Annotated in this window: 52 protein-coding genes and 2 tRNA genes (2 of these 54 running past the window's edge); 32 read left to right on the top strand and 22 right to left on the bottom strand. The window is 48.9% G+C overall.

Going from position 1 to position 57,671, the window contains the following annotated elements:
• The 3 genes from aceB to aceK form a co-directional block, all read left to right on the top strand.
• Positions 1 to 787, top strand: the end of a protein-coding gene (aceB, locus tag HMPREF3091_RS12510; RefSeq protein ID WP_070716198.1) for a malate synthase A. 812 nt of this gene lie to the left of the window's left edge; the window shows 787 of its 1,599 coding nt (coding positions 813–1,599); the start codon falls outside the window, past its left edge; the stop codon is at positions 785 to 787.
• Between the two features lie 61 nt (positions 788 to 848).
• Positions 849 to 2,159 (top strand): isocitrate lyase, encoded by a 1,311-nt coding sequence (aceA, locus tag HMPREF3091_RS12505; protein ID WP_070716197.1) that lies wholly within the window; start codon positions 849 to 851, stop codon positions 2,157 to 2,159.
• 122 nt (positions 2,160 to 2,281) lie between these two features.
• Positions 2,282 to 4,000 carry a bifunctional isocitrate dehydrogenase kinase/phosphatase gene (aceK, locus tag HMPREF3091_RS12500; RefSeq protein ID WP_070716194.1) on the top strand — a complete coding sequence of 573 codons (1,719 nt, stop codon included), beginning with the start codon at positions 2,282 to 2,284 and terminating at the stop codon, positions 3,998 to 4,000.
• Here aceK and treR read toward each other — a convergent pair.
• A complete protein-coding gene (treR, locus tag HMPREF3091_RS12495) occupies positions 3,997 to 4,956 on the bottom strand; it encodes a trehalose operon repressor TreR (RefSeq protein ID WP_070716192.1) in 960 nt (319 codons plus the stop codon). The two genes, aceK and treR, sit on opposite strands and share 4 nt — an antisense overlap.
• 274 nt (positions 4,957 to 5,230) lie before the next feature.
• On the opposite strand from treR, the gene HMPREF3091_RS12490 reads away from it, so the two are divergent.
• Positions 5,231 to 7,549 carry a YgiQ family radical SAM protein gene (locus HMPREF3091_RS12490; RefSeq protein ID WP_070716190.1) on the top strand — a complete coding sequence of 773 codons (2,319 nt, stop codon included), beginning with the start codon at positions 5,231 to 5,233 and terminating at the stop codon, positions 7,547 to 7,549.
• A 200-nt stretch (positions 7,550 to 7,749) separates the two neighbouring features.
• Here HMPREF3091_RS12490 and HMPREF3091_RS12485 read toward each other — a convergent pair whose 3' ends face one another.
• A complete protein-coding gene (locus tag HMPREF3091_RS12485; protein WP_004096986.1) occupies positions 7,750 to 9,045 on the bottom strand; it encodes an MFS transporter in 1,296 nt (431 codons plus the stop codon).
• 315 nt (positions 9,046 to 9,360) lie between these two features.
• On the opposite strand from HMPREF3091_RS12485, the gene HMPREF3091_RS12480 reads away from it, so the two are divergent.
• The gene (locus HMPREF3091_RS12480) at positions 9,361 to 10,080 is read left to right on the top strand and encodes a FadR/GntR family transcriptional regulator (protein WP_035504413.1); all 720 of its coding nucleotides are present in this window, start codon (positions 9,361 to 9,363) and stop codon (positions 10,078 to 10,080) included.
• Positions 10,081 to 10,148: 68 nt separating this feature from the next.
• Here the strand turns inward: HMPREF3091_RS12480 and HMPREF3091_RS12475 are convergent, their stop codons facing one another.
• Positions 10,149 to 11,402, bottom strand: coding sequence for an enolase C-terminal domain-like protein (locus HMPREF3091_RS12475; RefSeq protein ID WP_070716187.1), 1,254 nt, complete (start codon positions 11,400 to 11,402; stop codon positions 10,149 to 10,151).
• Entirely contained in the window at positions 11,395 to 11,751 is a 357-nt protein-coding gene (locus tag HMPREF3091_RS12470; RefSeq protein WP_070716185.1) for a hypothetical protein, read from the bottom strand. The genes HMPREF3091_RS12475 and HMPREF3091_RS12470 overlap by 8 nt, the downstream gene beginning before the upstream one ends.
• A 52-nt stretch (positions 11,752 to 11,803) precedes the next feature.
• Here HMPREF3091_RS12470 and HMPREF3091_RS12465 point away from each other — a divergent pair, with 52 nt between their 5' ends.
• From HMPREF3091_RS12465 to idnD, 3 genes are all read left to right on the top strand, one after another.
• Entirely contained in the window at positions 11,804 to 12,574 is a 771-nt protein-coding gene (locus tag HMPREF3091_RS12465) for an SDR family oxidoreductase (RefSeq protein ID WP_070716184.1), read from the top strand.
• Between the two features lie 107 nt (positions 12,575 to 12,681).
• Positions 12,682 to 14,037, top strand: coding sequence for an MFS transporter (locus HMPREF3091_RS12460; RefSeq protein WP_070716183.1), 1,356 nt, complete (start codon positions 12,682 to 12,684; stop codon positions 14,035 to 14,037).
• Complete coding sequence (gene idnD, locus HMPREF3091_RS12455; protein WP_070716181.1) at positions 14,034 to 15,080, top strand: L-idonate 5-dehydrogenase; 1,047 nt, start codon at positions 14,034 to 14,036, stop codon at positions 15,078 to 15,080. Before HMPREF3091_RS12460 ends, idnD begins: the two co-directional genes overlap by 4 nt.
• A gap of 157 nt (positions 15,081 to 15,237) precedes the next feature.
• Here the strand turns inward: idnD and dkgA are convergent, their stop codons facing one another.
• The gene (dkgA, locus tag HMPREF3091_RS12450; protein ID WP_004096995.1) at positions 15,238 to 16,068 is read right to left on the bottom strand and encodes a 2,5-didehydrogluconate reductase DkgA; all 831 of its coding nucleotides are present in this window, start codon (positions 16,066 to 16,068) and stop codon (positions 15,238 to 15,240) included.
• Positions 16,069 to 16,308: 240 nt separating this feature from the next.
• On the opposite strand from dkgA, the gene HMPREF3091_RS12445 reads away from it, so the two are divergent.
• The 7 genes from HMPREF3091_RS12445 to HMPREF3091_RS12410 all read left to right on the top strand — a co-directional run bounded on the left by HMPREF3091_RS12445 (position 16,309) and on the right by HMPREF3091_RS12410 (position 22,827).
• The gene (locus HMPREF3091_RS12445; protein ID WP_070716179.1) at positions 16,309 to 17,499 is read left to right on the top strand and encodes an amino acid aminotransferase; all 1,191 of its coding nucleotides are present in this window, start codon (positions 16,309 to 16,311) and stop codon (positions 17,497 to 17,499) included.
• 426 nt (positions 17,500 to 17,925) lie between these two features.
• Positions 17,926 to 19,044, top strand: a complete 1,119-nt coding sequence (locus HMPREF3091_RS12435; protein ID WP_039184556.1) for a PfkB family carbohydrate kinase — start codon at positions 17,926 to 17,928, stop codon at positions 19,042 to 19,044.
• Positions 19,041 to 19,979 carry a pseudouridine-5'-phosphate glycosidase gene (locus HMPREF3091_RS12430; RefSeq protein WP_070716175.1) on the top strand — a complete coding sequence of 313 codons (939 nt, stop codon included), beginning with the start codon at positions 19,041 to 19,043 and terminating at the stop codon, positions 19,977 to 19,979. Before HMPREF3091_RS12435 ends, HMPREF3091_RS12430 begins: the two co-directional genes overlap by 4 nt.
• A 132-nt stretch (positions 19,980 to 20,111) precedes the next feature.
• Positions 20,112 to 21,383, top strand: a complete 1,272-nt coding sequence (locus HMPREF3091_RS12425; RefSeq protein WP_070716173.1) for a NupC/NupG family nucleoside CNT transporter — start codon at positions 20,112 to 20,114, stop codon at positions 21,381 to 21,383.
• Positions 21,380 to 21,853, top strand: coding sequence for a DUF1097 domain-containing protein (locus HMPREF3091_RS12420; RefSeq protein WP_070716172.1), 474 nt, complete (start codon positions 21,380 to 21,382; stop codon positions 21,851 to 21,853). The genes HMPREF3091_RS12425 and HMPREF3091_RS12420 overlap by 4 nt, the downstream gene beginning before the upstream one ends.
• 205 nt (positions 21,854 to 22,058) lie before the next feature.
• Positions 22,059 to 22,487, top strand: coding sequence for a secondary thiamine-phosphate synthase enzyme YjbQ (locus tag HMPREF3091_RS12415; protein WP_070716170.1), 429 nt, complete (start codon positions 22,059 to 22,061; stop codon positions 22,485 to 22,487).
• Positions 22,480 to 22,827 carry an MmcQ/YjbR family DNA-binding protein gene (locus tag HMPREF3091_RS12410; RefSeq protein ID WP_004097014.1) on the top strand — a complete coding sequence of 116 codons (348 nt, stop codon included), beginning with the start codon at positions 22,480 to 22,482 and terminating at the stop codon, positions 22,825 to 22,827. Before HMPREF3091_RS12415 ends, HMPREF3091_RS12410 begins: the two co-directional genes overlap by 8 nt.
• Before the next feature lie 104 nt (positions 22,828 to 22,931).
• Here HMPREF3091_RS12410 and uvrA read toward each other — a convergent pair whose 3' ends face one another.
• A complete protein-coding gene (gene uvrA / locus HMPREF3091_RS12405) occupies positions 22,932 to 25,763 on the bottom strand; it encodes an excinuclease ABC subunit UvrA (RefSeq protein ID WP_035504353.1) in 2,832 nt (943 codons plus the stop codon).
• 533 nt (positions 25,764 to 26,296) lie between these two features.
• On the opposite strand from uvrA, the gene ssb1 reads away from it, so the two are divergent.
• The gene (ssb1, locus tag HMPREF3091_RS12400) at positions 26,297 to 26,836 is read left to right on the top strand and encodes a single-stranded DNA-binding protein SSB1 (protein ID WP_004097018.1); all 540 of its coding nucleotides are present in this window, start codon (positions 26,297 to 26,299) and stop codon (positions 26,834 to 26,836) included.
• Between the two features lie 190 nt (positions 26,837 to 27,026).
• On the opposite strand, the gene HMPREF3091_RS12395 is transcribed toward ssb1, so the two are convergent.
• From HMPREF3091_RS12395 to HMPREF3091_RS12380, 3 genes are all read right to left on the bottom strand, one after another.
• Positions 27,027 to 28,163: an ABC transporter substrate-binding protein gene (locus tag HMPREF3091_RS12395; protein ID WP_070716169.1), complete on the bottom strand. Its 1,137-nt coding sequence runs from the start codon at positions 28,161 to 28,163 to the stop codon at positions 27,027 to 27,029.
• 182 nt (positions 28,164 to 28,345) lie between these two features.
• Positions 28,346 to 29,629 (bottom strand): SLC5/6 family protein, encoded by a 1,284-nt coding sequence (locus HMPREF3091_RS12390; protein WP_070716167.1) that lies wholly within the window; start codon positions 29,627 to 29,629, stop codon positions 28,346 to 28,348.
• Between the two features lie 496 nt (positions 29,630 to 30,125).
• On the bottom strand, positions 30,126 to 30,776 hold the full coding sequence (locus HMPREF3091_RS12380) for a transglycosylase SLT domain-containing protein (RefSeq protein ID WP_020303763.1): 651 nt from the start codon (positions 30,774 to 30,776) through the stop codon (positions 30,126 to 30,128).
• A gap of 169 nt (positions 30,777 to 30,945) precedes the next feature.
• Here HMPREF3091_RS12380 and ghoS point away from each other — a divergent pair, with 169 nt between their 5' ends.
• The 3 genes from ghoS to HMPREF3091_RS12365 all read left to right on the top strand — a co-directional run bounded on the left by ghoS (position 30,946) and on the right by HMPREF3091_RS12365 (position 33,740).
• Positions 30,946 to 31,266 carry a type V toxin-antitoxin system endoribonuclease antitoxin GhoS gene (gene ghoS, locus HMPREF3091_RS12375; RefSeq protein WP_004089981.1) on the top strand — a complete coding sequence of 107 codons (321 nt, stop codon included), beginning with the start codon at positions 30,946 to 30,948 and terminating at the stop codon, positions 31,264 to 31,266.
• Between the two features lie 280 nt (positions 31,267 to 31,546).
• Entirely contained in the window at positions 31,547 to 32,419 is an 873-nt protein-coding gene (locus tag HMPREF3091_RS12370; RefSeq protein WP_004089982.1) for a fructosamine kinase family protein, read from the top strand.
• Between the two features lie 217 nt (positions 32,420 to 32,636).
• A complete protein-coding gene (locus HMPREF3091_RS12365; RefSeq protein WP_070716163.1) occupies positions 32,637 to 33,740 on the top strand; it encodes a DUF1266 domain-containing protein in 1,104 nt (367 codons plus the stop codon).
• A gap of 96 nt (positions 33,741 to 33,836) precedes the next feature.
• Here the strand turns inward: HMPREF3091_RS12365 and HMPREF3091_RS12360 are convergent, their stop codons facing one another.
• Complete coding sequence (locus HMPREF3091_RS12360) at positions 33,837 to 34,382, bottom strand: YniB family protein (protein WP_004089983.1); 546 nt, start codon at positions 34,380 to 34,382, stop codon at positions 33,837 to 33,839.
• A gap of 226 nt (positions 34,383 to 34,608) precedes the next feature.
• On the opposite strand from HMPREF3091_RS12360, the gene hxpB reads away from it, so the two are divergent.
• The 3 genes from hxpB to HMPREF3091_RS12345 all read left to right on the top strand — a co-directional run bounded on the left by hxpB (position 34,609) and on the right by HMPREF3091_RS12345 (position 37,599).
• Positions 34,609 to 35,271 carry a hexitol phosphatase HxpB gene (hxpB, locus tag HMPREF3091_RS12355; protein ID WP_070716160.1) on the top strand — a complete coding sequence of 221 codons (663 nt, stop codon included), beginning with the start codon at positions 34,609 to 34,611 and terminating at the stop codon, positions 35,269 to 35,271.
• 149 nt (positions 35,272 to 35,420) lie between these two features.
• Entirely contained in the window at positions 35,421 to 35,963 is a 543-nt protein-coding gene (locus HMPREF3091_RS12350) for a metal-dependent hydrolase (RefSeq protein WP_070716157.1), read from the top strand.
• Between the two features lie 244 nt (positions 35,964 to 36,207).
• Positions 36,208 to 37,599 (top strand): L-cystine transporter, encoded by a 1,392-nt coding sequence (locus HMPREF3091_RS12345; RefSeq protein ID WP_070716155.1) that lies wholly within the window; start codon positions 36,208 to 36,210, stop codon positions 37,597 to 37,599.
• A 113-nt stretch (positions 37,600 to 37,712) separates the two neighbouring features.
• On the opposite strand, the gene HMPREF3091_RS12340 is transcribed toward HMPREF3091_RS12345, so the two are convergent.
• Positions 37,713 to 39,485 carry a SulP family inorganic anion transporter gene (locus HMPREF3091_RS12340; protein ID WP_070716152.1) on the bottom strand — a complete coding sequence of 591 codons (1,773 nt, stop codon included), beginning with the start codon at positions 39,483 to 39,485 and terminating at the stop codon, positions 37,713 to 37,715.
• A gap of 228 nt (positions 39,486 to 39,713) precedes the next feature.
• Between HMPREF3091_RS12340 and HMPREF3091_RS12335 the strand changes: the two genes are divergently transcribed.
• Both HMPREF3091_RS12335 and yciA read left to right on the top strand, forming a co-directional pair.
• The gene (locus HMPREF3091_RS12335) at positions 39,714 to 40,259 is read left to right on the top strand and encodes a septation protein A (RefSeq protein WP_035502311.1); all 546 of its coding nucleotides are present in this window, start codon (positions 39,714 to 39,716) and stop codon (positions 40,257 to 40,259) included.
• Between the two features lie 118 nt (positions 40,260 to 40,377).
• Entirely contained in the window at positions 40,378 to 40,806 is a 429-nt protein-coding gene (gene yciA / locus HMPREF3091_RS12330) for an acyl-CoA thioester hydrolase YciA (RefSeq protein ID WP_004089994.1), read from the top strand.
• Positions 40,807 to 40,884: 78 nt separating this feature from the next.
• Here yciA and HMPREF3091_RS12325 read toward each other — a convergent pair whose 3' ends face one another.
• Positions 40,885 to 41,556, bottom strand: coding sequence for a TonB family protein (locus tag HMPREF3091_RS12325; protein ID WP_070716150.1), 672 nt, complete (start codon positions 41,554 to 41,556; stop codon positions 40,885 to 40,887).
• A 398-nt stretch (positions 41,557 to 41,954) separates the two neighbouring features.
• Between HMPREF3091_RS12325 and HMPREF3091_RS12320 the strand changes: the two genes are divergently transcribed.
• Positions 41,955 to 42,251 carry a YciI family protein gene (locus HMPREF3091_RS12320; RefSeq protein ID WP_004090000.1) on the top strand — a complete coding sequence of 99 codons (297 nt, stop codon included), beginning with the start codon at positions 41,955 to 41,957 and terminating at the stop codon, positions 42,249 to 42,251.
• Between the two features lie 791 nt (positions 42,252 to 43,042).
• Entirely contained in the window at positions 43,043 to 43,534 is a 492-nt protein-coding gene (locus HMPREF3091_RS12315) for a Dps family protein (RefSeq protein ID WP_004090001.1), read from the top strand.
• 47 nt (positions 43,535 to 43,581) lie between these two features.
• Here HMPREF3091_RS12315 and HMPREF3091_RS22235 read toward each other — a convergent pair whose 3' ends face one another.
• Positions 43,582 to 43,758, bottom strand: a complete 177-nt coding sequence (locus HMPREF3091_RS22235; protein WP_071603101.1) for a YciY family protein — start codon at positions 43,756 to 43,758, stop codon at positions 43,582 to 43,584.
• Positions 43,759 to 44,009: 251 nt separating this feature from the next.
• Between HMPREF3091_RS22235 and cls the strand changes: the two genes are divergently transcribed.
• Positions 44,010 to 45,470 (top strand): cardiolipin synthase, encoded by a 1,461-nt coding sequence (cls, locus tag HMPREF3091_RS12310; protein WP_004090002.1) that lies wholly within the window; start codon positions 44,010 to 44,012, stop codon positions 45,468 to 45,470.
• A gap of 45 nt (positions 45,471 to 45,515) precedes the next feature.
• Positions 45,516 to 45,839 (top strand): HI1450 family dsDNA-mimic protein, encoded by a 324-nt coding sequence (locus HMPREF3091_RS12305; RefSeq protein WP_035502449.1) that lies wholly within the window; start codon positions 45,516 to 45,518, stop codon positions 45,837 to 45,839.
• Between the two features lie 59 nt (positions 45,840 to 45,898).
• Here HMPREF3091_RS12305 and HMPREF3091_RS12300 read toward each other — a convergent pair whose 3' ends face one another.
• From HMPREF3091_RS12300 to spy, 3 genes are all read right to left on the bottom strand, one after another.
• Positions 45,899 to 46,756, bottom strand: coding sequence for an ion transporter (locus HMPREF3091_RS12300; RefSeq protein WP_070716148.1), 858 nt, complete (start codon positions 46,754 to 46,756; stop codon positions 45,899 to 45,901).
• 283 nt (positions 46,757 to 47,039) lie between these two features.
• Positions 47,040 to 49,739 carry an aconitate hydratase AcnA gene (gene acnA, locus HMPREF3091_RS12295; protein WP_246839988.1) on the bottom strand — a complete coding sequence of 900 codons (2,700 nt, stop codon included), beginning with the start codon at positions 49,737 to 49,739 and terminating at the stop codon, positions 47,040 to 47,042.
• Positions 49,740 to 50,037: 298 nt separating this feature from the next.
• A complete protein-coding gene (spy, locus tag HMPREF3091_RS12290) occupies positions 50,038 to 50,547 on the bottom strand; it encodes an ATP-independent periplasmic protein-refolding chaperone Spy (RefSeq protein WP_035502314.1) in 510 nt (169 codons plus the stop codon).
• Positions 50,548 to 51,088: 541 nt separating this feature from the next.
• On the opposite strand from spy, the gene kduI reads away from it, so the two are divergent.
• The 3 genes from kduI (at position 51,089) to HMPREF3091_RS12275 (ending at position 53,721) form a co-directional block, all read left to right on the top strand.
• The gene (gene kduI, locus HMPREF3091_RS12285; RefSeq protein WP_070716145.1) at positions 51,089 to 51,925 is read left to right on the top strand and encodes a 5-dehydro-4-deoxy-D-glucuronate isomerase; all 837 of its coding nucleotides are present in this window, start codon (positions 51,089 to 51,091) and stop codon (positions 51,923 to 51,925) included.
• Positions 51,926 to 51,990: 65 nt separating this feature from the next.
• Positions 51,991 to 52,752: a 2-dehydro-3-deoxy-D-gluconate 5-dehydrogenase KduD gene (gene kduD / locus HMPREF3091_RS12280; RefSeq protein ID WP_004090015.1), complete on the top strand. Its 762-nt coding sequence runs from the start codon at positions 51,991 to 51,993 to the stop codon at positions 52,750 to 52,752.
• 231 nt (positions 52,753 to 52,983) lie between these two features.
• On the top strand, positions 52,984 to 53,721 hold the full coding sequence (locus HMPREF3091_RS12275; RefSeq protein WP_070716144.1) for a substrate-binding domain-containing protein: 738 nt from the start codon (positions 52,984 to 52,986) through the stop codon (positions 53,719 to 53,721).
• Here HMPREF3091_RS12275 and HMPREF3091_RS12270 read toward each other — a convergent pair.
• The 3 genes from HMPREF3091_RS12270 to HMPREF3091_RS12260 are packed head-to-tail and all read right to left on the bottom strand — an operon-like array spanning position 53,718 to position 56,539.
• Positions 53,718 to 54,479: an ABC transporter ATP-binding protein gene (locus tag HMPREF3091_RS12270; RefSeq protein WP_070716142.1), complete on the bottom strand. Its 762-nt coding sequence runs from the start codon at positions 54,477 to 54,479 to the stop codon at positions 53,718 to 53,720. The genes HMPREF3091_RS12275 and HMPREF3091_RS12270 overlap by 4 nt on opposite strands.
• Entirely contained in the window at positions 54,472 to 55,476 is a 1,005-nt protein-coding gene (locus tag HMPREF3091_RS12265; protein WP_070716140.1) for a FecCD family ABC transporter permease, read from the bottom strand. Before HMPREF3091_RS12265 ends, HMPREF3091_RS12270 begins: the two co-directional genes overlap by 8 nt.
• Positions 55,460 to 56,539, bottom strand: coding sequence for an ABC transporter substrate-binding protein (locus HMPREF3091_RS12260; RefSeq protein WP_070716138.1), 1,080 nt, complete (start codon positions 56,537 to 56,539; stop codon positions 55,460 to 55,462). Before HMPREF3091_RS12260 ends, HMPREF3091_RS12265 begins: the two co-directional genes overlap by 17 nt.
• A 243-nt stretch (positions 56,540 to 56,782) precedes the next feature.
• On the opposite strand from HMPREF3091_RS12260, the gene HMPREF3091_RS22675 reads away from it, so the two are divergent.
• Positions 56,783 to 56,959, top strand: coding sequence for a hypothetical protein (locus HMPREF3091_RS22675; RefSeq protein ID WP_004090021.1), 177 nt, complete (start codon positions 56,783 to 56,785; stop codon positions 56,957 to 56,959).
• A 97-nt stretch (positions 56,960 to 57,056) separates the two neighbouring features.
• On the opposite strand, the gene HMPREF3091_RS12255 is transcribed toward HMPREF3091_RS22675, so the two are convergent.
• From HMPREF3091_RS12255 to HMPREF3091_RS22670, 3 genes are all read right to left on the bottom strand, one after another.
• Complete coding sequence (locus HMPREF3091_RS12255; protein ID WP_004090023.1) at positions 57,057 to 57,311, bottom strand: hypothetical protein; 255 nt, start codon at positions 57,309 to 57,311, stop codon at positions 57,057 to 57,059.
• Positions 57,312 to 57,545: 234 nt separating this feature from the next.
• Positions 57,546 to 57,621, bottom strand: a tRNA-Thr gene (locus HMPREF3091_RS12250).
• A 5-nt stretch (positions 57,622 to 57,626) separates the two neighbouring features.
• Positions 57,627 to 57,671: transfer RNA gene (locus HMPREF3091_RS22670), tRNA-Ser, on the bottom strand; it runs 61 nt beyond the window's last position.

The following is a 57,671-nucleotide window of genomic DNA, read 5'->3' as shown; positions in this document are numbered from 1 at the left end:
GAACTGTGGCCGATGGGATTACATCTTCAGCTATATCAAAACACTAAAGAATCATAGCGATCGCGTTTTGCCCGATCGTCAGTCAGTCACGATGGAAAAACCGTTCCTGAGTGCTTACTCACGGCTTTTGATCAAAACCTGCCACAAGCGTGGTGCTTTTGCCATGGGGGGCATGGCGGCGTTTATTCCGAGTAAAGACGCTGAGCGCAACGCATGGGTCATGGACAAGGTTCGTGCTGACAAAGAGCTAGAGGCAAACAATGGTCATGACGGTACTTGGGTTGCTCATCCGGGACTGGCAGATGAAGTCATGCAGGTATTCGGTCGGGTATTGGGCGATCGCCATAACCAGCTAGACGTTACTCGCTCCCAAGATGAGCCGATTACGGCACAACAACTGCTAGAGCCATGCCCCGGAGAGCGAACTGAAGAAGGTATGCGCGCCAATATTCGTGTTGCGGTTCAATACATTGAGGCATGGATTTCCGGTAATGGCTGTGTGCCAATCTATGGACTGATGGAAGATGCGGCGACCGCTGAAATCTCTCGTACCTCAATTTGGCAGTGGATCCATCACGGCAAAACGCTCAGCAACGGCCTGCAGGTGACGCCAGCGCTTTTCCGCCAGCTACTGAAAGAAGAAATGCAGGTGATTCGTCAAGAACTTGGTGATGCACGCTTTGATAGCGGTCGTTTTGATGAAGCTGCACGTCTAATGGAACGGATTACAACCAGCAGTGAGCTCATTGATTTTCTGACGCTGCCTGGTTACGAACTGTTGAATTAAGCCCTAAAACCTAACCCTATACCGAACAATAAAATAGAGAAAAAGCCAAGGAGCGCTTGCCATGTCTACCTCACGTAATCAGCAAATTCAGCAGTTGGAACAGGATTGGAAAACTAACCCGCGTTGGGAGGGCATTACTCGCCCTTACAGCGCAAATGATGTGGTTAATCTACGCGGTTCGGTGAATCCAGAGTGTACTCTGGCACAAAAAGGTGCAGCGAAACTGTGGGAGCTGTTGCACGGTGGTTCGCGCAAAGGCTACGTCAATTGTCTTGGGGCATTGACCGGCGGTCAGGCGCTACAGCAGGCAAAGGCTGGCGTAGAGGCAATTTATCTGTCTGGCTGGCAAGTGGCTGCCGATGCGAATCTGGCATCTAGTATGTATCCCGATCAGTCACTGTATCCGGTGAATTCAGTACCCGCCGTGGTTGAGCGTATCAATAATTCATTTCGTCGCGCAGATCAGATCCAGTGGGCAAACGGTATTGAGCCGGGCGACAGCAAATTTACTGACTACTTCCTGCCTATTGTTGCGGATGCTGAAGCGGGGTTTGGCGGTGTGCTGAATGCGTTTGAGCTGATGAAGTCGATGATTGAAGCGGGTGCCGGTGGCGTCCATTTCGAAGACCAGCTGGCCTCAGTGAAAAAATGTGGTCATATGGGGGGGAAGGTTCTGGTTCCAACACAGGAGGCGATCCAAAAGCTGGTTGCAGCACGTTTAGCGGCTGACGTTCTGGGGGTTCCTACCTTAGTGATTGCGCGCACCGATGCTGACGCCGCCGATTTAATTACCTCGGACTGCGACAGCTACGATAGCGCATTTGTGACGGGTGAGCGCACCGTTGAAGGCTTCTTCCGTACTCACGCTGGCATTGAGCAGGCGATCAGCCGTGGTTTAGCCTACGCGCCGTATGCAGACTTAGTATGGTGTGAAACTTCGACGCCAGATCTAGAAGCAGCGAAACGCTTTGCTGACGCCATTCATGCACAGTATCCCGGCAAACTGCTGGCCTATAACTGTTCTCCATCCTTCAACTGGAAAAAGAATCTAGACGATCAAACCATTGCGCGTTTCCAAGATGAGCTTTCTGCTATGGGGTACAAATACCAATTCATCACGCTGGCAGGTATTCACAGCATGTGGTTCAACATGTTCGACTTGGCCCATGCCTATGCCAACGGTGAAGGGATGAAACACTACGTAGAGAAAGTCCAAGAGCGTGAGTTTGCGGCGCAGAAGCAGGGCTATACCTTTGCCTCTCATCAACAAGAAGTCGGAACGGGTTACTTTGATAAGGTCACCAATGTGATTCAGGGTGGGGCATCTTCGGTAACAGCGCTGACGGGATCGACAGAAGAGCAGCAATTCTAAGTATCCAGCGAATTTAACGCGGCCAGAATGTTGGGCGGCCGCGCACCAACGACTTTGGATATTTGAACGGGTAGGGCAGATGCTCTGCCCGTTTTTGTCGGAGAGCAGGTGAGGTGGCAGAGATGGCTATTGGTATGGAACAACTGATTGCTCAAACGATCTTACAGGGCTTTGATGCGCAGTATGGGCGCTTTCTTGAAATTACCGCCGGAGCCCAGCAGCGCTTTGAAAAAGCGAATTGGGCGGCTATCCAACAGGCGATGAAAAAGCGTATTCATCTGTATGACCATCATGTTGGACTGGTCGTGGAGCAGTTGCGCCGGATGACGGGGCCTTTATGCCATGACGCCGAATTTCTCGCGCGGGTGAAAACCGTATACACCGAGATGTTACCGGAATATCCGCGCTTTGAAATTGCTGAAAGCTTTTTTAATTCGGTCTATTGCCGCCTGTTTAATCATCGAGAATTGACGCCAGATAAGCTGTTTGTTTTTAGCTCGCAGCCCGAACGCCATTGGCGTGAGTTTCCCCGTCCGTTGGCCAGAACGTTCAAACCAGATAACGGTTGGCGTTTTCTCATTAGCGATCTTCTGACCGAGCTGCCGCTGCGTCTGCCGTGGGAGGATCGTGTTCGGGATGTGAATTATATCGTGGGTCATCTGGAAAATACGTTTAGTGCCGAAACGCTAAATCACAGTCGATTGCAGGTGGCTAATGAACTGTTTTACCGTAATAAAGCGGCATGGCTGGTGGGAAAACTGCACACGCCAGAGGGGGTTTATCCATTTCTGTTGCCTATTCATCATAATGAGGCGGGGGCGCTATTTGTTGATACTTGTTTAACGCGCTTGGACGAGGCCAGTATCGTTTTTGGTTTCGCTCGCTCCTACTTTATGGTGTATGCACCTTTACCAGCAGCACTTGTTGACTGGTTACGCGAGATTTTACCGGGTAAAACGACGGCTGAATTATATATGGCGATAGGCTGTCAAAAGCATGGAAAGACGGAATACTACCGTGAATATTTAAAACATTTGGCTGAATCAAAAGAGCAATTCATCATCGCGCCGGGGATCCGCGGTATGGTGATGCTGGTATTTACATTACCCTCTTTTGATCGAGTATTTAAGGTGATTAAAGATACCTTTGCGCCACAAAAGGAAGTCGATCCGGCACGTGTTCAGGCCTGCTATCAGTTGGTTAAGGAGCATGATCGCGTGGGGCGCATGGCGGATACACAAGAGTACGAAAACTTTGTTATCGAAAAATGGCGTATCAGTTCAGATTTGATGGAAGAGTTACAAAGAGAAGTCCCTGAAAAATTGGAAGATTTAGGCGATAGCATTGTGATTCGTCATCTCTATATTGAACGCAGAATGATACCGCTTAATATATATCTTGAGCAGGCAGATGAACGTCAGTTGCATGATGCGATTGAAGAATATGGCAATGCCATCAAACAGCTGGCCGCGGCCAATATTTTTCCTGGTGACATGCTGTTTAAAAACTTTGGCGTCACCAGACATGGGCGTGTGGTGTTCTACGATTATGACGAGATCTGCTATATGACGGAGGTAAACTTCCGTGATATACCCCCGCCGCGCTACCCCGAGGATGAGATGGCCAGTGAGCCTTGGTACAGCATTTCGCCCAATGATGTTTTTCCTGAGGAGTTTCAACATTTTCTATGCGGCGATGCGCGCATTAGGCGGCTTTTTGCTGAAATGCACGGTGATTTATTTACCGCAAACTATTGGCGCAGTTTGCAGCAAAGGATCAACAACGGCGTGGTAGATGATGTATTTGCCTATCGCCGTAAACGTCGTTTTGCGCAACGTTAATTAGCAGGATTACGCAGTACACAAGGAACGGTAATGTGGCGATGAGATTCGGGATTATGCAGCAAAGTGAGCAATTGCTTCACGGCCAGACGTCCACCTTCGGCGTAGCCTAGATCGATAGAAAAAGTTTGCGGGTATAAGAATTCGAGCAACGAATTATTACCCATACCACAGACGACAACATCACCCCTAGACTGCTCTTGTAAGTACTTACTTACACCAAGGGCAATGGTATCCGACGCGCAGATAATTGCCGTTGTCTCGGGGCATATCACCTGCTGAGCCAGTTGATAGCCACTTTGATAAGTTAGCTCACCGAGAGCGCTAGAGGGGGTTAATTGATGTTTTTGGCACAGAGCTTGATAGGTTTTATAACGCCGACCGCCCGTTGTCGCATCCGACAGTTTCACGCCAACGAACGCAATATTTTTATGATGCTTTGCGAGCAGTGCATCCATCAATAAGATAACAGCCCCACTATCGTCATAGCGAACCGACGTTAATTGCTCATATTCCCATGCGAGAACGACTAGCTTGTCTCGCCAAGGCATCAGCATAGCCTCATTTAGGCTGGTGAAACCGAAGAGCAGAATGCCGTCTACATGGCGGCGGGATAGAACGGTTAAATGCTCTTGTACGCGCTCTGGTTCAAATTGACTCTCTAATAAAATAGGGTCATAGCCTTGTGCATACAGCATCGGTAGCATCGCGCGAACGGCCTGATTTTCAGCATTGGAATCGAGGCGAGACACGATAATAGCGACCACTTTATCTGTTTGACCGCGCATGGCTCGAGCAGATTTTGAGGGCGCAAAATTTTGCTGATTAATAATTTCTTCCACGCGTGCGCGGGTTTCTGGCTTAACGCCGGGCTCTTTATTAATGACGCGAGAAACTGTGGATTTACCCACGCCGCTAAGGCGAGCAATATCTTTAATCGTCAATCGGTTGGACATAGGTGTATTGGCGCACAGTGAGAAGTTATTACGCTATTGTTGTGGCTAATGTGGTCTAAGGCAAGTATTGCCCGTTAACTTTGGGGGCTGCGGCATACCGTATGAGTAGGGCTCATGGGTATAAACTATAAATATCCCTCTCTTTTGTACGAGCAAATGCGTATAATCGCCGCCCTGATATTGGTGCTTTGTTAACCACAAGCGTTAGCTCCTGAATGTTAGCCCAATCTGCCGCAGTGCAATCTTCCCCCAATACATAAAAAAGAGTGATGTCATGAGTAGTATCAGCCTGATCCAGCCAGAACGCGATTTGTTCTCCTACACGCCATATTGGGCCGAGTGTTATGGCACCGCCCCGTTCTTACCCATGTCGCGTGAGGAAATGGATACTCTTGGCTGGGATAGCTGTGACATCGTTTTGGTTACCGGCGACGCTTATGTTGATCATCCAAGTTTTGGTATGGCGATTGTTGGCCGAATGCTCGAAGCACAGGGCTTCCGTGTCGGTATCATTGCGCAGCCGGACTGGACCAGCAAAGAAGATTTCATGCGTTTAGGCAAACCGAATCTATTTTACGGCGTGACCGCCGGCAATATGGATTCGATGATTAATCGTTACACTGCAGACCGAAAATTGCGTCACGATGATGCCTATACGCCAAACAATGAAAGCGGCAAACGCCCCGATCGCGCCACGCTGGTTTATACCCAACGCTGTAAAGAAGCATTCAGTGACGTTCCGGTTATTTTAGGCGGTATTGAGGCTAGCCTGCGTCGTATTGCTCATTATGACTATTGGTCTGACACTGTTCGCCGATCTGTGCTGGTGGATTCAAAAGCTGACATGCTGATGTACGGCAACGGCGAGCGCCCTCTGGTTGAGGTTGCGCATCGTCTGGCTTCTGGCGAGCCAATTTCAAGCATCGTTGATGTTCGCAACACCGCGGTCATGCGCAAAGAAGCTTTACCGGGCTGGAGCGGTGTTGACTCTACGCGCTTGGATAAGCCGGGACGTATCGAACCGATCCCAAACCCTTATGGCGACGATCTTGCCTGTGCCCCTGATGCGGGCAAGAAAAAAGATGACGACGTGCAGCCGATTACCGTCCGCGCGCCTAAGCCTAAGCCGTGGGAGAAAACCTACGTGCTGTTGCCATCTTATGAAAAAGTGAAAAATGACAAAGTGCTGTATGCGCATACGTCGCGTATTTTGCACCATGAAACCAATCCTGGCTGCGCACGAGCCTTAATGCAAAAGCATGGCGACCGCTATATCTGGATTAACCCTCCAGCGATCCCGCTGAGCACGGAAGAAATGGACAGCGTATTTGCGCTGCCTTATCAGCGAGTCCCTCATCCTTCCTACGGCAGTGCGCGCATTCCTGCCTATGAGATGATCCGCTTTTCTATCAATATTATGCGTGGTTGCTATGGTGGCTGTTCGTTCTGCTCGATCACCGAGCATGAAGGACGCATCATTCAGAGTCGTTCCGAAGATTCTATCATTCGTGAGATCGAAGAGATCCGCGATAAAGTTCCTGGTTTTACCGGCGTGATTTCCGATCTTGGTGGCCCAACGGCTAACATGTACATGCTGCGTTGTCAGTCTCCGCGTGCTGAGCAAACCTGCCGTCGTGCTTCCTGTGTTTATCCAGAAATCTGCCAACACATGGATACCAACCATGAGCCGACGATCAAACTTTACCGTCGCGCTCGCGATCTCGAGGGTGTGAAGAAAATCCTGATCGCATCTGGTGTGCGTTATGATCTGGCGGTCGAGGATCCACGCTACATCAAAGAGTTGGCAACCCATCACGTCGGCGGCTACCTGAAAATTGCGCCAGAGCATACTGAAGAAGGGCCTCTGTCCAAGATGATGAAGCCGGGTATGGGCAGCTATCACCGCTTTAAAGAGCTGTTTGATACCTATTCCAAACAAGCCGGTAAAGAGCAGTATCTGATTCCCTACTTTATTTCCGCTCATCCAGGAACGCGTGACGAAGATATGGTGAATTTGGCGTTATGGCTGAAGAAAAACCGCTTCCGTTTGGATCAGGTACAAAACTTCTATCCATCACCGCTGGCGAACTCCACCACCATGTATCACACGGGCAAAAACCCATTGGGCAAGGTGGATTACAAAAGTGAAGACGTTGTGGTGCCTAAAGGCGATCGTCAGCGCCGTCTGCATAAAGCGTTGCTGCGCTATCACGATCCGGCTAACTGGCCAATGATCCGTAGCGCGCTAGAAGAGATGGGCATGAAGCATTTGATTGGTGCTCGCCGTGAATGTTTAGTTCCTGCGCCAACCTTGGAAGAGCAGCGCGAAGCGCGCCGTGGTTATCAACGAAATATGCGTCCGGCGATGACTAAACATACTGGCGCTCCAGCTAAGCCTGAGCAGCGCAATGTGAAACCAAAAGCGATTCGCAGCGACGCGTCAGCAGCAGGGCGTGATAAATCTCATGAGAAAGCGGCGTCAGCTGGTAAGCCTTTCAAAGGCAAACCACAAACGGCGAAGTCTGGAGCGAACAGGCCTTCAACGGGAACGAGTGCGGGGCGAAAAGCACCTCGCGTGGCAAAAGGTAAGTAAGATTCTTTATGCCTCCCCCAGAATAGGGCAGTCTCTTGATCAAAAGGTTTGGTCAAGAGACTGTTCGCTTAGAGGGAATCTACATGTTTAACCAAGCATCTTAATCAGCTTTAAACACCCCCCATTAACTAAGACACTAAAGTTGAGCAGATTTACCCAGATCTCTTCTGGCTGGCCCGTCTGATCCCGATGAAAGGAATTTAACGGAGAGCAGCTATTTTCGGTGTAGGGAGTTTCACTGGAGTATTACTAAAACGCGTCCCTGCGGTTAGTAATACAGCTATGACTAACGAGCCGCCCATAAATACGTAGGATGCCTGTGGGCCGTCGAAGACGCCATTAAGATAACCGACGATCCACGCTCCCACAAAAGAACCCAGCGCGCCGAAACTGACAATAAACGCCATTGCGCCAGCCATCACGTTGCGTGGTAAAAGTTCTGGAATGGCCGCGAAAAAGGGTCCGTAAGGTGTGTACATCGCCCCACCTGCAATAACCAGCAATACATACGACACCCAGAAATGATTCGCTCCCACGGTAAATGACGCGCAGAAACACACCGCTCCTAATCCGAGAAACAGCAGCACAATCAATTTACGCTGCTGGTACTTATCTGAGAACCAGGATGCCCCCAGCATCAGCGGAACCGCCAACAAATACGGCGCAGCGGAAAGCCATCCTGTCGCCACAATACCCATTCCGGATGCGGTTTTCAGGATTGACGGCAGCCACATAATGAAACCGTACATACCGATGTTCCAGAAGAAGTGGATAAACGACAATGACAGCACCTTCCCTGAACGCAAAGCTTCAGCATAATTTTTTACCGGCTTCATTTCGCTTTGCTCTGCCGCCAGCGCGGCTTCCAGGTCAGACTTATCCTGTTCGCTCAGCCATTTGGCATCTTTCGGACGATCGACAAAAATCACCCACCAGATTGCCGCCCAGATAATCGCCGGTACACCTTCGATGATAAACATTCCGCGCCAGCCCAGTGCATCAACCAGATAGCCAGAAAGAATCGACATCCAGAGCACGGTAATGGGGTTGCCGAGGAACAAAAAAGTGTTCGCCTTCGAGCGCTCTTGCTTCGTAAACCAGTGGCTCAGAAACACTAGCATTGCTGGCATCACCACACTTTCGGCGACGCCCAGCAAGAAACGAATGACTGCAAGCATAGCGACGCTGTGCACCATGCCAGTGGCGGTTGCTAGAATCCCCCACAGGATCAGACTCCAGAAAATCAGCTTTTTCGCGCTGCGTTTTTCGGCATAAATTCCGCCCGGTATTTGAAAGAAGAAATAGCCGAGGAAGAAAAGCGCACCCAATAATGACGAAATCCCCGGCGTAATATTCAGATCCTGAGCAAGCCCAGAGGCCGCGCCAAAACCATAATTGGCACGATCAAGATAAGCCAGGCTGTAGGTGATAAAAGCTAATGGGATCAGCTTTTGCCAGCGCTGCGGTGCTATTTTTTGCGGTAGATGGAAGCTCATGTGTCGATTCCCTGCTGGTGAGTTTTTCTGGCCAAAGTACCTCCTGGCCACGTTTGTCTGTCAATAATCATCAACTCAACATGTCATACCTTTACTTGTATGACATCATTCATGTTAAAAATGCATCACTAACCTGAACCAGGCAATCCCCAAAGCTGCAAAGTGAAATCTCAGTCACAAAAATCAATTTTATTGCTCTGTTGTTTCCGCTCAGATGAGTTATTCACCTGCGAAAACAGGCACAAAAACTTCACTCTCATCCGCCGACGTGCTATATCTTTGGCTGTTGTAGGACAACATATGGCGATGGTTAAGATGAGTATTCAATCGATCCAAAAACATAACGTGGTAAATGCGGTTTTCGATCAGATAAAAGAAAAACTGCTGGATGGCAGTTGGGCTCCGGGAAGCAAACTTCCCTCAGAAGCGGAGCTGGCCGCATCGTTTAACGTCAGTCGCGTCAGTATCCGCAGTGCGGTGCAGCGTTTGCGAGATTTGGGTATTGTGGTGACCCAACAAGGCAGAGGAAGTTTTGTCAGTAAGAATCTCAATAAGCAAAGCCTGCTGAGCGAACCGCAGCCGATCATGCATCTAAGCCGTGAAGAATTTCACGACATGATGATATTCCGTCAAACCGTTGAGTTTAAGTGTATGGAGCTCGCAGTGAAAAACGCTACGGCGGAAGATATTGCTGCGCTGGAACAAGCACTTAACCGTATGTTGGTCAACAAGGACGATTACAAAAAATATTCGCAGGCTGACTTTGATTTTCATCTGGCGATCGCTAAAGCCTCGCAGAATAAAGTCTTCTACAACGTAATGAGTTCTATCAAAGACATTTATTATTACTATTTGGAAGAACTGAACCGCGCACTGGGCATAACGCTGGAAAGCGTCGAGGCGCATATCAAAGTCTTTATGGCCATCAAAAACCGTGACTCTTCTACCGCCGTCGCCGTGCTGAATGACGCGATGTCAGGCAACGTCACCGCAATAGAGAAATTGAAACAGTCCTTGCCCGATGCGTCTGAATAGCCCTCTTATAAGACTCAGCGCCAGAGCTGGCATCTGGCGCTGAATTCCTCCTTCAGTGCGCGGCAGCCTTACGGCCGTGACGCAGTACCGTCTGGAGCTCGGGCCATCGTCCATGAAGGAATGCCGCCAATGCACGGATACTGCGCTGCTTTCTTCTCGTCGATATCAATCCCCAATCCCGGTCTGTCACTCAGATAGGCATAGCCTTGGTCGATTTCCGCACACCCAGGAAAGACCTCACGCAGCGCGTCATTTACCGGCGTGTATTCCTGTATGCCAAAATTGGTCACACTCATATCCAGATGCAAGTTGGCGCAAACGCCAACCGGAGAAATATCCCCCGGCCCGTGCCAGGCGGTGCGTACGCCGTGCAGTTCGCTGAATGTTGCCAGCTTTTTCGCCGGAGTGATGCCGCCGATGGTGCTGACGTGGCAGCGGATATAGTCGATCAGATTATTAGCAATCAGCGGCTTCCAGTCGTTAACGTTAGTAAACAGCTCGCCCATTGAAATCGGCGTGGAAGACTGCTGGCGCAGCATTTTCAGCCACTCGATATTCTCCGGCGCAACTGGATCCTCGAGGTAAAACAGCTGATATTGCTCAAGCGTTTTCGCCAGTTGGATAGACGCAATCGGCTGCACGCGTTCATGAACGTCGTGGATAAATTCGATACCAAACCCGAGTTTATTACGCAGATGATCGAACAGGCGCGGCACGCTTTTAACGTAGGATTCCGGGTCGAAATAAATCCCCGGAGTACTGGTGCGCGGCGAACGTTTTGGCTGAATATTTTTGGCCCGCGCCAGGCGGGTGGCGATAAGCTTCATGTCGTCAGTCCCCGCCCCGCCGTACATGCCCATCTGGCAGCGAACGTACTGGTAACCCTCTTCCATGCGCGCACGAATATTATCTTCCACTTCGAACTCATCGCTGCCGTCGGTGTGAACATACAGCGGAATACCGTCGCGACATTTTCCGCCCAGCAGCTCATAAACTGGCATGCCAGCCAGCTTACCCTTGATGTCCCAAAGCGCCATATCTACGCCGGAGAGTGCGTTATTCATGATTGGCCCGCTGCGCCAGTAACCGCTAACGCACGCAGACTGCCAGATATCTTCAATACGTGCCGGATCCTTACCGATTAAAAATGGTTCCATGTATTCATCGATGGCGGTTTTCACCGCATGGATGCGCTGAGTAAAGGTGGCGCAGCCTAATCCGTACAGGCCCGGCTGGTTGGTTTCCACTTTCACCACCGCGAGATCGATCCCTCCAGGCGCCGTCAGAATTGTTTTCACCGCGGTGATTTTAAGATTACTCACAGTAACTCCTTAATATGTATGTCAGATCTGATAACCATTTCATCCTGCTGCGGCACGCGCCACACAGCGTCTCAATAACTTTTAACGCAGTTATCATTGCAAACTCAACTGTCGTCCTACAAGTTATTTTGTTTATATCACCAATAAAAAAGCCGCCAAAGCCCGGAAGCATGATTATGTGCGGTTGATCATATAATCCACCAGTCACCAAATAACTTATTGTTTTAAATAAATTAAAAATTAATAACTCTTTTCTTTCAGCTAAATTTTGTGACGTCGATGGCAAATAAACAACGTTGCCGTTGATTTGCCAATAGCCTTGCTTCAGTTTAAAGACAACTGTTGTCATACAGGTTATGAGCCTGATAGCATCCTGAGAACATCAACGATGAGGAATAATCATGTCTGCTGCTTTATTTGATTTAACCGGGAAAACGGCGTTAGTGACGGGTTCTGCCCGCGGTCTGGGTTTCGCTTATGCTCAGGGGCTGGCGGCCGCTGGTGCTAACGTGATTCTCAACGATATCCGTGAAGAACTGTTGCAAGAATCCGTTCAGTCACTGCGGAACCAGGGGTTTCAGGCGCACGGTCTGGCCTTCGACGTGACAAATGAAGATGCTGTAGAAAGCGCCTTTGTAGCTCTAGAAGCACAGGGATTACAGGTGGATATTCTGATCAACAACGCTGGGATCCAGTATCGCAAACCGATGGTGGAACTGGAGCTGGAACAATGGCAGCGCGTTATCGACACCAATCTGACCAGCGCCTTTATTGTCTCGCGCGCAGCGGCTAAGCGCATGATCGCCCGTGGCAACGGTGGCAAAATCATCAACATCGGCTCGCTGACCAGCCAGGCGGCGCGCCCGACCGTCGCGCCGTATACCGCCGCAAAAGGCGGCATCAAAATGCTGACCTGCTCGATGGCCGCCGAATGGGCAGAATTCAACATTCAGTCGAACGCCATCGGCCCCGGCTACATCCTCACGGATATGAACACCGCGCTTATCGATAACAAAGAATTCGACAGTTGGGTGAAAGCCAGCAACCCGTCGAAACGCTGGGGTAAACCGCAGGAGCTGATCGGCACTGCCGTGTTCCTCTCCTCGTCCGCTTCCGATTACATCAACGGCCAGATCATTTATGTCGATGGCGGCTGGCTGGCGGTGCTTTAACGCCGACACACTTCTGAAAATTTAGCCCACGGCCAGCCACTTGTGCCGTGGGCGGTACCCTGCATCCGATCGCCTGAAATCAATAAAAACCTGACCAGGACACTCAAATGAAAGCAACAAAGTCGCGATTCTTTATCCTGTCGCTGTTGTTCATTGTGACGGCCATTAACTATATGGACAGAGCGAATCTGTCCGTTGCCGGCAGCAAAATTCAGTCGGAATTCGATCTCAGCGCCACGCAGCTTGGCCTACTTTTCTCAATGTTCACGTGGTTTTATGCCGCAAGTCAGATCCCCGTGGGATATGTACTGGATCGCATCGGCTCACGCATTCTGTACGGTAGCGCCATTATTTTGTGGAGCATTTTCACCTTTCTGATGGGCTTCTCCTCGCACCATCTGTTCACCACCGCCACCGCTTCGTTCCTGATGCTGCTCGGCTGCCGGGCACTGATCGGCATTGCGGAAGCGCCGTCGTTTCCGTCAAATACCAAAATTATTGCTACCTGGTTTCCGGACCATGAACGCGCCCGCGCCACGGCCATTTACTCAAGCGCGCAGTATATCGGGCTGGCGCTGCTGACCCCGGCGTTGTCTTACATCGTGGCGGAATACGGCTGGGAAATGTCGTTCTACCTTTCCGGTGGAGCAGGCATTTTATTCGGCATTTACTGGCTGATGAAATATCGCGATCCGCAGCACAGCACCAGTACCAATCAACTGGAATTGAATTACATCCGCGAAGGCGGTGGGTACGGTTCAAAAAATCAGGCCAACGTCAGCGAGAAAGTGCGCTGGAAAGACATCAGATATTTTCTTAAACAGCGCACCATCTGGGGTTTGTTTATCGCCCAGTTCGCCTGCTCTTCCACGCTCTACTTCTTCCTGACCTGGTTCATCGTGTATCTGGAAAAGGGGCTGCATCTGTCGATCACGAAAGCGGGGATCGGCGCCTCCTTCCCGTACCTGATGGCGATGGCGGGCGTGCTGTGCGGCGGCACGTTGAGCGATATGCTGCTGAAAAAAGGCAAATCACGCACCTTTGCCCGCAAGCTGCCGGTGATGACAGGTTTGTGCCTGACAATGGTGATTTGCCTGGTGAATTTCTTCGAAGACAGGCCGACCGTCGCTATTGCGATTTTATCCGTCGCGTTTTTTGCCAACGCCTTTTCCAATCTCGGCTGGGTGGTCTGGAGCGATGTGATCCCACGTAATTTTATCGGCACGATGGGCGGCTGCCTGAATATCTGCGGTAACCTTTCCGGCATCGTCAGCCCGATTGTCATCGGCGTGATCCTGCAACGCACCAATAACTTCCAGTACGCGATGTGGTACATCGCCGCCGTCGCGCTGGCCGGTTTGCTGGCTTACACCTTCCTGGTTGGCAAAATCGAAGTGATTGTGCCGCCGAAATCCGCTCTTCCCGATCCGTATCAAGAACCCTTAACCGAGGCACTGAAATGAGCATTCAACATAAAATTACCTGTAAAGCCTGTTTCGCTTACGGCGAAAAAGACGTGCGCGTGGAACAGCGCGAGCTGGAATACAGTGACACCGACGTACTGGTGAAAGTGGACTGCGGCGGTATTTGCGGCTCGGACATTCATTATTATCAGCACGGGCGCGCCGGTATGTCGGTGCTCAAACAACCGATGGTGGTGGGCCACGAATTTGTCGGCGTGGTTGAAAAAGCGCCTGCTGATTCTGGTTTACATGCAGGTCAGCGCGTCGCGGTGAATCCGTCGCAGCCTTGCAACCAGTGCGCGTATTGCCTCGAAGGGAAACAGAATCTGTGTAAAACCATGCGCTTCATGGGCAGCGCGCAGTTCAATCCCCACGTCAACGGCGGCTTTTCGGAATACGTGGTAGCGAGCAAAACCCAGTGTATTCCGTACAGTAAAGCCTCTCCGCAAATCATGGCGTTTGCTGAACCGACCGCGGTGGCCATTCACGCAATAAATGTTGCCGGAACGTTGGTTGGCAAAAAAGTGCTGGTGATTGGCGCGGGGCCGATTGGTTGTCTCATCATGGCTGCCGCTCGCAGTGCAGGGGCTGCGGAAATTGTGGCGTCAGACGTGAGTGCCCGTTGCCTTGAACTGGCTACTGAAATGGGCGCAAACGCCACATTTAACCCGATAGAAAAAGGCAGCGCGGATAGCTATCAGGCCGACAGCGGCTATTTTGATGTCGTATTCGAAGCCTCCGGTAGCCCAGCGGCGATCCAGTCAACCGTTGTCCTCACCCGTCCTTCAGGCATTATCGTGCAAGTGGGAATGGGCGCAACCAGCGTGGAGTATCCGGTGATGCCAATGCTGGTCAAAGAGATCAGATGGGTGGGTTCATTCCGTTTTGCCAGTGAATTTGCCATCGCTGTCGCTTGGCTTGAAGATGGGCGAATCAATCCGCTGCCGCTGCTGAGCGCGGAATATAAACCAGAAATGATAGAAGATGCGCTGATTGCCGCCGCAGATAAAACCCGTTCTTCGAAGGTGCAAATTAAGTTCTAACCATACTGAAAACGTCACCGCATTCAGTATGATTCGTCTGGATAAATAAATATCCTCCGGCATAGCCCTGTCTCTTATACACAAATCCCCAACAAATATGTCGGGGCTTGTGTACAAGAGGCAGCCCAGAATAGGGGGAGGTGAAGGGTGGCAGATACTAGATTTTCTCAAACGTATCCGGATCCGGCCCCAAGCGTTTACCACAATCCAGTTTAGCTATTTGGCTCAACTCTTCTTTATCCAGTTTAAAATCAAACACCCCAAAGTTTTCACGGATGCGTTTTGGCGTGACCGATTTAGGGATCACGATCAGCCCTGAATCCAGATGCCAACGGATGACGATCTGCGCTGGGCTTTTTTCATATTTCTGCGCCAGTTTATGAATGATCTCGGTATCAAATACACCTTCGCCGCCTTGTGCTAGCGGGCTCCAAGATTCTGTGGCGATATGATGTGTCGCATTCCATGCATGCATTGGTTTTTGCTGCATTAATGGGTGCAGTTCAATTTGATTTACGGTGGGTGAAACGCCAGTCTCGTCGATCAAACGCTGTAAATGCGGGATATTAAAGTTACACACGCCAATGCTCTTAATTAACCCCTGCTTTTTCAAATCAATCAGTGATTTCCAAGCGGAAACATATTTGTCTTGTGCTGGTGCAGGCCAGTGAATCAGGTATAGATCGACATAGTCGAGTCGCAATTTCTGCAGGCTTTCTTCAAGTGCTTTAGCGGGATTGTCTTGATCTGAATTCCACAGTTTTGTGGTGATAAATAGCTCATCGCGAGAAATGTTTGAGGCCGCCAGTGCTTTACCAACGCCTTCCTCGTTGCCGTAAATGGCTGCGGTATCAATTGAGCGATACCCCGTTTCCAGAGCGGTTTCGATTGCCGTCACCACCTGTTCATTCGTCGCTTGCCAAACGCCTAAACCTAGCTGTGGCATCGCGTGACCGTCGCTCAGCTTGATAAGAGGTTGTGTGGACATAGTTATCTCCTTTACATCTACTGGATAGGCCGAACAGAAAAGCCAATCCGTTCTAGTGAAAACATATCCATTAAGCCTAGTCCAAAAAGATCGGTCTGGACGAAGTAATTGGCTATAGCTTTATGGTCATCGACAAGGTTATTGTGTTTATGCCCGTCATACTTGACGTTGCGTTAGCTACGCCAATTATTTAGGGCATTACAGCCGTTTTACCCACCCGTGATTCCAAGGAGAGCACCCGTGTTTCAGCATGTTGACGCCTACGCAGGCGACCCGATCCTTTCGCTGATGGATACCTTCAAACAGGATCCTCGTGCAGATAAAGTAAACCTTAGCATCGGTTTATACTATGACGAGAAAGGTACTATTCCTCAGCTTAAAGCGGTGGCCGCAGCAGAAGAGATCCTTAATGCGCGTGCTGGCGCAGCATCGTTATATCTCCCCATGGAAGGGTTAGCGCCTTATCGTAGCGCGATTCAGAGTTTGCTGTTTGGTGATTCACACCCTATGGTTGCCCAAAATCGTATTGCTACGGTGCAGACGATTGGTGGTTCTGGTGCGCTAAAAGTGGGAGCTGATTTCTTAAAGCATTATTTCCCTGATTCTGAAGTGTGGGTTAGCGATCCAACATGGGAAAACCATATTGCGATCTTCTCGGGGGCGGGTTTCAAAGTGCATCAGTATCCGTATTTTGATCCTGAAACGTTGGGTGTTAACTTTGATGCCATGGTGAGCACGCTAAATCAGCTGTCTGCCCGCAGTATCGTTTTGATGCATCCCTGCTGCCATAACCCAACGGGATCCGATCTCACCAATGAACAATGGGATCGCGTCATTGAAGTAGCGAAAGCGCGTGAGCTTATCCCGTTCCTTGATATTGCCTATCAAGGTTTTGGGGCTGGTATGGAGGAGGACGCCTATGCTATCCGTGCGATGGCGCAGGCTGAGCTACCTTGCTTGGTCAGTAACTCCTTCTCGAAAATTTTCTCGCTCTACGGTGAGCGTGTTGGCGGCTTATCCGTAGTATGTGAAAGCCCTGAAGCGGCAAATCGTGTACTAGGTCAGCTCAAAGCTACCGTGCGTCGTATTTACTCCAGTCCGCCAAACTTTGGTGCTCAGGTGGTCGCTATTGTACTTAACGATCCTAAGCTAAAGGCAATGTGGCTGGAAGAAGTGGAAAGCATGCGCCTTCGCATTATTGAAATGCGTCGCACGCTGGTGGATGGGCTTAAAGCTGTCTTGCCGCAACGTAATTTTGATTACCTGATGAGCCAACGCGGTATGTTCAGTTACACCGGCCTGAGTGCCAAGCAGGTCGATTGCTTACGCGAAGAGTTTGGTGTGTACCTGATCGCCAGCGGGCGCATGTGCGTTGCAGGCATGAACCATGCTAACGCAAAGCGTATCGCTCACTCTTTTGCTGCTGTGTAGCTCTGTAGCCCTATTGCTTAAGCTTCCGATATTCTCGGGAGCTTTTTTTTATGCCATTTTTTCAAGCGCGACTGTCAAAAAGCGGTTGGGTAAACGTGAAGCCGATCCCGTTGCTCTAGGCAAGTTGCACACTGATGAATCGCTCAAAATCGATAATGACTGGCTGAACAAACAAAAGTTAGAATATTTTTAGAAAATTCCTATCTCCATGTTTTTTCATCGTTATTAAAAGAATAAAATTCTGCATTATTTTTAATGATTTGTTTTTGTGGATTTTAGGCATAAATGGCCAGATTGATAGCATGATAGAGTTCACAAAATAAAGGATGAAAACGCATTCATACTAATTACGATCGTCTTCCCAATTCCTTCTCAAACTTCTAAATCTCGCTTTACTGTTTTCCAATAGCAGCTTAAAACAAACGCATGTTTAAAAACAAACAAGTGTCCAATATGACTAGCCGAGAAAAGCAGATATTGCAGCTTCTGAGACGTGATCCTTTGATCCCACAGCAGGAAATTGCCGATGTTTTAGGTATTAGCCGCTCTGGTGTAGCAGGACATATTATGAATTTAATGAAGAAAGGATATATCAAAGGAAAGGGATATATATTATCTGAACACAGTTATGTGGTGACTGTAGGCTCCACTAATATGGATGTCTGCGGATACTCTGCATCTAAATTAGTTTATGAAGACTCCAACCCAGGGAAAATAAAGTGCACGCCCGGCGGTGTCGGGCGAAATATAGCACAAAACATTGCCTTATTAGGTCGTGAATGCCATTTGATTTCGGTGGTTGGCGATGACTTTTACGGCGATACATTATTAGAACAGGCAAAATTAGCCGGTGTCCATATTGATAGTTTTCACAAGTTACATGGCGAAAGCACATCAACCTACGTTTCTTTGTTAGATGAAAGTGGCGAAATGCTAGTCGCTATTAATGATATGCGGATATTAGAGAAGCTAACACCGGCATTATTAGCAACGTCCAAAGATCTTATTCAGCACGCGGGTGTATTAGTGGTGGATTGTAACCTGACGGAAGATGCTCTGGCATGGTTATTTAGCCACGCAGGTAGCGTTCCAATCTTTGTAGATACGGTCTCTGCATTCAAAGCACCAAAAATCCGCAATTGGTTATCACATATTCATACGCTGAAACCGAATCGCCTTGAGGCTGAGATCCTTAGCGGGATGACGATTACTGGCCCGCAAGATGCTCCCGCTGTGGCGGCATGGTTCCACGAACAAGGTGTACAGAGAATTGCGCTGAGTATGGGACCTGCGGGTGTTTATTACAGTGAAATTGACGGTCAAAGCGGCTGGTCCAGCCCTCTGCCGGTCAATATCGTGAACGTCACTGGTGCCGGTGATGCCATGATGGCAGGGCTGGCCAGCTGTTGGCTGGAGGATATGACGCTTGCCGAAAGCATTCGTTTTGCACAGGGATGTTCTGCATTAACCCTTTCATCCGAGTTTACCAATAACCCTAATCTGTCAAATGGCAGTGTTCAAAAACTGTTGGAATTACAATCATGAAAAATAACGTTATGACCAATGAGTATCTGGATATTTCGCCGGAAGTTGCTGAGGCATTAGCCAATAATCGTCCTGTTGTTGCTTTAGAATCTACCATTATCTCTCATGGCATGCCTTATCCACAAAATGCGGAAACGGCGTTGGCGGTAGAGCAGCAAATCCGTGAAAACGGCGCTGTTCCGGCAACGATTGCGATTATTAATGGCCGAATGAAAGCGGGCTTATCTCGCGAAGAGATTGAATTACTTGGCAAAGAAGGTCACAACGTGGCAAAAGTGAGTCGCCGAGATCTGCCGTTTATCGTAGCCGCAGGGAAGAATGGTGCAACAACCGTGGCGTCTACCATGATTATCGCCGAAATGGCAGGCATCCATGTCTTTGCTACTGGCGGTATTGGCGGTGTTCACCGCGGTGCCGAGCAAACATTCGATATCTCTGCAGATCTACAGGAGTTAGCGAAAACCAACGTGGCGGTGATTTGTGCAGGTGCCAAATCGATTCTAGATTTAGGGCTCACCACGGAATACCTCGAGACGCACGGTGTGCCGTTGATTGGCTATCAGACTCAGGTATTACCAGCATTTTTCTGCCGCACTAGCCCATTCTCCGTCAGCATCCAATTGGACGAACCTGAGCAGATTGCCAAGGCAATGGCGACCAAGTGGCAGTCTGGTTTAGAAGGCGGAATGGTAATTGCTAACCCGATCCCTGAGCAGTTTGCGATGCCTGAAGCCAAAATTAATGCAGCCATTGAGCAGGCGGTTCAGGAGTCGGTTGAACAGGGTATCCATGGTAAAGATAGTACGCCGTTCCTACTGGCGAGAGTGGCTGAACTGACAGGAGGTGATAGCCTGCACTCGAATATTCAATTGGTATTCAACAATGCAAAATTGGCTGCTCAGATTGCACGTTGTTACCAAGAAACGGCAGCATAAAAACAGCGTTATTCCTTAAGTTTTATCCTGATATTAACAACTAAATAAAAACGCCGACCTGAAAGGTGGATGGGCATCTGTTTGCTCTCATCCCCTTTCAGGTAGAGACGTATATATTGAAAGGACGGATTTATGGACTTATTACGCAGCTTGTTCGGTATCGTTATTCTTCTTTTAATTGCCTTTATATTTTCTAACAATCGAAAAAAAATAAGCTTAAGAACAGTTGGTGCGGCCTTATTACTACAGGTTATCCTCGGTGCCGTCATGCTTTATATCCCTGCGGGAAAGTGGCTGGTTAACTCTATTGCTGCTGGTGTAAATAAGGTTATTTCATACAGTGATGCTGGCAGCTCATTTATTTTCGGTGGTCTAGTTGGCCCCAAAATGAACGTGTTATTCGACGGTGCTGGATTCGTATTTGCATTTCATGTATTACCTGCGATTATTTTTATTACCTCATTGATCTCAATTCTTTATTATATCGGTGTCATGGGATGGGTTATTAATATTCTTGGTTATGTTTTCCAGAAAATGATGCGCGTGAGCAAAGTGGAGGCTTTTGCTGCGGTTACCACGATATTTCTTGGGCAAAATGAACTCCCTGCGGTGCTCAAACCGTTTATTAGTAAAATGAACCGCAACGAGCTATTCACGGTGATTTGCAGCGGGATGGCGTCAATTGCCGGTTCTATGTTGGTTGGGTATGCGGGTTTAGGCGTGCCTATTGAGTATCTGCTGGCGGCATCGCTGATGGCGATTCCGGGCGGGATCTTGTTTGCCCGTATGCTGAGCCCGGCGACGGAGGCGTCTCAGGTTGAATTTAGCCAGATGTCATTTAGCGATAAGCGCCCAGCTAGCGTGATTGAAGCTGCGGCGAGTGGCGCGATGTTAGGGCTTAAGATCGCCGTAGGTGTAGCGACGGTGGTGATGGCGTTCGTTGCATTAATTGCGTTGATTAACGGTATTGTTGGCGGCGTTGGTGGGCTGTTTGGTTGGTCAGGCGTTAGCCTCGAAAGTTTGCTGGGCTATATTTTCTCACCTCTGGCATACATCATGGGCGTTAGCTGGGATAACTCGGCACTAGCCGGTGGGTTGATCGGACAAAAGCTGGCGATCAACGAGTTTGTGGCTTATGTGAATTTCTCTCCGTATCTCAAGGATGCGGCTGGTGCTCTAGATCCAAAAACCATCGCCGTTATCTCTTTTGCGCTCTGTGGCTTTGCGAACTTCGGTTCAATCGCGGTCGTGGTCGGGGCTTTCAGCGCAGTCGCACCAGAGCGCGCATCGGACATTGCGCGCTTGGGATTACGTGCTCTGCTTGCGGCTACGCTTTCTAATCTGATGAGCGCAACCATTGCAGGCCTGTTCATCGGCCTTGGAGCACTAGCGATAGCGTCATGATGAAAAGTGAAACTCGGTTGCTGCTTTGCCTTGCTTTAAGCACCGGTGTTTTATCCGGTGTTTGGGCATGGTTAGCCGAGCAGCTCGTGCTGATGAGTTGGATTGGCTTCTTAGGCTGTACAACCTATTTTGCGATCCCCAGCAAAGGGCTAGCAGGGCTATGTTGCGGTATGGCAGCGAATATTAGCGGTGCAAGCTGGGCCGCTATTGCTATTGCGCTGACGACTTCAACGGGTTTTAGCTATGCCGCGGTGATAACGGGCGCGATATCTTTCATGATGTGTGCCCAATCGCGGCTGCGTACGCTTTGTTTTGTTCCCGGTAGCTTTATTGGTGCCTGTGCGCTGTTTGGATCCCAGTCAGAGTGGCTGTCGGTGGTTTTGACGTTGTGTCTCGGGGGAATATTCGGTTTTCTCATGCAAAGCAGCGGAACATGGATGGCGAATCGCTGGCACGCTGTTTATAACTAGTTGATATTCAATAATACCAATAATTTTTCTTAGCCTGTGTACCAAAAGTACATGGGCTTTTTACGTTGGTTTGCCATGCGAAATTGAATTGGCTACTGCAAATTATGTGGTTGAAGCGTAGGCTAACTACGCCTTTACATAACTTTTGATGCCCAAAAGTTGCCGTGATTTGTACAAAGAATATACTAGTTAAGGACGTCTGAAGATGTGGTATCAGCACACTATTGTTTTGCATGCAAAACCGCGTGGTTTCCATCTGGTCACCGATGAAATTATCGAAAAACTTCCACAGTTAGCCTCTGTCAACGTGGGAATATTGCATCTGCTGCTACAGCACACCTCCGCGTCGTTAACCCTCAATGAAAACTGTGATCCCACTGTCCGTGACGATATGGAACGTCATTTTATGCGTACGGTATCCGAAGATGCTCCCTACGAGCATGACTCTGAAGGCGCAGATGATATGCCTGCGCACATCAAGTCATCGCTGCTTGGCACGACGTTAACGTTGCCAATATGCAAGGGAAAACTACAGTTGGGAACCTGGCAGGGTATATGGTTCGGCGAACACCGCGTGCACGGCGGTAGCCGTCGGATCGTCGCAACTATACAAGGGGATATTGTTCATGAATAATTCGGCGTTTCTGCAATACTGCATGGCGAAACCTGGGGCAGAGCAAAGCGTTCAAAATCGCTGGCGTGCCAATCAGGTAAAAGTGGGCGGTGTTATGTTTGCGATGGTTGATCATGTCGAAGGGCGTCCTGCCGTCGCACTAAAAATGAGCTGCGAGCAGGCCGCGCAACTGCGCAGCGAGCATAAAGATATCGTACCCAGTCCTAATCTGAATAAAGCCCACTGGAGCACCATCTTTCTTGATGGAACGCTCAATGATTCATTGCTCTATAAGCTGGTAGACGGCTCTTATTCATTGGCGCTTAACCATGTTGGTGAGCAAACCCGCCAAGGGCTTTAGTCTTTATTTTTCCAGTTAGCGGATATCGAATGTCAAAATATAAAACGCCCCGATGGTGATGCCATCGGGGCGCTTGATTCATTTCATGGTGTTATCGGTAGGAATTATTTCTTTTTCAGCAATGGTTTCAAGAATCTGGCGGTATGTGATTGCTCACATTCAGCCACCGTTTCCGGTGTGCCGGATACCAGTATCTGCCCGCCGCCGCCGCCTCCCTCTGGACCTAAATCGACGATCCAGTCAGCCGTTTTAATCACATCCAGATTATGCTCAATGACCACAATCGTATTGCCCTGATCGCGTAACTGATGCAATACCGCCAGCAACTGCTGAATATCGGCAAAGTGCAGGCCCGTGGTAGGTTCATCCAGAATATACAGCGTTTGGCCTGTACCTCGTTTCGACAGCTCACGAGAGAGTTTTACGCGCTGAGCCTCACCACCAGATAGCGTTGTGGCCGACTGACCTAAACGTATATAAGACAGACCAACATCGATCAGCGTCTGTAGTTTTCGTGCCAATGCGGGAACGGCATCAAAGAATTCACGAGCTTCTTCAATCGTCATATCCAACACTTCATGGATGCTCTTGCCTTTGTACTTGATCTCCAGCGTCTCTCGGTTGTAGCGCTTACCTTTACACTGGTCACAAGGCACATAAATATCCGGCAGGAAGTGCATCTCGACTTTAATAACGCCATCGCCCTGACAGGCCTCACAGCGTCCGCCTTTCACGTTAAAGCTAAAGCGGCCGGGATTATAACCACGAGCACGTGACTCCGGCACACCGGCAAACAGTTCACGTACCGGCGTAAAGATACCGGTGTACGTTGCTGGGTTCGAGCGCGGAGTTCTACCTATAGGGCTTTGGTCAATATCGATAACTTTGTCGAAATGTTCCATGCCTTCTACCGCACGATAAGGCGCAGGCTCAGACAGCGTAGCGCCGTTTAACTGGCGTTGCGCAATCGGGAATAACGTGTCGTTGATAAGCGTTGATTTACCCGAACCGGAAACACCGGTTATGCAGGTAAAAAGACCGACTGGGAGTGTCAGCGTGACGTCTTTCAAGTTGTTCCCGCTGGCGCCAATAAGCTTTAGCACTTTGGTGGCATCCGCAGGTACGCGCTCGTCAGGAACCGCGATTTCACGTTTGCCGCTTAAGAACTGGCCGGTCAGCGACTCTGGCACCGCCATGATTTCATCAACCGAGCCTTGGGCAACGACTTCACCACCGTGAACACCCGCACCAGGGCCGATATCAATCACGTAATCGGCGGCACGGATGGCATCTTCATCATGTTCTACAACGATGACGGTGTTACCCAAATTACGCAGATGAACTAGCGTTTCCAACAGGCGTTCGTTATCGCGTTGGTGCAGGCCGATAGAGGGTTCATCCAGCACGTACATAACGCCCACTAATCCGGCACCAATCTGGCTTGCTAAGCGAATACGCTGAGCTTCGCCGCCGGAGAGCGTTTCTGCTGAGCGAGATAGGCTTAGATAGTTCAGGCCGACGTTGACCAAGAATTTTAGGCGGTCGCCGATCTCTTTCAGGATTTTCTCGGCAATTTGCGCGCGTTGACCCTGCAATTTGATATCACGGAAAAACTCCAGCGCGTTGCCAATGCTCAGATCGGAAATCTCTGGCAGCGTAGTGTTCTCCACAAAGACGTGGCGAGCCTCTTCGCGTAAGCGAGTACCGTGGCACGAAGCACAGGAGCGGTTGCTGATAAACTTCGATAGCTCTTCGCGTACGGCGGAGGATTCCGTTTCCTTGTAGCGACGCTCCATATTGTGCAGTACGCCTTCAAACGGGTGGTTACGTACTGTAATATCGCCACGGTCGTTGATGTACTTGAATTCAATCGATTCTTTGCCAGAACCATACAACACGGCTTTCTGTGTTTTGGCATCCAAACTTTCGAACGGAGATTCCACATCAAAATGATAATGGTCGGCTAAAGACTTCAGCATCTGGAAATAGTAGAAGTTACGACGATCCCAACCGCGAATAGCGCCACCGGCTAAAGAAAGCTCTGCGTTTTGTACTACGCGATCCGGATCGAAATACTGCTGAACACCCAAGCCATCACAGGTTGGACAGGCACCGGCCGGGTTGTTAAAGGAGAACAGACGTGGCTCAAGTTCACGCATGCTATAGCCACATATCGGGCAGGCAAAGTTAGCCGAGAACAGCAGTTCGGGTGCTTTGCTGTCGTCCATATCGGCAACAATCGCACTACCACCGGAAAGCTCTAATGCAGTTTCAAATGACTCCGCTAAGCGCTGTGCCATATCTTCACGCACTTTGAAGCGGTCAACGACAACTTCAATGCTATGTTTCTTTTGCAGTTCTAGTTTTGGTGGATCGGAGAGATCGCAAACTTCACCGTCTATACGTGCGCGGATGTAGCCCTGCGCGGCCAGATTTTCCAGTGTTTTGGTGTGCTCGCCTTTACGATCTTTCACGATCGGCGCTAACAGCATCAGACGTTTGCCTTCTGGCTGTGTTAATACGTTATCCACCATCTGGCTGACGGTTTGCGCCGCTAATGGAACATCGTGATCCGGACAGCGTGGCTCGCCAACGCGAGCAAACAGCAAACGTAAATAGTCGTGGATCTCGGTGATCGTCCCTACGGTAGAGCGCGGGTTATGCGACGTAGATTTCTGTTCGATGGAAATCGCCGGAGACAGACCTTCAATGTGGTCAACATCCGGTTTTTCCATTAACGAAAGAAACTGGCGTGCATAGGCCGAGAGCGATTCCACATAGCGGCGCTGGCCTTCGGCGTAGAGTGTGTCAAACGCTAAAGAAGACTTACCTGAGCCTGATAATCCGGTGACGACAATCAGCTTATCGCGCGGAATGGTCAGATTGATATTTTTCAGGTTGTGGGTGCGAGCACCCCGTATTTCTATTTTATCCATTAACGACTTCCCGGATGAAGAACCCATCTCATTAGGCTTATCTGTGGTGCATTTCTGCCAATCCGCACTGTTTGCGGCATAGGGCAACGACCACAGAGTACCCATTGGGATAGGCTCTGGATAATCTTGAACACCGTCAGGTTTTTCAGCGCAAAAAACTCCGCATTTCCAGCACTGGTGCGGCCTGCTGGTGATTTTTAGCGAATTTGGCTGTACGCAACGATGCTTGAAACGATCAATTATGGCACAATAAAACCTGAATGAATATCCAGTATATAAATGCAAAATTGTTCTAAGCTTAAACAATTGAGGAATCTACTTCACAGAAGCGAACAGTGATGCCGTTAGGCCACTGGCGTGTTAGAATTAACGGTTTAGACTACACCCGCCATACTTGAAGCTGCCGTCGCGTTATTTGGCTAGGCCTTGCCCGATTGGGCCAGTGCAAGCGCTGTACAAAAGGGTTAGACCTTTTGTGATGCGGCTACAATTGTAGTGGGTATGTACAAATTTACTTCATCAGGAGAATCGAAATGGCCAGCAGAGGCGTTAACAAAGTGATTCTTGTCGGGAATCTGGGTCAAGATCCAGAAGTCCGTTATATGCCGAATGGTGGTGCTGTAGCCAATATTACTCTGGCCACCTCCGAGACTTGGCGCGACAAGCAAACCGGCGAACAGAAAGAAAAAACTGAATGGCACCGTGTAGTGCTGTTTGGCAAGCTGGCAGAGGTTGCAGGTGAATATCTGCGTAAAGGTTCTCAGGTTTATATCGAAGGCGCGTTGCAGACGCGTAAATGGACCGATCAGGCGGGCGTTGAAAAATACACCACTGAGATTGTTGTAAACGTTGGCGGCACCATGCAGATGCTGGGTGGACGTCAAGGTGGCGGTGCGCCTATGGGCGGCGGTCAGGCACAGGGTCAGCAGGGCGGTTGGGGTCAACCTCAGCAGCCACAGGGCAATCAGTTCAGCGGTGGCTCACAGCCAGCGGCTCGCCCTCAGAGTGCTCCAGCTGCTCAGCCACAAAGCAATGAACCGCCAATGGATTTCGATGACGATATTCCATTCTGATTTCTATTAAAGAAATCAACCAATAGCCCTGCACTGCGTAACATCGTTCACTTAAGCTCGATTTTAGGGGGAGCACACCGATGGGGTCGTAGCGGCGTAAGCCGCCGGAGCGCCCCACGGTGTGGTAGACCCGTGTATCTCGATCTCTTAAACGAACGACATTACGCTTAATACGGCCTTATGCTGTGAATTATTTATTGACCGGAGCCTGTGCCCCAAAAATGGCATCCGCCGGTGAGATCTGGGTGAAGGTCGAGATAATCGTACGGTAAGTTTGCGCAGGATCGAGCGCTTCAAACTGCTGTGGGTAAATAAACTTCGCGAGATAGTCTAAGCCAACAATATTATATGGATGGTTATAGAAATTGTGATACATCCCATACAAGCGGTTCTCTTTCACCGCTTTTATCTGATTAAAACCATTACGCGCTTCCAGCTTCGCAAAGCCATCATCCACCTGCTTTTGCGTGACACCGTAACCGAATGGAACCGCGATACTGTTTTTGTTCTTCCAGCGGGCGCCTGAAATTATGTAAACATCGGGCTTAAGGCTGATAACTTTTTCTATCGCAATATCGCCATTGGCGCCGGGTAATAACGCAGAACCCAGATTCTCTGCGCCAATAGCTTCAATCATGCCACCAAAACCAACGTGCCCATGCGTAAAGCAACATGCATCCGCCCCGCCAACACCCGCCTTAGCCTCCATGAATACCCGAGGTTTTGGCGTCACTTTAGCGGTTACAGAAGTAATCTCCTGCAAATGCTTCTGATAAAAATCGGTATATTCCTTCGCTTCATGTTCGCGGTTAAGCACTTCGCCAAGCAGTTGAACACTTTTCTGCGTATTCGCGATCGGCTGTAAATAGGTATCCACGAAAAGAACAGGCACATTCAGCGCCGCAAGCTGCTTCAATACTCCCGTATCTGCCAGCGCGGGTTTCGCTCTCAGCTGCGCAATCATGAGATCGGGTTTGCGTGCAATAACGCTTTCTAAGTTCACCTCCCCTTTATCACTGAACCCCATATCTGGAATTTTCTCAGCCTCACCCGGCCATTTTTGGTTGAGCACGGCTAAAGTTTCAGGATCGCTTTTTTTCAGTAGATTGTTCCACGCTACAATGCGACTGAATGGATCGGCACGGTCAAGCAGCGCCAGCGTCATAATATCGCGCCCATCCTGCACCACGATCCGCTTCGGCTCATGCTTCAGCGTGAGTGTCTGCCCTGACGTATCTGTGACGGTTAAAGGATAGGTCGTCGCGATCGCGGGGACTGACAGCGCAAGCATACAGACTAACGCCAATCGGTTGAAATTACGTGCCATAAAGCTCTCCTTGAATGACCAGCAGGTCAATTGGTAATGATAATAAGTTTTATTTGCACGTAAAAATAAAGAATCTTAGACCTAATTACAAACGAAATGCTTTTCTAAGTATTAATGGGCTGAGTAAATACAAAAAAGCCGCGCTTCTCAGCACGGCTTCATCTTTGATGTTCTGCTTGCGTCTAGAACAGACTATAAACCAGTGCGGATAACGCAATCAGCCCCATAATCAAGACAAACGGATTGGTGATGGAGCGGTATTTTTTCATCGCTGGCACTTTATGAATCGCATAAATCGGCAGAATAAACAGAATGACCGCAATCAATGGCCCACTGATAGTCTCGATAATATGCAATGCGCTCGGATTCAGAAACGTCACTAACCACGTGATGGCAAACAGCAGTATCGCCGAGATTTTATGTGTTGCCCCTGAAGAAACTTTCTTACCCACCGTGCGAAATGCGCCATCGATCAGGCTAGTCGCTCCTTCAGTAACACCCAGCGAAGTCCCTAAATACGACTTGGACATCGCCAAAATAGCCATCACAGGTCCGAGATACGCAATCAGTGGATTCGAGAATTTATTCGCCAAGCTGGAAAGCACAGTGATGTTTTCATCGCGAGCCGCCAGCATTTCAGCATGTGACAAACTCATCACACAGCTAAACACAAAGAACAGAATACTGATACAAATCATCATATAGCTGTAGCGCATGATGCGCGCACAACGGCGCTCAGCCCCTTCCCCGTATAACCCTTTTTGCGTTGAGGAAAACGAAGAAATAATAGGTGCATGACTAAATGAAAACACCATGACCGGCACGGCCAACCAGAGCGAACGCCAAAGCTGCGGATCGCTCACCGACGTCTGACTAAGGCCTGAGAAAAATGCATGAACGTTCCAATAAGGGATGAGGTACAACGAAATACCTAGCAGGAACACAATCAATGGGAAAACTAAAATCCCCATGGCTGCCACAATCGTCTCTTTACCGGTGCGCAGGATCAAACTCAGTGCAGCAACCACCGCCAAGCTCAACCAAACTCGGGGCGGCGGTGTTACATGAAACTGGTTTATCAAGAAGCTATCCAGCGCATTGGTAATGGAGATGCTGTACACCAACACAATTGGGAAGAACGCCAATAAATACAGCACCATAATGGCTTTACCCGCCAAAATGCCAAAGTGTTCTTCTACCACATCGGTAATATCACCATCACGGCTTGAACCTGATAATACAAAGCGGCTGAGAGCGCGGTGCGGGAGATAGGTTAACGGATAGGCCAAAATAGCCATCAAAATCAAAACTAACGGACCATTCAAGCCGGCGTTGATTGGTAAAAATAGCGTACCCGCGCCAACCGCCGTGGCATAAAGCCCAAACATCCAGACTGTGTCTGTCTTATTCCACTTGGTCGGGCGTTCTGTCGCCACCCGGCCAGTATCAGGGGAAATAATACTCATTAATTCACTTACCTTCTTTGTGAAACGTGGGCCAACGCAGACATCCTGTTCTGCCCAATGTGTCCTGCACTTTTGTAGATCGCTGTTATGAGCTGACCCTCTGGGTCATATCGCGCAGGAAGCACAGTGTTCAATTCCGCGAACGGTAACTCGTTATTTCTAAGAACGTTTAAAAACAATGAGTTAAATAGAAAACAAAACCTATGCGGAATAAGTGCGGGGAGAAGGATAAAGAATTTTGATAAAAAAGTCACAAAAGTTGAGTTTTACAGCACAAAAAACCGGGGTCTTATCGCCCCCCTCGAATTAATTGGAAGCATAGCAAGGCGGCAAATGAGCGAATCCCGATGAGCTTACATGAGTAAGTGATTCGGGTGAGCGAGTGCAGCCAACGCCGCTAGGGTTTCAATTAAGAAGAGGAAGAGGAGAGATGACTGTGGTTAACCTACAGCCTTATAAAGGCTAACCACAGTCAGGACATGGCCTGATTTACCGCTTACTGCACCATCGCCAGATAGGCGGTGTTTACCTTCCACAGATAACGCGGAGCCTGCGCTGCCGGATGTCGTTTCTGTATATGCTGGTAAAATTGTTCCGGTGTCATGCTATTGATTTTGTCGATCGCCACTTTGCGGTTTGGCGAAAACGTTCTCAACATGGCCCCTGCGCCGTTGGCATATGACACTATCATCGCATACCGCATGGTTTTAGGGTTGGTAATACCGGCTAACTGCTGATTCTGCAAAATATTCAAATAAGCGGTGCCTAAATCAATATTTACAGCAGGATCTTTTAACTCACGCGACGTTGGTTGCCCGCCTCGCCCCTTCTTGCGGTAAGCATCCTTACCGGCCGTAGAGGCCTTTAACTGCATCAGCCCAATCGCGTTGGATGTGCTGACCGCGTGAGGGTTCCCTCCTGATTCCACCTGAATAATGGCCTTTATTAAGGTTTCATCAATGCCATAACTGTTTGAGGCCGTTCGGATGTAAGTTCCAAACTCTCCTTCAGGTGGCGTTCGTGCATCTAAAAAACTACCGCGAGCATTATTGTTGACGTTTAACTTCACTGTTTGAGGCGGTGTTTGCTCTTTCGCACACCCAGCCAAAAGCAATACCGCCAACATGCAACTGATTCGTATCTTCACCGTTGCGAGATCCTCTGCGTATGTTGGTCCGAGATGGATGTTGCCAGAAAAAAAAGGTCTTTGGCTAGTTGATTTTTACGCTTTGTTGCTCATTTCACCTTTTTATACACATTTTTAGTTTATTTATAGGCTATTATTATTTAGTTAAGTGCATCAATTGAGGTACTCCATGAGTCAATCTGCTATTGCTTGCTATGTAGTGACCTTCAGTTATCCGCAGGCCGATCTGGCGGAAAACGCAAAATTAAACAACCAACTCATGCTTGAGGGGTTTGCCACTACCGTTGCGGATTCTGATGGTATCCCGCATGAACTGGGGCCGAATAGTTACGCTATCACCAGCCTACAAGATAAAAGTGACGTTGAACGTCTTGCGCAGGCCTTAGGGAAAGTCGCATTAGGGCAAGAGCCCGAAGTGGAAGCCGTTTTGCGCGATGAATATTTTACCCAACTCTGGGCCGCAAGAAATCCTTCTAAAGGGCGCAGCTAGCGCCCTACTTTATTTTCGATCAAGCAATTAACAGAAAATAACCTGTGATCGTCTTTTATGCTTTACGTTCGTCGCAGCAACGGTTACGGTCAAAATAGCATCACACAATTATGTTCACCTATATGTCTGTCCTGAATTATTGAGTCGCACGCTGTCGTGCAACAATAAGTCGAGACAATAGAACGCCAGTTCCTTTCACGATCTATACCCAAAATAGTTGTAGCAGGCAAAGCTAACGCCAAGCGGCTTCAAGTATCAGCGGTATTATAGGGGGTACACTATGTGGCAAGCGGTGAGTCGTTTACTCAGTGGGCATTTTGACCAAACCTTCACCATTCGCGAGAAACAAGAGCTTGCCGGTGGCGAGGTTCACCAAGCATGGTGCGTTAGCGATGGCGATCTCAAAGTTTTCATCAAATGTGACACCCCTGATTTTCTGCAAGATTTCAAAGCCGAAGCCGATCAGCTTGAGTGTCTGGCTCGTAGCCATACGGTAAGAACGCCGCAGGTTTACGGCGTCGGATCTACGCGTGAAGCAAGTTTCCTGCTGCTGGAGTATTTGCCTGTTCGCCCACTCGATGCGCACAATGCCTATCTTCTGGGGCAACAATTGGCGCGTCTGCATCAGTGGAGCGAGCAACCACAGTTTGGCTTGGATTTTGACAACCACCTTTCAACCTCTCCGCAACCTAATATGTGGCAGCGCCGTTGGGCGCAGTTCTTTGCCGAGCAACGCATTGGCTGGCAGCTTCAGCTTGCGGCGGAAAAAGGCATTCACTTCGGTGATATCGACAGCATTGTCAGCACCGTAGAGCAACGTTTGCAAGGCCACCAGCCCCAACCATCGCTGCTGCACGGCGATCTTTGGCCTGCCAATATGGGGCTAAGCGCTCAAGGACCGGTGATTTTTGACCCTGCCTGTTACTGGGGGGATCGCGAGTGCGATTTAGCCATGCTGCCGCTCTACCCTTTGTTACCCGCACAGATTTACGATGGCTACCAAAGCGTCTGGCCTCTGCCGACATCGTTTATTGATCGCCAGCCGATTTACCAACTCTATCATCAACTCAATATGTGCAACCTGTTTGCGGGGCCGCATCTAGAAACCGCGATTCAGGCAGTGGATAAGTTGATGGAGAAAGATGTGGCCTAAACGATATAGCGTAAACATGGTTAGTACACGCCAAGCATTAAAAGCCACCTATCAAGAAGGTGGCTTTTAGATCAATGGCTAAATCGTCCCTTGCCTCTTGCAAAACTCATTTACTTAATAATATTAGCCAGTTCATTATCCCCTTCCGAAACAAGTGTAGAATAGATCGGTACCACCTGTATCCGCACACCGAAAAAGCCAAGGAAGAAAACACATCATGAAGGAACTACTGCAAAATCACCCAAACTGGCGAGGTTTTCCAGGCATGGGTAGCCGCCTGCTAGGGCAAAACCATCATGGCCAAGAGAAGTTAACCCTCTTCACGCCATGGCATAGATTAATATTGAAGGTACTGACTGGTATATCATGTGTTGGTATCGGACTTTTGCTCTATTTCTATTTTGATAACATCACCTCCGCAACAAAACAACACGAAACGCCCATACTCATATGGTGTGTGACTTTTCTATGTCTATTTTTGATCGGGGTAATGATTTACAAAATCCTTAAAGAGCAAACACAACAACAGCGTCGCTACTATCAGCAGGCCGGCCTCGTTCCGCTAGAAGAACCACAACGTCAAGCACTGCGACTCGATATCGTGCAGTTATATGATTGCGGTTTCTGGAGCGAAACGCTGGAATATTATCCACTTGCCGCGCGTGTTGCAGGCGATAACTACGACTACTCACTCTTTCCCCTCGCTTCTGCAGATAATTACCTAACTCTACTCGAGGAAGATTGGGGGATTACCACAGAACAGGACTATCATGAGATGTTGCACGAACTGCATGAAGGCATGCATTCACGCTTATTTGCAGAACAAAGTAGCTATCGTGCCGAAATGCTATCTCAACACTTGTCCAAACTAACAGGTGTAAAGCCAGCACAAATCCTAGATTGCCTAAAACCCAGCCTCGACAATCGCCCACCCGCTTTATTGTGGGGATTTGACCTTTGGCGAGGAATTGTGATGAGCCGTAATGCCTTTAGCGCTGGGTTAATTAGCGAAGAACAAGCATGGAAAGATTTATTGAAAACGGCCGATTTAGTGTATGAAATATTTCCTAGCTTTGATGCGTTTTATACTAATTACCGTATAGGAAACGCGTTCTGGAGTAACAATGCAGAAATGGCAAAATTTCGTTTAACCCAATTTGATTGCTATAAAAAATACTGCCGTTGGCCAATCGCACAACTGAGGTGGCCTGCTGCTCCGGGCATGGTGTTATCGAATGATATGTTTACTGGATTTGGCTTATGTAAAGACATGATTCAACGCGTCAGTATAACAAAAAGTGCAAACGGGGAATGGCAATGAATGATAGAGGCGAGCTCAGCCGCTCTCTTTCTTAGGGCGCAGCCAACGAGATAATTAGCGGGGCTTACAGGAAATGTAAGCCCCGTCTTAAATCACCTACAGCATCCCCAGCAACTTCAAAATAAAATACCCGATCACCGCAACGATAATTGGCAGAATATACAGAGGGAAAAACTGGAGGAAAATAGTATGGCGCGGCAGTACGATTCGCTTCTCTAGCGCCTCGCGGCTATGTCCTTCAGCCCCTTTCATCTGTTCGAGGATCAGTTGGTCTTCGATGCCTTCGCGGATATGACGAACCTGTCGCGACATACGCGCGCCAGAGGCCTGTAATGCCACACCGACAAATATCAGCCAGTAGATAACCCAGAACATAATGTTGGCACCGGTAAAGCCTTGTCCGAGCGCTGGCTCAGGAGAGTTGAACCAGAATACATCCAGAAAGTGCGTGTTGAATTTGACCATATCAATCATGACATGCACAAAATCCAGCATAACGGCGTTCAAACCTTCTTGTTTCTGACTATGCTGATAAAGAAAGTTGAGCACCGACACGATGGTCGAAAGCAGCGCTGGAATAAACACCACCCAGCCTAAAATCCGTTTTATCACTGCAACCCAACCGGCTTGTTGGTAGGTCATACCATCCCCTTACTAATTCGCGTTGTTATCGCCTTGAATAACGGCAGTCTACGTGGCTGTTTATCTTACCGCAATCTCAACTTGTTGAATTGATTGGTCGGGTTCGGATTAACTTTAAGCTTGTTGAGTATAACTGGCTTAACCAAAACCATCGCGAATGTTAGAGTAAATAAAGTGAATGCCTTCAAGCGCCAGCTTGGGGCCGTTAATCTCAATAGATGAGGAAATGCCAGTGAGTCGCATTGAAGCCGTAATTTTCGATATGGATGGGTTACTGATAGATTCTGAGCCGCTGTGGACTCAAGGAGAGCACGATGTTTTTTCCTCATTAGGCATTGACGTGAATGCGGCAGATATTCCAGAAACGCTGGGCCTACGCATCGATCTGGTGGTTAAGCTTTGGTATCAACGCAGTCCGTGGCAAGGCGCGAGTCAGGAAGAAGTGACGGAGCGAATCATTCGTCGTGTGATTGAACTGGTTCGTGACACCAAACCGCTGCTGCCTGGCGTTGAGCACGCGCTCAAGTTATGTCGCCAGCAAGGAATGAAAATCGGTTTGGCCTCTGCGTCCCCTCTTTACATGCTTAACGATGTGTTGGAAATGTTTAACATCAGCCAATACTTTGACGCGGTGGTTTCTGCTGAAGCCTTGCCTTATAGCAAACCCCATCCAGAAGTCTACCTCAATGCAGCCCACGCGCTGGGCGTCGATCCGCTAAACTGCGTCACGCTGGAGGACTCTTTCAACGGTATGATTGCAACCAAAGCGGCCCGTATGCGTTCCATCGTGGTACCTGCGCCAGAGAATATTAGCGACCCTCGCTGGGCACTCGCTGACGTAAAACTTAACAACCTCAACGAGCTTAGCGCGTCAGATATTCAGCCTTAATCTTGCTGTAAGATAGACGGAGCCTAGCCCAGGCTCCGTTTTATGTATATTTATACAGCAAATAGCTATCTGTTACGCTGTCACCTCTTGATTCCTGCGAAAACTCCGATATGCTGGATAAATTACCAGTGTCATCGGCGAGTTTTATCATGACGGCGGAAGGCCATCTCATTTTTTCTGTCGCATGTGCCATTTTCGCTAAAAAAGCGGAACTGACGCCTGCGCTCGCCCATGGTGACTGGTGGCACATCATTCCCGGCGCACTGCTCACCTGCTTATGGCCCGATATCGATCATCCTAAATCGGTGCTGGGACAGCGCCTCAAATGGCTATCATCCCCGATTGCCCGCATGTTTGGCCATCGTGGATTTACTCATAGCCTGTTAGCCGTCATCGGCGGAGTATTTCTCCTACATTGTGAAATGCCTAGCTATATGGGTATCACCGTAGACGCTATGCACGCAATGGTCATTGGCTATCTCAGCCATCTGCTAGCCGATATGCTCACGCCGGCTGGTGTTCCCCTATTGTGGCCAATCCGTTGGCGTTTTCGTTTACCCATTCTCAACTCCCAGAAAGGGAATCAGTTGGAACGAATTCTGTGCATGTCGCTAGTGGGATATGCCGTCTATTGGGGCGGCGATCTCATGCCATTTTACGATTTACTCAGATACGTAAGCCAAAAATTATGACCCACATCACATCCCATCGCTCATAAACTCCGCATTTTGCTGGTTTAACATACAAACTCGATGCAAAAATTATAATAAATTCATTTTGGATATAAGCGCGATGTCTATGGTGCTGTTAGCATATATACATTAAACGTTTCAGCGTAGGTCAGTGTTGAGTCCAAAGAGGCTTGATCGTCCTATAAGGGCCGCAAGAAACGTATAAAAACAGTCATAATATAAAAACATTGGATGGAGAATGGGGATGAACCTACCGCTCGTGATTAACGTGTTGGTGTTTGTAGCACTATTGCTGCTACTGGCACAGACGCGTCGTACTAAATGGAGCTTGGCTAAAAAAGTACTCGTCGGCTTAGTGATGGGGGTTCTGTTCGGCTTAGGCCTACAGCTGGTTTACGGTTCCGATAACCCACTTCTGAAAGATTCCATTAGCTGGTTCAACATCGTGGGTAACGGCTATGTGCAGCTGTTACAGATGATTGTGATGCCGCTGGTGTTCGTCTCAATTCTGAGCGCCGTCGCGAAGCTGCACAACGCGTCTTCGCTGGGTAAGATCAGTTTTCTTTCAATTGGCACCCTGTTATTCACCACCATGATTGCCGCGCTGGTTGGGGTGCTGGTCACTAATCTATTTGGCCTGACCGCTGAAGGTCTCGTACAGGGTACGCAGGAAACGGCACGATTAGCCGCGATTAACACGAACTATGCGAGCAAGGTTTCTGATCTGAGCGTTCCACAGCTGGTGCTCTCATTTATTCCTAAAAACCCCTTTGCCGATCTCACGGGTGCAAGCCCAACCTCTATCATCAGCGTGGTCATTTTCGCGGCAATTTTAGGGACTGCGGCGTTACAACTGTTGAAAGATGATGAGGTCAAAGGTAAGCGCGTTCTGACGGCTATCGATACCCTGCAGTCGCTGGTCATGAAGCTCGTTCGTCAGATCATGAAACTGACACCTTACGGTGTACTGGCGTTAATGACCAAAGTCGTTGCCGGTTCTAATATGCACGACATTATCAAGCTGGGTAGCTTCGTCGTTGCATCCTATTTGGGACTGGCAATTATGTTTGTGGTTCATGGCCTGCTGCTCTCTTTCACCGGTATTAACCCGCTAAAATTCTTCCGCAAAGTATGGCCGGTTCTGACATTTGCTTTTACCAGCCGTTCTAGCGCAGCAAGCATTCCGCTAAACGTTGAAGCGCAGACTCGCCGTATCGGCGTGCCTGAGTCCATCGCCAGCTTCTCTGCCTCTTTTGGTGCGACAATTGGCCAGAACGGCTGTGCCGGTTTATATCCAGCGATGCTTGCGGTGATGGTTGCACCAACCGTGGGGATTAACCCGCTGGATCCACTGTGGATTGCTACACTGGTCGGTATCGTGACCGTAAGCTCCGCCGGCGTCGCGGGGGTGGGCGGCGGCGCAACGTTTGCCGCACTGATCGTATTGCCAGCCATGGGGCTGCCGGTCACGTTAGTCGCTCTGCTGATTTCCGTTGAGCCGCTGATTGATATGGGGCGTACCGCGTTAAACGTCAATGGTTCGATGACGGCAGGCACGATTACCAGTCAAATTCTGCGTCAGACCGACAAAAACGTTTTTGACTCTGAAGAAGAGGCTGAGCTAGCTCACAAATGATGACCCGTCTTTGCCATGAGGCAAAGGCAAAACCAGAAATTTTATTTAGCACAACGCCCGGTGATATTCATCGGGCGTTGTTATTTGAAATGCCTGACGGGAGTAACCCCTACCTACTGCTTTTCTGACATCTGACCCGCCGCCGTTTTATCTTCCAGCGCGAGTACTCTCTTTTCGCTGACGGGTGAAGGTTCGCAGTTAACACATTCACTACTCTGAATGAGCTTAAGCGCCAGATAGAGATCCGAGACAAACAGCAGCCCTTTCTCTTCCCCTTTCGCTCGGTTAGCACTAAACCAGCGTTTAAGGTCGGTTCGACGCCCTGCCAGCACCAACTTAACGTTGCGTTGTTTAAGATCGCGTTTTAGCTCATCCACGGTAGAAATCACGCTGATATCGGGATAGGTAAAGCTGGCAACCGCATCAATAACCACCCAGCGTGGCTGGAATGGCATGCCATCAACCAAATTCAATACGCGGCGCTTAAAATAGCTAACGTTGAAATAGGTGAGCGGCGAGTTGAATCGGTACATCAATACCCCATCGACGGCTTTCACCTGCGCCCCGTTCCCCAGCGAATGGATCATCCCTTCTTCGTTTACCCCTAGTAACTGCTCGGTTGGACGAAAAACGGTGCGCAAAAACTGCAACAGCCCAAGCAAAACGGCCAGCCCAATGCCTGGCATGACCCCCACCAACATCACGCTGGCGAAAGTAAACAGCGCAAGGCGAAATGCTGCGGGATTACGACGACGCAATTGAACAATAGTACGGAAATCCAACAGCGACCACGAAGCATAAACCAGCACGACACCGAGCGCAGAGACCGGAATGTATTGCAACGGCGACGTGAAAAACAACACCACGACGCCAATCACCACGGCAGCCACAATAGACACTAACTGGCTCTTACCGCCGTTAGCATCGTTCACCGCCGTGCGAGAACTGGTACCGCTGATCGCAAATCCCTGTGACAGACCAGAAACGATATTCGCGATACCTAACGCGCGAAACTCCGCATCTGCGTTAACTTCATAACCGTTTTTAGCGGCGAAACTACGCGCAGTCAGCATCAGGCTCACAAAGCTGATCAATGCGAGGTTCAATGCAGGGATCACCAGATCGCGCAGCAATCCCGGCTGGAAACTCGGCCACTGCACAACCGGTAAACCATCGCTGAACCCGCCTATCGTTCTGATGCCGTACAATGGCAGTTCAAATAACCAGACTAAAAGCATCGCGAGACACATCGCGATCAGCGGCGCGGGCCACTTTGGCCGCAGTCGTTTCACACCGATAAGCACCAGCAGCGTGAGTAAAGACAGCAACATAGTTGGCCAATGGCTTGAAAGTAAATCTTGAGGTAGCGAGATAAGACGCTCTATCAACTCACGTGCTTTAGTTTGAAAACCAAATATTTTGCCCAACTGATCGACAATAATGGTGATCGTTAAGCCATTTAGTAGGCCGGTAAGAATCGGTCGCGATAGCAGATCGGCCAATGCGCCTAAGCGGAAACGGCTAGCGATCAGGCACCAGCCACCGGTCATTAGCGTCATCATGATACAGAGTTGCCACTGAAGTTCGGCATTACCTGCCGCCAACGGCGTAACCACCGCAGCGATAACCGCACAGGTTGCGGTATCTGGGCCAACGATGACCTGACGCGATGATCCAAATAGCGCGTAAGCAATCATAGGAAATACACAGGAATATAGCCCGACGATTGCGCCAACACCGGCAAGATCGGCGTATGCAATCGCCACGGGTAACGCCACCGCGGCGACCGAGAGTCCTGCCCGAATATCACTTGTCAGCCACTCCCGCTGATACCCCATCAAGAGGGCTAAACCCGGCATCCAGCCGTTAATAAATTTCCATTTCATATCGCTTACCTTCTTTACACTCTTGCTACATCATGCGTGTAAGTCATCAACTTATCAAGGTGATAGCAAGCGTTATGCCATCTTGTAAGTATTTGCAAAAATAGGCGCGTTTCATCCCACTGAGCCGCATTATGCGCGATAATGAGAACAGGTACGCGTTAGGGTTTTGATGCCTCGCCGCACTGAATCGGGTATAGTCGCTCGGTTAACTGATTTATGGACAGGTATATGAAGCAGCTTTTAGATTTTCTGCCACTAGTAGTATTTTTTGTCTGTTACAAACTTTATGACATTTACGTTGCCTCAGGCGCATTGATTGCCGCTACGGCTGTCGCATTAATTGTGACATGGCTTAAATATCGTAAAGTCGAAAAAATGACGCTCATCACCTTCGTGATGGTGGCTATTTTCGGCACGCTGACGTTAGTCTTCCATAACGATCTGTTTATCAAATGGAAAGTTACCGTCATTTATGCGCTGTTCTCTATTGCGCTGCTGGTTAGCCAAATCGTTCTGAAGAAGCCATTGATCCAACGCATGTTGGGTAAAGAGATTTCTCTGCCTGACTTTGTATGGTCGCGCTTGAATACGGCTTGGGCGCTGTTCTTTATGGCCTGCGGTATTGCCAATATCTACGTTGCGTTCTGGATGCCACAAAGCGTCTGGGTCGACTTCAAGGTGTTTGGTTTAACGGCACTGACGTTAGTCTTCACGTTATTAAGCGGTGTGTACATCTACCGTCATATGGCTGAAGAACAAAAAACGAGCAAATAAGGTTTTCCCGAAGACTGACATACGGGAAGTGATATGCCCTAGATCGATTCAGTTGCAGCAATTTGCTGGCTGTTTGAGATATCACGGGTGTAACTGAAAAGAATTAAGACTGACATTTATGAGCGAAAAACATCGTTTCCCTGAGGGAGAGCTTGTCCTTCGTACTTTGGCAATGCCAGCCGACACTAACGCCAATGGTGATATTTTTGGTGGCTGGATCATGTCGCAGATGGACATTGGCGGCGCAATTCTGGCAAAAGAAGTCGCAGAAGGTCGAGTGGTTACCGTCGCCGTTAACGGCATCACGTTTCTAAAACCCGTCGCCGTGGGCGACGTCGTATGCTGCTATGCACGCTGCATCCGAACTGGCCGTAGCTCCATTACGGTAAATATCGAAGTGTGGGTAAAAAAGGTCTCCTCAGACCCTATTGGTCAACGCTATTGCGTCACCGAGGCCGTATTTACCTATGTTGCCGTTGATGATGACAACAAGTCACGCACACTGCCTGCGGGAAAAGAAAACTTTCGCGTTGGCTTTGAAGACTAACGCTTAAGCACCGAAATCCAATAACAAAAAAGCCAGTCCAATGTGACTGGCTTTTTCTTACCGAACAGAGACAAGATACTATCGAATTTCAGTATCACCGCTAAGGCGGAAAATAATGGTTTTAGTTAACCCTTTACCTTCTCGACCCGGTACAAAGCGCCATTTCTTCATAGCCAACTTAACATCACGTTCAAATAGACTACGAGGCTCAGCGGAGAGGATCTCGATATTCGCCACTCGCCCATCACTATCAACGTCATAGCGCACAACCACCTTACCCTCTTGCTTCAGTGCGAAAGCACGCGCTGGATATCCCGGTTTCACAATGCTTACTGCTTGTGGCCCTGTCGGTACTGCAGCAGCAGCCGGAGCATTCGTCGTATTGTTGCTCGCCTTCGTGGTTGACGTGCTCGCATGCGTCGACGTGCTAGATGACGATGTCTCTGATGACGTCACCGTCGATCTTGGTATCTCTTCACGCGGTTTTTCTTCAACAACCTTCTTAGGTTGTGGTTTAACCACTTCTTTTTTCACCGGCTTAGGCTTGGGTTTAGGCACCGGTTTCGGCTCTGGTTTTGGTTCAGGCTTGGGTTCCGGTTTAGGCTCCGGCTTGCTCTCTTCTTTTGGCGGTGGAGGTGGTGCAGCTTCAGGTTTTGCATCAGGCTGTGGCGTTGCAACAGGCGCTGGAGCCGCAAACATGGCAGGATTAACCATCACCACGTTAATCGGTTCTGGCTCTTCGGCAGGCATATGCAACACCTCTTGTGCAGAGGCGTACAGTAAGCCTGCGATTAACGTTGTATGTAAGCAGACAGACAACGTCGTAGGCCATGAAAGACGGCGCGTCAGAAAAAACTTCTTCAGTGGTGATGTTTTCAGCGACAAAGTGTTAGCAACCTGATTTGACGGATTGATTTAACCCAAATGTTCTTCGTTTAACGAGGGTTCAAGTTTAAATGCAAATAGCAATCATGTGCAATGAACAAAGGCGTTCAGAACAAAAGAAAACGCTTAACTGACGGATAAAACACCATCTTCTCCAACTCCTTAACAGCAAGGTAACAGGCTTATTGCACACCAAGTACAGATGCCGTAACGTGGTGTTGTCTCCATCACATTAATTCATTCCAACAATCAGGGTTAGCACCATGTTATATCTTATTTTCTCTCAGGATGTTCCCGACGCACTGGATAAACGAATGACCGCTCGACCTGACCATTTAGCTCGGCTACAGGTGTTGCGCGATGAAGGCCGTTTGCTGACGGCAGGCCCTCTTCCGGCGATTGATTCCAATGACCCCGGCGCAGCGGGCTTTTTAGGCTCAGCCATCATTGCCGAATTTGAGTCTCTGGAGCAGGCGAAAGCGTGGGCGGACGCCGATCCGTATGTTGCTGCTGGCGTCTATCAGGCCGTTACGGTTGTCCCGTACAAAAAAGTGTTCTAACAGACTGAGTTACAAGCAAATTTTAGATATAAAAAAGGCCTGCATAAGCAGGCCTTTTCTAATTCAGAGAAGCGCATTTAGCGGGGCTACATGGAGATATCATTGATAATGCTAAACGCGCTTTTCTGTCACCATTCAGTGATGCTGCGCAGTCTACCCTTAAACCTCAAGACCCGCAACATCCTGATAATTAGTACTTATGGGTTATCTATATAGACACCATGAAAACGATGATTAAACCAGCAAAACGCCATCATTCCGTTGATAAAAACAGCACTAATGATTAGGTTCACGAGTTTTTTTATCGCCAATTGTCACTATAGGAAAGAATCCATTTCAGGAATAATCTATAGACGTCGCACATATACTAATATTTTTCAAATAGATGCGTTCACATCGCTCATTAACCCGTTCAAAAAACATTCTCATAAGCAGTAAAAGTGGCTCACAAATCAGAATTTTATTAGGTCTTTATCCTCCGAAGCGACATTTCAACGACGAGCTGGGGCTGATTGCAGATTCTCTTGACTAAAAATCAGGTTTACCCCTTTTTCTCTACCTATTGCACCTATTGGCAAAAATACCCGCTTGCTCCTAGATCTCCTACATCAAGTCTGGCAGGATAGAAGTCAAGGAAACACGTGCTAACTTATTGTTTACATAAGCCTGTTTTTTTAGGTTGGATTACTGGGTATTAACCATCGCGAAGTCCACCGATCTCAGAGTCAAAAAATCGATATCGATTTATTACGGATGTATTACTTTTACCGAATAATGAGGAACTTACGATTATGGCGACAACGAAAAAAGCAACGAAATCTCACATTGGTCTCGATACCAAACAATCTGCAAAACTCGCAGAATCACTCAATAGCCTGCTCGGTAACTACCAAGTGTTGTACATGAACGTACGTGGCTATCACTGGAATATCACGGGCCCACAGTTCTTTGAATTGCATGTTAAGTTCGAAGAAACCTATAACGATCTGCTGCTGAAAGTTGATGAATTGGCAGAGCGTATTCTGACTCTTGGCTACCAGCCTCGTCATGCCTTCAGCGAATATCTGAAAACGGCGGATATTAAAGAAGATACTAACGTTACTGACGATAAGGGAACGTTGAAAGGTCTGCTGTCTGGCTACTCCATTTTGCTGACTCAGCAGCGTGAAATTCTGGAGCTAGCAAGCGAAGCTGGTGATGAAGGTACCTCTTCTTTGATGAGCGATTACATCAAGGAACAAGAGAAACAGGTTTGGATGCTGAACGCCTATCTGGGCAAATAAACGTCTGAGGATCTGCTCCAGCCCCGCAATGCGGGGCTGAATTTTTTCTACCACTCGTAAGCAACAGAATACAGCAAAGAACGATGATGCTGAATTTTGTGTAAGCGGCGAACACTATAGATGTGTCGGTTTCTGCGGGATTGGCCTTCTAACCAGCAACTGCGTCGGCGGTGCACCTGACGCAACATACGCCAGCGCCCTACTTCATTTCTACTACGTCGCATGACAAACGTCTCTCTGGGTAAATGCGCGCACATTATAAACCCATCGTGACATTTGTCACACAATCGATTTAGCTTTACCCCAGAGAAATCCGCGCATACCGCGATCCCATGCTTGACTTAATGTTACAGTCTGTAAACTCTTACGACAGTTAAATCATTTAGTTTTCGCAGCGAAAAGGTTTTACCTTTCAACAACTGTGCGTAAACTCAGTTGAGATAACGCTTTTTTTGCGAAAGGACAACTCGCCTTTATGACAACGTTTTATACCGTGATTAGCTGGCTTGCAATTTTCGGCTATTGGTTACTCATTGCCAGCGTGACGCTTCGCATTCTGATGAAGCGTCGCGCGGTACCTTCTGCCATGGCCTGGTTGCTCATCATCTATATTCTGCCTCTGGTAGGGATTATTGCCTATCTGTCATTTGGTGAACTTCACTTAGGTAAAAGACGCGCAGAGCGAGCCAAGGCGATGTGGCCCTCGACGGCACATTGGCTTGCCGATCTGAAAAACTGTAAATCCATTTTTGCTACGGGCAACAGCGAAGTCGCCACGCCGTTATTCCAGCTTTGTGAACGCCGCCAAGGGATTGCCGGTGTCAAAGGCAATCAGCTACAACTACTGACCACCAGCGATGACACCCTAAAGGCGCTGATCCGCGATATTGAACTAGCGCGTAGCAACATCGAGATGGTGTTCTATATCTGGCAGCCCGGCGGTTTAGCCGATCAGGTCGCTGAGTCGCTAATGGCGGCGGCGAGACGAGGTGTGCACTGCCGCCTACTGCTGGACTCCGCAGGGAGTGTCACCTTCTTCCGTAGCCCTTATCCAGCAATGATGCGCAATGCCGGCGTTGAAGTCGTTGAGGCGCTAAAGGTGAATCTTATGCGTGTGTTCTTGCGCCGTATGGATTTACGCCAGCACCGTAAAGTGGTGTTGATTGATAACTTTATTGCCTATACCGGCAGCATGAACTTAGTCGACCCACGTTTCTTTAAACAGGATGCAGGTGTGGGTCAATGGATTGACGTCATGGCGCGCATGGAAGGCCCCGTTGCGACAACCATGGGGATAATTTTCTCCTGTGACTGGGAAATTGAAACCGGTAAGCGAATTCTTCCTCCCGAGCCCGAATATCATTCGCTGCCGTTTGAAGAGGAGTCTGGGCACACCATTCAGGTTATCGCCTCCGGCCCCGGTTTTCCTGACGAGCTGATCCATCAGGCGTTGTTAACCTCGGTTTATTCCGCGCGTGAACAGCTCATTATGACAACGCCTTATTTCGTGCCAAGCGATGATTTGCTACATGCTATTTGCACAGCGGCGCAGCGTGGCGTCGATGTCTCCATTATCGTACCGAAGAAAAACGACTCGATGATGGTCGGTTGGGCAAGCCGCTCGTTCTTTGCGGAACTGCTCGAAGCCGGAGTGAAAATCTATCAATTTGAGGGCGGGCTTCTGCACACCAAGAGTGTTCTGGTTGATGGACAGCTTAGTCTGGTGGGGACGGTTAACCTCGATATGCGTAGCCTCTGGCTAAACTTCGAGATCACGTTGGTGATCGACGACGATGGCTTCGGCGCTGATTTAGCTTGCGTACAAGATGACTATATCGCTCGTTCTACCCTGCTTGATCAAGCAGAATGGCTAAAACGCCCATTATGGCAGCGTGTGGTCGAACGACTGTTTTACTTTTTCAGCCCATTGCTGTAAATAGCTTGGCTAAAATGCTTACAAGATAGATGGGATACTCCTATGATGGATTTAGATAACCGCCTGACTGAAGATGAAGCCTTAGATCAGGCCTATGATATTTTCCTTGAGCTGGCTGTCGATAATCTCGACCCTGCTGATGTCATTCTATTTAATCTGCAGTTTGAAGAGCGCGGAGCGGCTGAGCTCTTCGACCCTGCCGAAGACTGGAAAGATCACGTTGATTTCGACTTGAACCCTGATTTCTTTGTCGAAGTCGTGATCGGCTTAACCGATGGTGAATCCGAAGATATTACTGACGTGTTTGCCCGCGTGCTGATTTGCCGCGAGAAAGACCACAAGCTTTGTCATATTTTGTGGAAAGAGTAATTTTTCACTCAATATTGCTATGAAGATAAAACGCACAGCTTAGGCTGTGCGTTTTTGTTTCAACGATCAGAATGCGAATGAGCACTGAGAGGATGGCCGCAATGTTTACAGAACTGTGCTTCGTCATCGTGTCCTGATTTGTGGCAATACTCACAGCGTCGGACATGGCGTTGACGCTGCAAAACCTCAGTCATATGGGCCGTTAAAACCCCGGTCGGAATAGCAATTATTGAGTAGCCAATCAAAATGAGCATTGAGGCTAAAATTCGTCCAGCCGGAGTGTGTGGCGTAATATCACCATAGCCAACCGTCGTCATCGTCACCACGGCCCAATAGACCGAAATGGGCAAGCTGGTAAATCCGTGCTCTGGGCCTTCAATGACATACATCACGCCGCCAAATAAGCACAGCAAAATCATCACAAAGGTAAAAAATACCAACAGTTTTTTACGTACGCTAATAATGCTATCCCACAGTAGCGACGCAGAACCGATATAACGCAGCATCTTGAATATACGCAATACTCTCAGCACGCGTAGTAGCCGAATAACCACCACGTACTCCCACGCCAGAGCGGGGAAGAAGAGAAAAATATAGAGCGGCAACGTGGTCAGTAAATCAATAATACCCAAAAAGCTAAACGCGTAGGTTTTCTCTTTTGGCGTTGAGAACAACCGTAGAAAATATTCAAGAGAGAAAATAACGGTAAAAAACACCTCTAGTTTCAGGTAGATATTTTCACGCTCAACCAGTGGACGTAATGACTGGGGATCGCCCGATTCGATAAATACCAACACCACACTGGCGATCGCCATAAAAATCCAAAAGAACTCCATCTTTCGGCCTGAACGTGTGTGGATATCAAATAAACAGCTATATATCTTCTGACGCCAAGTACTCTTTCTAATATCTGTCATGCTGACCTCAGAAAAATAAAAATGCCAAACCGCTATCTAGCACTTTATCATTTGGACATCGTATCGTGTCCTTATATTTGTGTGACTAATAGTAACGTTTAAAGAAAAGGATGCCCTACCTGCGAGTCCCAAAATCCTATCTCTAACACGTCAAACATTCGCCCCCGCAGTCTGACTGCGCCAAAAATCTGGGCGCATATTGAAATAATGCCGCTATCAGAAATGATAGCGGCATTGAGACACCTCAAAATACGCAGGTTGAATTTACGCCCTTTCGTTCTCGCTACAGCATTTTTCTAATGACATAGTGCAAGATCCCATCATTACGGTAATAAGTGAGTTCGTTACTGGTATCAATACGACAACGAGTCGGGATCACTTCACTATGCCCATCCGCGTAGGTGATGGTGACATTAACGGTTTGCCCCGTCGTGAGCTGCTGCAGTCCGCTGATATCTAATGTTTCATCCCCCGTCAGGTTTAACGTTTTGCGTGTAACCCCTTGTGGAAACTCCAACGGCAGAATCCCCATACCAATCAGGTTTGACCGGTGAATACGCTCGAATGATTCAGCAATCACCACGCGGACCCCAAGCAAACGCGGCCCCTTGGCGGCCCAGTCACGGCTCGATCCTGAGCCATACTCTTTACCCGCAATCACCGCAAGCGGCACGCCTTCGTCCTGATACTGCATCGCCGCATCATAAATCGCCATCTGCTGTTGGGTAGGAATGTGTCGAGTCACGCCCCCTTCCACGCCAGGAACCATTTCGTTGCGGATACGGATATTCGCGAAGGTGCCGCGCATCATCACCTCATGGTTACCACGCCGTGAACCGTAGGAGTTGAAATCTTTACGTTCAACGCCATGCCCCAGCAGATAGCGCCCGGCAGGACTCTCAGCTTTGATATTGCCCGCTGGAGAAATATGGTCGGTGGTCACAGAATCCCCCAGCATTGCCAGCAAACGCGCACCGTGAATATCTTTCACCGCCTCAGGTTCCGTCTGCATCGTGCTGAAAAATGGCGGATGGCGGATATAGGTAGAATCTTCCTGCCAATCATAGGTCGCAGAGCCTTTGACCTGAATCCCTTGCCAAACGGCATCACCGTCAAAGACCTGCGTATACTCTTTGCGGAACATGTCGGTTTTGACCATTTCTACCGCGTTGGCAATTTCTTGGCCGGTTGGCCAGATATCTTTCAGATAAACGGCGTTACCCTGTTGATCATGACCTAACGAGTCAGCAGACAGATTCACCTTCATATTGCCAGCCAGCGCATAGGCGACCACTAGCGGTGGAGAGGCTAGCCAGTTGGTTTTAACTAAAGGATGAATTCGCCCCTCGAAGTTACGGTTTCCAGAAAGCACCGCGCCCACGGTCAGATCGCCCGCTTTGATCGCGGTTTCAATCGGTTCCGGCAACGGGCCTGAGTTGCCTATACAGGTGGTGCATCCATAACCCACAAGATTGAAACCTAACTGTTCAAGATAAGGGGTCAGCCCTGCGGCATTCAGGTAGTCGGTGACAACTTTAGATCCCGGTGCCAGCGAGGTTTTTACCCATGGCTTACGTACAAGCCCTTTTTCCACCGCTTTTTTTGCCAACAATCCGGCAGCCATCAAAACGCTTGGGTTCGAGGTATTGGTACAGGACGTAATCGCAGCAATCACCACCGCGCCCTGCTCCAGTTGGTGCTTTTTACCCACCAGCGTGAATTCTTCAAATTCAACGCGGTTTTTCTGGCTGGTCAGTTCTAGTTCGGTCGCAGCCTGAAACGCCTGTGGTACCTTAGGTAACGGCACACGATCCTGTGGGCGCTTCGGTCCTGCTAAACTCGATTCAACAGTGCTCATATCCAAAGACAGAGTGCTAGTAAATACCGGTTCATCTCCCGCATTTCGCCACAGTCCCTGCGCTTTGCAATAAGCTTCAACCAACGCAATTTGCTCTTCGCTTCGCCCACTCAGACGCATGTAGCTCAACGTCACCTCATCAACAGGGAAAAAGCCACAGGTCGCGCCAAATTCCGGTGACATGTTGCCGATAGTCGCGCGGTCAGCCAAGGGGAGATCGGCTAAACCATCCCCATAAAATTCAACAAATTTGCCGACGACACCGTGCTTACGCAGCATTTGTGTCACCGTCAGCACCAAATCAGTTGCGGTGATCCCCTCTCGCAGTTTGCCAGTCAGCTTGAATCCAACCACATCAGGGATCAGCATCGATACTGGTTGTCCCAGCATAGCGGCTTCCGCCTCTATCCCTCCTACCCCCCAGCCTAATACGCCAAGGCCGTTAATCATGGTGGTGTGAGAGTCGGTGCCAACTAGGGTGTCGGGATAAGCCACGCGCTGACCGTTAACATCTTCATGCCATACCGTCTGCCCCAGATATTCCAAGTTAACCTGATGGCAAATGCCAGTACCCGGCGGCACAACGCGGAAGCGGTCAAAGGCTTTTTGCCCCCAACGCAGGAAAATGTAGCGCTCATGGTTGCGTTCCATCTCAAGCTCGACGTTTTCGCCAAACGCCTGCTCACTGCCAAAGTGATCTACGGTAACCGAATGGTCGATAACGAGATCAACAGGCGACAACGGGTTAACCTGCTCAACGTTGCCACCAAGGCGCAGCACGGCTTCGCGCATCGCGGCTAAATCGACGACGGCGGGTACACCGGTGAAATCTTGCATTAACACACGCGCTGGACGATAGGCGATTTCTCGATCGGCATGTCCCGTTTTTATCCAATCTGCGATTGCCTGCAAATCATCCTGAACCACGCTGTCGCCATCGAGATGACGCAATAGATTCTCAAGCAGCACTTTCATGGATTTGGGTAAGCGGCTGATATCGCCAAGATGTTTTTCCAGCTCGGGCAAACTGTAGTAGTGGTATTCGGTATTCAGGGCGCTCAGTGTTTTTTCACACTGCTGGGCAAGATGTTGCTGATTCAGACGATTTTGCACATCGGATGACATAGCTCCTCCTTCCTTATTATGCTTAAAGCGATACCGGCTGGCCGTGTGCGCGCTGCTCATGCAGCGTCTTGGAACAAACACAACCAGCGGCAATCTCCTGATAACGTTGTGGCTACCTTTAAAGATAACACAAAGAGATGGTAACGTTTTAGTAACATTAAGCAGTTAATGCGATAGATGATGTAAACCAATAACGACGCGTGAAGTGGGAGAAGAATATTTCTTACAGAAAATAAGAGTGGGAAATAAAAAAGCCTCCACGCGGGAGGCTATATTTATTCGATTCGAATCTTATCGGTTATTGCTCAGCGGCAACCATCGCGGCATGGCGCTGTTGCATTTTTTCGATGCGTTTTTCGAAGTTCTGATTAAATTCTTTCTTCTGTTCTGGCGTCAGAACATTATACATTTTGTTTTCCATCTTCATGCGTTCCAGCATCATATCGTTGCGTTCTTTATTGTTCGCTTCGATTTGTGCACGAGCAGCGCTTTCGTCAAATTTATCACTCGCCACCAGCTTGTGCATTTCTTTGAAGTGATCGCCCATCATTGGCTTTTTATGCTCGGAGCGGAACTCTTTAGCGATGGTTTTCATCTGTTCACGCTGCTGATCCGTCAGTTTCAAACCTTCAAACATGCCACCACGATGAGGACCTTTCATGCCCATCTGATGATGCATCATCGTTGGCGCAGCCGCATTATCCTGCGTTGCAGCAGGAGCCGCTGGTGCGGTCGTTTCCGCTGCGTTTGCCATTGAAGCGCCCAGAGCCAAAGATGAAGCCAACATTAAAGCTGTTAATTTACGCATAGTAACCATTCCTCAAATAATGTGTTCGTTCTAACAATTTGTCGTGTTAACGATGTGTCGTTCCAACAATGTGTTCACTGTGTTGATGGAATTAAGTCTATAGGTCTAAATATATAGTAGTTACACGCTGAGTAAATTAATGAAAGGAGAAAAATCAAAAAACAGGCAATTATGAAGAGAGTGTGGAGATTGTGGGTTTATTTTAAACTCAGCGGTAAGATTATGCCTAAAATAGCAAATTGGCCCCATTTATTCCAGCAAACATTATTATTAACGCTTCGCTTACCCTCTGCGCTTTATTGGTTCAGTCTCTATAACCTCTGTTTTGCTCAGCCAACAGCATGATTCATCACAGTCGCTCGCCTAAGGTCTGTGATCTGCTAGCCAAATTCGCAACATGAAACCTATAAAAACAAAACAGCGTTTCATTTTGTATTGAATTGCACGGCGTAAGGATCTACCATGCATACATCGACAGGGATAGAAAACCTTTCTGTTCATGCCAAATAACTACTCAAACGAATAACCGACGAGGTGAAAGATGGAAGTCCGCCAAAGCATCCACAGCGATCATGCCAAACAACTCGACACTGACGGCCTGCGCCGCGAGTTTTTAGTTGAGACTATTTTCGATGCAGACCAATACACCATGGTTTACAGCCATATCGACCGTATTATCGTCGGTGGCGTCATGCCGGTGCAGAAAACCGTCACTATCGGCGCCGAAGTAGGCAAACAGTTAGGCGTGAGCTATTTTCTGGAGCGCCGTGAATTAGGCGTTATTAATATTGGCGGCCCAGGCACCATTACCATCGACGGTGAGTGTTTTGAAATTGGCCACCGCGAAGCGCTTTACGTGGGTAAAGGCGCTCGTGACATTGTTTTTGCTAGCGTAAACACAAATCAGCCCGCCAAGTTCTATTACAACTGCGCACCGGCACATACCACCTATCCGACCAAAAAGATCACGCCTGTCGACGCATCACCACAAACGCTGGGCGATTCAAAAACCAGCAACCGTCGTACCATCAATAAATATATGGTTCCTGATGTACTGCAAACCTGCCAGCTATCAATGGGGCTCACCGAGCTGGCTGAAGGCAACCTATGGAACACCATGCCATGCCACACCCACGAACGCCGCATGGAAGTCTATTTCTACTTCAACATGGACGATGACTCCTGTGTTTTCCACATGATGGGACAGCCGCAGGAAACTCGGCACATTGTGATGCATAACGAACAAGCCGTGATTTCACCTAGCTGGTCAATTCACTCAGGCGTGGGCACCAAGGCCTATACCTTTATCTGGGGCATGGTCGGTGAAAATCAGGTCTTCGACGATATGGATCACGTCGCGGTAAAAGACATTCGCTAACCCATTAACACTTCATCTTTTGCGGTTAGCCAACGCTGGCTGGCCGCTGTTTAAGGATATAAAACATGATTCTTGACGCATTCTCACTACAGGGTAAAGTTGCACTGGTCACCGGTTGTGACACGGGTTTAGGTCAGGGTATGGCGGTTGGTTTAGCACAGGCCGGTTGTGACATCGTCGGTGTTAATATTGTTGAACCTACCGAAACCATCGAAAAGATCACCGCTCTTGGTCGCCGTTTCTTAAGCTTAACCGCCGATCTACGCGACACGTCTGTCATTCCTGATGTAGTGAAACGCGCTTCTACTGAATTTGGCCATATCGATATTCTGGTCAACAACGCCGGAATCATCCGCCGTCAGGATGCTTTAGAGTTCAGCGAGAAGGATTGGGATGATGTGATGAATCTGAACATTAAGACCGTGTTCTTTATGTCTCAGGCCGTTGCACACCAATTTATTGCACAGGGAAAAGGCGGCAAGATCATTAACATTGCTTCCATGCTCTCTTTCCAAGGTGGTATTCGGGTGCCGTCTTATACCGCGTCTAAAAGTGCGGTGATGGGCGTCACTCGTCTGCTCGCCAACGAATGGGCGAAACATAAAATCAACGTCAACGCGATTGCTCCGGGCTACATGGCCACCAACAACACCCAGCAACTGCGTGCCGACGAAGCGCGAAGCGAAGAAATTCTTGGCCGAATCCCTGCTGGCCGCTGGGGTTTGCCAGAGGATCTGATGGGGCCTGCGGTGTTCTTGGCATCACCAGCATCCGACTATATTAATGGCTATACCATCGCCGTCGATGGCGGTTGGTTAGCGCGTTAATCAGTACCTCGACCTATCCCGCTACGCTGATACCCGGTCAGCGTAGCTTTCCCTTCTCGGATGACTATTACATCCAGTGGCTGGAGTCAGTGAGTGCAGCCAACGACCTACAACCTAAAGTATGATGGGGTTATATCACCCGCGCATTGACAGATCGACGCTCCCGCCGTAACGTTCCTCACTCTATATAAAATTTTATATAACGTTTAATCGTTAATATCGCGTGGTGTCATGGTGAAAACCCAAACTCAATCTCTAAATGTGCTCGCCGCCGGTAGCTTGCGGAAAGCACTTTCCCCGCATCTAACCCAATTTAGCCAGCAATTTGGCGTCAATATTCATGTGCAGTTTGGCCCCGCAGGTCTGTTGCGCGAGCAAATCGAGCGCGGTGCATCGTGGGATCTGTTTGCCTCAGCTAACCTGCAACATCCGCAGAAACTACAAGAGCAGAGACTGGCGCAAAGCATAATGCCCTTTCTGCGTAATCGGCTCTGCCTTACCGCTAGGCGCACATGCATGAACAGCGAGTCAGACAGTTGGCTGGAACTTCTCACCAATACACAGCTTCGCATCGGCACATCAACTCCTGGCTGTGATCCCTCCGGTGACTATACGTGGCAGTTGTTTGATCGCGTCGAAACGCTTCGTCCTCACGCAGGAGAATCATTGAAGCAACGAGCACTAAAGCTGGTGGGAGGAATAGATAGCCTACAGGTTCCGCCAAATGAAATTGCCTCTGGCTGGCTCATTCAACAAGGTTTGGCAGATGTTTTCGTCGGTTATGCGCATTATGCTCAGTGGCTACGGAATAATCAGACCGTTGCGGTCGTCAATATTCCTGATGCTGACAATGTTTTTGCTACTTATGCATTGGCACTGCGTGATGAAAACGCTCGGCCGTTAGCGGAGTACCTATTATCACCACCCATTCAGCAGCAATTCATTAACGCAGGTTTTTCAGCACGCTAATCATGAGGAATATCAAACAGCGGAGTGAGCACCTCATATGAGCGCCCCTCCGATAACACAGACGCGCGCGCCACTCTAACACCATATGCCATCAGCAAATTTGCTTCAGTAAGCATCTCCTGTGTGGCGCCATAAGCCCAGCGTTTGCCATCCAATAACATCAGGCATCTTTGCGCCACCAGATGTGCATGCGCCGGATCGTGGGTCGTAAACAACACACTTATCTGGCGCTCTTGCGCTAGCTGACGAATCAACCGCAAAACCGCCTGCTGATTAAACAGATCTAACGCCGACGTGGGTTCATCGAGTATGAGCATTTCGCAACCGGTGGCTAAGGCTCGCGCAATCATGACTAACTGTCGCTGTCCGCCCGATAGCATCTGGAAACCGCATTCAGCCAGATGCTCAATGCCCAACGTTCGCAGTGCTTCCTGTGCGATAGCTTCATCTTTACGCGTTGGCTGCTGTAACAATCCGATAGAGTTCACCCGCCCCATCAGCACAATATCGACAACCCGATAAGCAAAAGCCGTTGAGAAAGATTGCGCGACAAAACCTATCGGTGCGTCACGGGAAATTTTACCTGATAGCAAAGGCAATACGCCGGTTAGCGTATTCAGCAACGAGGTTTTTCCTCGTCCATTAGCGCCAAGAATGGCGCATACCTCACCCCGCCGGCAATCAAAGCTCAGCGGTGTATACAACGCATTCCGATAGCCGAACGTTAGCCCATCAACGCTTAATGCCACATTAGTCACGATGAGAGAGCCTCCGCGAGCGGATGAGCAACAGTGCAAACAGCGGAGCACCAATTAAGGCCGTAATGATTCCCAAAGGAATTTCAGCCTGGCTCAGCGTGCGGGCAACATCATCAATCAACACCATAAAACCACCGCCCAGCCAAAACGCGGCGGGGAGTAATCGCCGATGGTCCGCCCCCACCAATAGACGAGCAAGATGCGGAATCACTAAGCCGATCCAACCGATTCCACCGCTTACTGCCACCTGTGCCGCCACTAACAAAGCACATAACAGCAATACCAAACGACGCAAGCCCACCACGGATACCCCCAAGGTGCGCGCATCAGCGTCACCGAGAGATAAAATATTGATGCGCCAACGCAGTCGAAATAACAAAAAACAGGCGATTGCCAGCGGTATCGCCATCATCAACAACTTATGCCAATTAGCCGTTGCAAAGCTGCCCAATAGCCAGAATACAATGCTCGGTAACTTCTCTTCGGTATCAGCCATATATTGCAGCAGGCTAACCAACGCGGAGAAAAAGCCGCTGAGAATAATGCCGGAGAGAATGAGCATCAGGCGATTCTCTTTGCCCAGCGCTGAAGCAATGGCATAGACCAACGCTAGAGCTAACAGGCCGAATGCAAAGGTCGAACTCATCAGCAGCCATGGCGAAAACCCGAGCAGAATTGCCAACGTGCCGCCAAAGGCCGCTCCCGCACTAACGCCAATAATGTGAGGGTCAACCAGTGGATTATGAAATACTCCCTGCAAACACGCACCGCACAGCGCCAGCGCGCCTCCCGCACCACAGGCCATCAGAATGCGCGGCATCCTGACCGTCCAGATAATTTGCTCCGCCAACCGATCGGTCTGCATAGGTGCCAGCAGCGCGTGCCAAACCTCTATCGGTGAAATAGCAAATTGGCCGACGCCAAGCGAAAAGAAGGCGACAATCAATGTCGCCATAGGGAATAGCCAATGCATGTAGCGATTACTGAACGGAGGCATGCGAATCTGGTGTCCAGCCTGTGCGATAAAAACGCTGGTAGTAATCATTCGCGGCTTTATTCATATCAATGTCTTGAAAACGCTGCGGGTAGAGCTGTTTCGCCATCCAAAGCTCACCGATAGCCAATGCTTCCGGCATTGGATACCCCCACGCCTTCGCGTATTCTGGCATCAGATAAACACGCTTATTTTTAACCGCGTCAATGCCCTGCCAAGCAGGATCGTGAGTAATTTTAGCCACTTCATCTGGATAGCGATCCTGCACGAAGATAACCTGCGGATTCCAAGATAAAACCTGTTCCATTGAAACCTGCTTATAGCCTTTGATACTGGCCGCCGCAACGTTTATCGCCCCTGCGTGCTGCATCATCAATCCGGTATATTTTCCCGAGCCGTAAGTTGTTAGATCGGGGTTCGCCATATAAACGCGCATGCGCTGGTCGACGGGAATATCCTTCAGACGCACTCCCACCGTCTCTCGTTGCTTGAAGGCGTAATCAATCAACGCTTCGCCCTGTGGTTCACGATTTACCACTTTAGCGATCAAACGAATCCCCTCTTGCAGCCCTAAGTTATACGCCTGCTCTTCATCGTTCATCTGAGGGTTAAGTTTGCCCTTTTCGCTTTGGGCATCACGACGCAGCGAAATTGCGACTACGGGGATCCCTGCTTTCTCAATCTGCCTGATCATTTCAGGCGGCGCATAGTTCGCCACAAAAACAACTTGAGGATGTTCAGCTAGCAGGCTTTCTAAATTTACCTGTGTCAGATCGCCCGGCATTGGCATTGTCGCCAAGCGCGGAGAAAAACGTTCAAACTCAGGGCCAAGCTGTTTTTTCCAACTGGATAAAACACCCACGATGTCATCTGCCGCATCAAGCTGTACCAGTAGGTTCAACGTTTGATGTTGTAGAACAACGACACGATTTACCCTATCAGGGATCGTAACCTGACGGCCAAGTTGGTCAGTGACGGTACGGTCGGCAAGAGATGAAAAAGAGACGAATAGAAGAGATGCGCCTGCGATAGCCGCATAGCTCAGCTTGAGTGTAGAAAGATTCATAATGAGTGGCTTAAGTTGTGTTATATACAAAACTATATAACGTTTTGCCTATGCCAAACAAGTTCCTCTATGGTGTTAAGGGGCTTATACCCCTCACACCGTCTGACTGACGAGAACGGCCAATAGTAATAAAAACATGATGATTCATAGATATATAAAACATGAACAACAAAAATAATTTGTTCAGTTTTAGTTCATGTTTAAACATCCTACGATGGATTTGTCACCAGCAGGAGGTTAAATATGAAACAGATCTATGGTTTTTTAAATCAGCTTAAAGAGAGCTATCAGCAGGAACGTCAGCCACATAAATTGCTTGGCTTATTCTACCTAACGCCAGAACAACGGCTAAAAATCTTGCAAGATATCATGGCACCTTACAGCGAAGAGGAAGCGAAATTATCTCAAGGGAAGCAATAATCTCAAGAAAGGATAAAGGCTGGAAGATGGGGGCTAGAGAATACGAGCCAAACCGCGATCGTGGCCTACGCGGTTTGGCGCAATCCCTCAACGCGAGCTAAAGACGCTTGCGTAAGGCATTTTCGGCGCTAAACATCCAGAGCTCAGGCTGTCGATTCGGTGAGAACCGCACTTCATAACGATCTTTCAGCGGCGTTAAACGCCAGCTCATCAGCTTTTGATCACGTTTAGGTTTAAGAAAACGACGCCATCCCAGTGCACGGGTTGCCTGACGATCGAGCATCCATGCAGCCGTTGGCGATAACGGCAGACGTATAAAGGTATCTTCAACGCTGATATCACAAATACACATACGACTCTTCCATAACGTGATTTAATAATTTAATACTCAGTTAATTATCCCCATCACATCCGCATTAGCCAAAGAGATAACCCCCAAACTATGATGTGGCTCACAAAGAGCAGGTGGTTAAATTAACAAACGTGTAACCATCACCGCCAAGCCCGACAAAACAGAAGTCACAAAAAATGGATGGCAAATTTTAGGCGAAAAAAAACCACCCAGTGGGTGGTTTTTTCTTACTCATGGTGCCGACTACCGGAATCGAACTGGTGACCTACTGATTACAAGTCAGTTGCTCTACCTACTGAGCTAAGTCGGCGAATTTGGCGGAAGGATAGAGATTCGAACTCTAGGAGCTGTTACACTCGA

Source organism: Hafnia sp. HMSC23F03, from assembly GCF_001816025.1.
Classification (GTDB): Bacteria; Pseudomonadota; Gammaproteobacteria; order Enterobacterales; family Enterobacteriaceae; genus Hafnia; species Hafnia paralvei.
The sequence above is the reverse complement of the archived record's forward strand: the minus strand, read 5'-3'. Positions and strand labels throughout refer to the sequence as shown.

Coding starts and splice junctions, on each gene's coding strand:
- aceA (WP_070716197.1), top strand. CDS start 849: ATGTCTACCTCACGTAATCAGCAAATTCAGCAGTTGGAACAGGATTGG.
- aceK (WP_070716194.1), top strand. CDS start 2,282: ATGGCTATTGGTATGGAACAACTGATTGCTCAAACGATCTTACAGGGC.
- treR (WP_070716192.1), bottom strand. CDS start 4,956: ATGTCCAACCGATTGACGATTAAAGATATTGCTCGCCTTAGCGGCGTG.
- HMPREF3091_RS12490 (WP_070716190.1), top strand. CDS start 5,231: ATGAGTAGTATCAGCCTGATCCAGCCAGAACGCGATTTGTTCTCCTAC.
- HMPREF3091_RS12485 (WP_004096986.1), bottom strand. CDS start 9,045: ATGAGCTTCCATCTACCGCAAAAAATAGCACCGCAGCGCTGGCAAAAG.
- HMPREF3091_RS12480 (WP_035504413.1), top strand. CDS start 9,361: ATGAGTATTCAATCGATCCAAAAACATAACGTGGTAAATGCGGTTTTC.
- HMPREF3091_RS12470 (WP_070716185.1), bottom strand. CDS start 11,751: ATGACAACAGTTGTCTTTAAACTGAAGCAAGGCTATTGGCAAATCAAC.
- HMPREF3091_RS12465 (WP_070716184.1), top strand. CDS start 11,804: ATGTCTGCTGCTTTATTTGATTTAACCGGGAAAACGGCGTTAGTGACG.
- HMPREF3091_RS12460 (WP_070716183.1), top strand. CDS start 12,682: ATGAAAGCAACAAAGTCGCGATTCTTTATCCTGTCGCTGTTGTTCATT.
- idnD (WP_070716181.1), top strand. CDS start 14,034: ATGAGCATTCAACATAAAATTACCTGTAAAGCCTGTTTCGCTTACGGC.
- dkgA (WP_004096995.1), bottom strand. CDS start 16,068: ATGTCCACACAACCTCTTATCAAGCTGAGCGACGGTCACGCGATGCCA.
- HMPREF3091_RS12435 (WP_039184556.1), top strand. CDS start 17,926: ATGTTTAAAAACAAACAAGTGTCCAATATGACTAGCCGAGAAAAGCAG.
- HMPREF3091_RS12430 (WP_070716175.1), top strand. CDS start 19,041: ATGAAAAATAACGTTATGACCAATGAGTATCTGGATATTTCGCCGGAA.
- HMPREF3091_RS12425 (WP_070716173.1), top strand. CDS start 20,112: ATGGACTTATTACGCAGCTTGTTCGGTATCGTTATTCTTCTTTTAATT.
- HMPREF3091_RS12420 (WP_070716172.1), top strand. CDS start 21,380: ATGATGAAAAGTGAAACTCGGTTGCTGCTTTGCCTTGCTTTAAGCACC.
- HMPREF3091_RS12415 (WP_070716170.1), top strand. CDS start 22,059: ATGTGGTATCAGCACACTATTGTTTTGCATGCAAAACCGCGTGGTTTC.
- HMPREF3091_RS12410 (WP_004097014.1), top strand. CDS start 22,480: ATGAATAATTCGGCGTTTCTGCAATACTGCATGGCGAAACCTGGGGCA.
- uvrA (WP_035504353.1), bottom strand. CDS start 25,763: ATGGATAAAATAGAAATACGGGGTGCTCGCACCCACAACCTGAAAAAT.
- ssb1 (WP_004097018.1), top strand. CDS start 26,297: ATGGCCAGCAGAGGCGTTAACAAAGTGATTCTTGTCGGGAATCTGGGT.
- HMPREF3091_RS12395 (WP_070716169.1), bottom strand. CDS start 28,163: ATGGCACGTAATTTCAACCGATTGGCGTTAGTCTGTATGCTTGCGCTG.
- HMPREF3091_RS12390 (WP_070716167.1), bottom strand. CDS start 29,629: ATGAGTATTATTTCCCCTGATACTGGCCGGGTGGCGACAGAACGCCCG.
- ghoS (WP_004089981.1), top strand. CDS start 30,946: ATGAGTCAATCTGCTATTGCTTGCTATGTAGTGACCTTCAGTTATCCG.
- HMPREF3091_RS12370 (WP_004089982.1), top strand. CDS start 31,547: ATGTGGCAAGCGGTGAGTCGTTTACTCAGTGGGCATTTTGACCAAACC.
- HMPREF3091_RS12365 (WP_070716163.1), top strand. CDS start 32,637: ATGAAGGAACTACTGCAAAATCACCCAAACTGGCGAGGTTTTCCAGGC.
- HMPREF3091_RS12360 (WP_004089983.1), bottom strand. CDS start 34,382: ATGACCTACCAACAAGCCGGTTGGGTTGCAGTGATAAAACGGATTTTA.
- hxpB (WP_070716160.1), top strand. CDS start 34,609: ATGCCAGTGAGTCGCATTGAAGCCGTAATTTTCGATATGGATGGGTTA.
- HMPREF3091_RS12350 (WP_070716157.1), top strand. CDS start 35,421: ATGACGGCGGAAGGCCATCTCATTTTTTCTGTCGCATGTGCCATTTTC.
- HMPREF3091_RS12345 (WP_070716155.1), top strand. CDS start 36,208: ATGAACCTACCGCTCGTGATTAACGTGTTGGTGTTTGTAGCACTATTG.
- HMPREF3091_RS12340 (WP_070716152.1), bottom strand. CDS start 39,485: ATGAAATGGAAATTTATTAACGGCTGGATGCCGGGTTTAGCCCTCTTG.
- HMPREF3091_RS12335 (WP_035502311.1), top strand. CDS start 39,714: ATGAAGCAGCTTTTAGATTTTCTGCCACTAGTAGTATTTTTTGTCTGT.
- yciA (WP_004089994.1), top strand. CDS start 40,378: ATGAGCGAAAAACATCGTTTCCCTGAGGGAGAGCTTGTCCTTCGTACT.
- HMPREF3091_RS12325 (WP_070716150.1), bottom strand. CDS start 41,556: ATGCCTGCCGAAGAGCCAGAACCGATTAACGTGGTGATGGTTAATCCT.
- HMPREF3091_RS12320 (WP_004090000.1), top strand. CDS start 41,955: ATGTTATATCTTATTTTCTCTCAGGATGTTCCCGACGCACTGGATAAA.
- HMPREF3091_RS12315 (WP_004090001.1), top strand. CDS start 43,043: ATGGCGACAACGAAAAAAGCAACGAAATCTCACATTGGTCTCGATACC.
- HMPREF3091_RS22235 (WP_071603101.1), bottom strand. CDS start 43,758: ATGCGACGTAGTAGAAATGAAGTAGGGCGCTGGCGTATGTTGCGTCAG.
- cls (WP_004090002.1), top strand. CDS start 44,010: ATGACAACGTTTTATACCGTGATTAGCTGGCTTGCAATTTTCGGCTAT.
- HMPREF3091_RS12305 (WP_035502449.1), top strand. CDS start 45,516: ATGGATTTAGATAACCGCCTGACTGAAGATGAAGCCTTAGATCAGGCC.
- HMPREF3091_RS12300 (WP_070716148.1), bottom strand. CDS start 46,756: ATGACAGATATTAGAAAGAGTACTTGGCGTCAGAAGATATATAGCTGT.
- acnA (WP_246839988.1), bottom strand. CDS start 49,739: ATGTCATCCGATGTGCAAAATCGTCTGAATCAGCAACATCTTGCCCAG.
- spy (WP_035502314.1), bottom strand. CDS start 50,547: ATGCGTAAATTAACAGCTTTAATGTTGGCTTCATCTTTGGCTCTGGGC.
- kduI (WP_070716145.1), top strand. CDS start 51,089: ATGGAAGTCCGCCAAAGCATCCACAGCGATCATGCCAAACAACTCGAC.
- kduD (WP_004090015.1), top strand. CDS start 51,991: ATGATTCTTGACGCATTCTCACTACAGGGTAAAGTTGCACTGGTCACC.
- HMPREF3091_RS12275 (WP_070716144.1), top strand. CDS start 52,984: ATGGTGAAAACCCAAACTCAATCTCTAAATGTGCTCGCCGCCGGTAGC.
- HMPREF3091_RS12265 (WP_070716140.1), bottom strand. CDS start 55,476: ATGCCTCCGTTCAGTAATCGCTACATGCATTGGCTATTCCCTATGGCG.
- HMPREF3091_RS12260 (WP_070716138.1), bottom strand. CDS start 56,539: ATGAATCTTTCTACACTCAAGCTGAGCTATGCGGCTATCGCAGGCGCA.
- HMPREF3091_RS22675 (WP_004090021.1), top strand. CDS start 56,783: ATGAAACAGATCTATGGTTTTTTAAATCAGCTTAAAGAGAGCTATCAG.
- HMPREF3091_RS12255 (WP_004090023.1), bottom strand. CDS start 57,311: ATGTGTATTTGTGATATCAGCGTTGAAGATACCTTTATACGTCTGCCG.